This window comes from Marivita sp. (assembly GCF_020055635.1).
Classification (GTDB): domain Bacteria; phylum Pseudomonadota; class Alphaproteobacteria; order Rhodobacterales; family Rhodobacteraceae; genus Marivita.
The window spans coordinates 1-48,848 of the sequence record NZ_JAIPUT010000031.1 but is presented as its reverse complement, the minus strand read 5'-3'; the positions used below and the strand labels follow the sequence as shown (position 1 = coordinate 48,848).

Here is a 48,848-nt window from a genome sequence, read left to right as displayed (position 1 = left end):
GCCACGTCCGCGTTCTCGATCTCGTTGAAGGTGGCCGTCACAGCCCCCGATCCGACGTTTTCCAACAAAGCCGCAACCGAGGACGCGTGGCACAGCCGCGTGCAGTGATCGACATTGTTGTGGCCAAAGCCCTGCCGGATGAACTTCTGGAAGAGATACGCCTCTTCATTGGTGCACTTGGCCGATCCGAAGCCCGCAACCTCGCGGCCCCGGCCCTTGAGCCCCTTGGCGGCGACATCCATCGCCTCGTCCCAGGACGCCTCGCGGAACACCTCCTGCCAGTTGTTCGGATCGACGTTCAACCCCTTGGCAGGCGCATTCGCGCGCCGGATCAGCGGTTTGGTCAGGCGGTGATCGTGGTGGATGTAGTCGAACCCGAACCGCCCCTTGACGCAAAGCCGGCCTTCGTTGGCCGGCCCGTTGATGCCCTCGACATAGACAACGCGGTTGTCCTTGACCTTGAGCGACACCTGGCAGCCGACCCCGCAGAACGGGCAGACGCTTTCGACCTCGCTGTCGTAATCCTTGCTGTCGCCCTGCTGCGCGTCGTCCAGCACGGTTGCGGGCATCAGCGCCCCGGTGGGGCAGGCCTGCACACATTCACCGCAGGCCACACAGGTGGATTCGCCCATCGGATCGTCGAAATCGAACACCGGGTAGGCATCATGCCCGCGCCCCGCCATGCCGATCACGTCGTTCACCTGAACCTCGCGGCAGGCCCGCACGCACAGACCGCACTGGATGCAGGCATCGAGGTTCACCCGCATGGCCACGTGGCTGTCATCGAGCAGCGGAATGCGCTCGACCTCGAGCGTCGGCAGACGGCTTTCCGTCACGCCATTCGCGTCAGCCATGTCCCAGAGATGCGAGGACTTGTCATGCGATGCATCGCGTTCGGGCTGATCCGCCAGCAGCATTTCCACGACCATCCTGCGGGCGGATGTCGCGCGGGCGCTGTCGGTCGTGACCACCATGCCTTCGGAGGGCTCGCGGATGCAGGACGCCGCCAGAACCCGTTCGCCCTCGATCTCCACCATGCAGGCCCGGCAATTGCCATCCGCACGATAGCCGGGCGCAGGCTTGTGGCACAGATGCGGGATCACCAGACCCCGCCCATGCGCAACATCCCAGATGGTCTCGCCCCGCCGGGCCTCAACCTCTCTCCCGTCCAACCTGAAGGTGATCGTGTCAGTCATCGCGGTCTCCTGTGTCGCGGTCACTCTAACCGCATTCCGGGGGTTGCTTGGATCAACAATCCCGACAGTTTGGCGCGGATTTGCGGCTGTGCCGTTTCCGATGCGAACAATTCTCTCCGACAGGGGCGGTGCAAGCCATTTCGAAATGGCTTGTGCAAGCGCGTTCGAACGCGCTTTTTCACGCGGTTTCGAAACCGCGTCAGAAAGGGCTTTCGAAAGCCCTTCGGCTCACAGCGCCGCCGCGCGCTCAAAGGCAGGACGGGTCCGCAACCGCCGCAGATACTCCACCAGCACCTCTGGCGCATCCGGGAAGCCCGCGTTCCGCGCCCAGCCCAGGCAATGCGCCAGCAGGAAATCCGGCACCGTCAGGTCATCGCCCGCAAGGCAATCCGACGACAGGTCCGCCGCGATCCGGTCAAGGTTCCGCGCGAACTCGGTCTTGAGACTGTCCTTCACCGCAGGCACGCGCTGGTCTTCCGATAGGATGAAGCTGTGCCGCGCCGCGGTCCACAGGAGCGCATCCACCTCGTCCAGCACGCGGAATGTCCAAGCGTCCTGCCGCGCGCGGGTCACCGTTCCCGCAGGCCGCGTGAAGGCCCCATGCTTGTCCGCGAGATAGGTCAGGATCGCTGTCGAATCGGAAATCACATCCTCTCCGTCCACCAGCACCGGCACCTTGCCGGACGCGCTGAGCGCGCGCACCTCTTCGGAGCGCGGCGCGGCGGGCACATGCTCGTAGGGCACACCCAGTTCTTCCAGCATCCACAAGGGTCGAAATGCCCGCGTCGCCCGATTTCCCACCAGTCTGTACATCGTCGTCCCCCCAAAGCCGGACCTCTGCCCGGGCAAATCCTATCTGCGCCCCAGCATCGCCAGCCGGATGAACGCCCGTTCCACGATCGCCAGCGCTGGCCCGTGCTGCCCGGCAGACCGCAGCAACAGGTCGGTCTCCAGCAGCATCTGCAATCCCTGCTCCAGCCGGTACATGCCCCAGCCCGAGGCCTGCCGTGACATGCGATCCCGGCGCGGGCCAAAGACTGGCGGGCGCAGCCGCCCCATGCCCTGCCCGACACCGCCGGGATCCGACGCCGCACTGTGCAAGGCCCGGAAATGCCGTGTCGCCATGATCAGCAGTGTCACAGCCGCCGTGCCCTGCGCCTCCAGCCGTGCCATCACCGGACCGATCTCGCCGGTGCGCCCTTCCGCGACGATGTTGAGCACATCATCCAGATCGGCTTCCGTCGATCCCGGCGCGCAGAGCGTCACCTCCTCCGGTGTCAGCGGCCCGGCATCGCCCAGCTTGTACAGCGCAATCTTTTCGAGCGTCTGACGGAAATCGCCGGGATCGATCTCGCGCGACAGGGCCGTCAGCATCTCCATCGCCGCGCCATCAGGCCGGGCCAAGCCCGCCCGCGCCAGGTCCGCCTCGATCTCGGCGCGGCTGGGCGGATCGTTGTACAAGGCCGCCGCATAGGTGTTGGAATGCCCCTCGAACAGCTTGCGCAGGGCCGACTTGGCCGGCAATTGACCCGCCGTCACGACGATCTGCGCATCGCCGGGTTGCCAGTCCTCGACCGCTGCCGTGACCGGCTTGATTACCGAGTCATTGGCCTCTTCGACAAACGCGACCCGCGGCCCGGGGAAGAACCCCACCGATTTTATCGCATCGCCCAGAAGCGCTGGTTCCTTGCGCAGCTCCGCCGCCGAAATCCTTGTCAGCCGCATCTCGCCCTCGCCTTCGGGCCCGATCAGCGCCGCGATCAACTCCTGCCGCTTCAAAGCGACCCGCATCGCGTCTTCGCCATAGATCAGGATGCCGGTCCTGTCCCGGTCGGGTCGGGCAAAGTATCCCGACGCATCGCGCGGGGAAAGTTTCATGCGGGCAGACCGTCAGCCGTCAGGATCAGCCGGTCCACGATCTGATCGGCCAGAATCACCATCAGCCGCGCCGTGGCGTCGCGTTCGGCGGCCAGTGTCGCCACGGTCGATCCCGTGGCGGAAAACCCGGTGAAATCGGTCACAACTCCCTGCCGCACGACGCTTTGGGTTTGCGTGTCGCGCAGGGCGTAATCCGCGCGCCCGATCAGTTGAAACCGATTGGTCGTGCCCTCGACCGAGGTTGCAAGCCCCTGCTGCCGAATCGTCGGTGTCACCGTCAAAACGTAGCGTCCCGCATCATTTCGGCCAAACCGGTCTTCCAGGCGCTGCGACATGAGGAATCCGTCACGTCGTTCCGGTGCCGCAACCCGCAGGTTGTCCTGCAACACCGACGCGCTTCCTTGCGGGCCATAGGCCGGCGCAAAGCCGCACCCCGCCGCCGCGAAGAGCGCCGACAGCGCGAAAAGCGCCCTGCGTCTATGCAACCACATTCACGATCCGACCCGGCACAACGATCACCTTCTTGGGGGCGGCGCCATCCAGCGCACGTTTCACACCATCGGTCGCCAGCGCCAGCTTTTCAACCTCGGCCTTGTCCATGTCCTTGGGCACGGTGATCTCGTCCCGGCGCTTGCCGTTCACCTGAATGGGCAGGGTCACGGTATCCTCGACCATCATCGCGGGATCGGCCACCGGCCAGGGCGCATTGGCGACAAGGCCTTCGCCCCCCAGAAGCGCCCAGATTTCTTCGGACAAATGCGGCGTCATCGGAGACATCAGCTGTGCCAGCGTTTTCGCCGCCTGCCGCTTTGCGTCCGACCCGGCCTTGGATTTCGACAGCGCGTTGGTGAAGGCGTAAAGCCGCGCAATCGACGCGTTGAAGCCAAAGCTTTCGACCCCCAGCGTCACGTCATGGATCGCCTTGTGCATCTCGCGCAGCAGGGCTTCATCGTCCCCTGTCGGGGACTCTTCAGCCTCGGCCACCTCTGCCGCAATACGGTAGACCCGGCCCAGATGGCGCGCGGCCGCTTCGGCGCCCGAGGCGGTCCATTCCACGTCCCGTTCGGGGGGCGAGTCGGACAGCACGAACCAGCGCGCGGTATCCGCCCCGTATTGCTGGATGATGGCCACAGGATCGACTACGTTCTTTTTCGACTTCGACATTTTTGCAGAAGACTGAATACGAACGTGACGAGCATTATGCCACTCGTCCAGTTTCCAAAGTGCTTCAAGCTCTTCAACTGAAGCTACGTCAGTCACTGTCTCGTCAACCCTAGACTGAAGGACGGCTTTTCTCTCACCACCAGATGAGAACACAACTACATCTTCTGGAAAATGATAAACTAGGCTAGCGACAATTGAGTTTTCGCCATCTTGCACTGCATGGCCTGTGTAATACATTTCATGCGTCACCATCCCCTGAGTAAACAGCGCATTGAACGGCTCCTTGCACTTTTCCGGCAGGTGCCCGGTGATGTGCATCGCGCGGGCAAAGAAGCGCGAATAGAGCAGGTGCAGGATCGCGTGTTCGATGCCGCCGATATACTGGTCCACGTTCATCCAGTATTGCGCATCCGCCATGTGGGTTGGCGTGTCCGCACGCGGCGCGGTGAAGCGGGCAAAGTACCACGACGAATCGACAAACGTATCCATCGTGTCGGTCTCGCGTGTGGCGGGCTGGCCGCAGGACGGGCATGGGCAGCTGCGCCAGGACGGGTGCCGGTCAAGTGGATTGCCCGGAACGCTGAAGTCGATCGCCGTGCCATCCTCGTCGTAGGGCAGCGCGATCGGCAGGTTCTCTTTCTTCTCGGGCACCACGCCGCAGGCATCGCAATGCACCACCGGGATCGGGCAGCCCCAATAGCGTTGCCGCGACAGCCCCCAGTCGCGCAGGCGGAACTTGGTCACGCCATGGCCGACGCCGTTCTTTTCGCAAAAGTCGATGGCCGCGTCGATCGCTTCCGTGCCGGTCTGTTCGGTCTCGCCGGCAAAACCGCGCAGATAGACCACTGTTTCGGTCTTGGGCGGCACATAGGCCGGCCCGCCATCCTCGGGAAGAGTGTGGCCTTCGTCTTCGGCCGACGCAAAGGTCGACACCACAGGCAGGTCATATTTCCGCGCAAAATCAAGGTCGCGCTGGTCATGCGCCGGGCAGCCGAAGATCGCGCCGGTGCCGTATTCCATCAGGATGAAGTTCGCCACGTAGACCGGCAATTCCCACGCCGTATCAAAGGGGTGACGCACCCGCAGCCCGGTGTCGAAACCGCGCTTCTCGGCCTTCTCCAGCGCCTCTTCCGTGGTGCCCCCCTTGCGGCACTCGGCATTGAACGCGGCCAGGTCCGGATTGTCTTTCTCCAGATGTTTGGCCAGCGGATGATCCGGCGAGATGCCGACGAAAGACGCCCCCATCAAAGTATCGGGCCGGGTCGTGTAGACCTCGATCCGGTCATGCCCCTCGGGCGCGTCGATGGTCGAGAACGCGAATTGCAGACCGCGCGACTTGCCGATCCAGTTGGCCTGCATCAGCTTGACCTTGGCGGGCCAATCGTCCAGCCCGTCGAGCGCATCCAGCAGTTCCTCGGACATGTCCGAGATCTTGAAGAACCACTGCGTCAGCTCGCGCCGCTCCACCTCGGCTCCCGACCGCCAGCCCTTGCCGTCGATCACCTGCTCGTTGGCAAGCACGGTCATGTCGACCGGATCCCAGTTCACCACCGCGTTCTTGCGGTAGACCAGCCCTGCTTCGAGGAAGTCGAGAAACAGCGCCTGTTGCTGGCCGTAATATTCCGGATCGCAGGTCGCGAACATGCGCGACCAATCGAGACCGAAGCCCAGCGGCTTCATCTGGCTGACCATCGTGTCGATGTTGGAATAGGTCCAGTCCTTCGGATGCCCGCCCGACGCCATCGCGGCGTTTTCCGCCGGCATGCCGAAAGCGTCGAAACCCATCGGATGCAGCACGTTATGCCCGGTCGCCAGCTTGTAGCGCGCGATCACGTCGCCCATCGTGTAATTGCGCACATGGCCGATATGGATACGCCCCGACGGGTACGGGAACATTTCCAGCACGTAGTATTTCGGCTTGTCATCCGACCGCACGGCGCGGAACGTCTGATGCTCTTCCCAGGTGGCCTGCCATTTCGGCTCGATGACGGATGGGTCGTAACGCGACATGGGGCGTGTCCTTGTGGTGTCTTGCGTGTTGCAGCGCGTGATAGGCCGATGCCACAGGATCGTCCAGTCCTGCCCCCGCCAGCGCCATTGTGATGCCGGATTTTTGCGGTCATACCCGCTTTTGCAGCACATAACGACGGTCGAGTGATGAAGATACTCCTGATCCACCAGAATTTTCCCGGCCAGTTCAAGCATCTCGGACCGGCCTTGGCAAAGCGCGGCGATCAGGTTGTGGTGCTGACCCCGAAGGTCAAGGAATCAACCACGTGGAAGGGCATCACGATCCTGCCCTACGGCGTCGCCCGTGGCACCACGCCGGGCATCCATCCCTGGCTTGCGGATTTCGAGACCAAGCTGATCCGGGGTTCGGCATGCCACGAGGCTGCCGTGGCGCTGCGCAACCGGGGGTTCGATCCCGATGTGATCCTCGCGCATCACGGCTGGGGCGAGAGCCTGTTTCTCAAGGATGTGTGGCCCGACGCGCGGCTTGGCCTGTATTGCGAACTCTATCACCGCTCGGGCAAGCAGGAGACCGGCTTCGATCCGGAATTTCCCAGCACCACGCCGGATCGCGACACTCTGCGTCTGCGCATCAAGAACATCAACAACCGCCTGCACGAAGAGGTCATGGACGCCGGAATCAGCCCGACCCAGTTTCAGGCCGGGACCTACCCGGAAAAATACCAAAGCCGCATCACGATCAGCCATGACGGCATCGACACAAGGCTTGTCCGGCCCGATGCCGACGCCCGCCTCGATCTGACCGACGGCACCACCGTGACGGCCAGGGACGAGGTCATCACCTTCATCAACCGCAATCTCGAACCCTATCGCGGCTATCACGTGTTCATGCGCGCCCTGCCCGATCTGCTGCGCCGCCGCCCTCGCGCGCAGGTGGTTCTGCTGGGCGGCGACGAAACCAGCTATGGCGCCAAGCCGCCGCAGGGCAAGACATGGAAACAGATCTTCATCGACGAGGTGCGCCCGGCGATTCCCGATGGCGATTGGGCACGGGTCCATTTCCTCGGCCGCGTCCCCTACGCGACCTTCCTGTCGATGATCCAGGTCAGCAGCGTGCATGTCTACCTGACCTACCCGTTCGTGCTGTCATGGTCCCTGCTCGAAGCGATGAGCGCCGAATGTGCCATCGTCGCCTCGGACACCGCACCGGTGCGCGAGGCGATCATTCACGGCGAAACCGGCATGCTGGTGGATTTCTTCGACACAGCCGCGCTGGTCGAACGAACTTGCGAACTTCTGGAGTCGCGCGAACACCGGGATATCCTCGGGTCAAATGCCCGTCGTTTCGTCCGTCAACGGTATGATTTGCAAAGCGTCTGCCTGCCTCGTCAGCTCAAATGGGTCGATGACCTTGCTCGGGCGCACCCGATCAAACTGCCCCAGGACTGACCACCTGCTTTGGCCACAGCGGCGTGGTGATCTCGCTTCAGAAACGGCTGTCCTGCTGGCGCAGTTGCCGCGCGCGGGTCAGGATCGCATCCTCGACGGCGCGCACGGTTGCGGCACTGGCCGGACCGGACCGCGTCATCAGCGCGATGTTCAGCGACCGCGCATCCAGCGCCGGATCGTTGACCAGGATCGTCGCGCGATAGGCGCGCCCGCCACCCGGCGGGGTGCCGTACCCGGTGGTGATGACCCCGGTGAAGGGATCGACCGATTCAACCGGCAGAAAGTCCAGCGTCTCGAGCGCCGCGTTCCAGATATACTTGTTGACCGCACCGATCTGACCGGCGTCATTGCGATTGCGGAAGAAGTCGAAAAGCGATGTCCGCGAACGGTTCGGGCGCCGGTTTTCCTGGATCTCGTCGACGATCTCGCTTGCCGGCCGTGTCTCTACCGGGGCGCGCTCGCCACCTCCGAAAATGCCGCATCCGGAAACAAGCGCACCGATAAGAGCAACACCAACTCCGGTCCTGAAACGTGAAAGGTCCATGGGAAACTGCCCTCGATTGCCTGTTTGCCTTTCGCTTTGCATACTAGCCGATCCCAATTACGACAAGCCGAACTTGGCCGCGGACAGTAAGGCTGTGTTCTTTCGGGGGAAACCCGGCCCCATGGCTTGTGGCAAATGAGCATCACAGAAGGCGAACTTGGCACGGCCGGCGCGCCTTGTCTTGCAAACAAGCCCCCCCAAAGAGCATAGAGTTTCCAGCTAATCCGGACCATCCGGTTTGGTACGTGCCTTACGAACACATGAGGGAAAAACATGAAAACTCTTCTTCTTGCTTCCACCGCGCTGGTTGCAACTGCTGGCATCGCAGCAGCCGAAGTGTCGATCTCTGGTTACGCCGAAATCGGTGTTATCGGTGGCGACCGCTGGGGCGACGAAGCCCAGTTCCACACAGACGTTGACGTCTTCTTCGCAATGACCGGCGAATCCGACGGTGGCCTCGCATTCGGCGCAACCGTCGATCTCGACGAAGTCGCTGGCGGCCTGCCGAACACAGACGACAACGGCGCAACCTGGTTCCTGTCCTACGGCGCAATGCGTCTCGACATGGGCGACACGGACGGCGCATACGATGCCGCCCTGCAGGAAACTGCACTTGCCGGCGCTTCCATCGCGGATGACGAAACCGAGCATGCGGGTTACAACCGCGGCAACGCCGGCCTTGACGGTCTGCACGACGGTCAGATCGCACGCGTCTCCTACTCCGCAGCTGGCTTCACAGCCGGTCTGTCCGCTGAAATCGACGACTCGGGCGTTGACGATCCGGTCTGGGGCCTCGGCCTCCGTTATGTCACTGACTTCGGTGGCACGGCAATCGGTGTTGGCCTCGGCTACCAGACAGTTGACCGCGACGTACTCGCAGACGTCGACCTGATCGGTGTCAGCCTCGACGCGAAGTTCGCCGGTGGTTTCTCCGCTGCGATCAACTACGCAGAAGCAGACATCGAAGGCCAGTCGGACAACGCGACATGGTACTCGGTCGGCGTGGGTTACACCATGAACGCTCTGTCCGTCGGTGTTAACTACGGCGAATTCGATGACTGGGCTCTGAATGGCGCCGGTTCCGAAGATCGCTCGGGCTTCGGTCTCGCAGCAACCTACGACCTGGGTGGCGGTCTCGCAGCTCACCTCGGCTACGGTGAAGGCGAAGATACAGCCGGTCAGGAAGACAGCTACTCCTTCGGTCTGTCCATGAGCTTCTGATAGCTCTTGACCAGATTTGGTTAAGGAAAGAGCGGGCCTTGTGCCCGCTCTTTTCTTTTGTGCAACAGCCAAGTAGCACAGTCCCCAAGGGGACAAGGATGACCACAGGCACCACTGCAAAAATCAAGGCGGACTACGACCGCGCGCTGCGACTGGCCCAGCATGGCCAGCTGCGCGAAGCTGCTGCGCTGCTTGATGCATTGGCGCTCCAGGTTCCCAATGCTGCCGAATTCCCCTACAAGCGCGCCCAGATCGCCGCCCGGATGGGCGATGTCGACGCCTGGTGCCGCGCCATTGACCGCGCCCATGCGCTGCGCCCCAGCGAACCGGCCATCCTTGCCGAAGCGCTCAAGGCGCACCGCACGGCGGGCCATACCGACCGCGTGCTCGACCTGATGGACGCCGACATCGCCGCACAACCCGGCGCAATCGGTCCACAAGCCGACAAGGCGCTCTACCTGCAACAGATCGGGCAGTTCGACTCATCCGAGAAACTCTTTCGGAAGTTGTTGAAAAAGCACCCGAATGATGCCGAACTCTACCGCATGTTCGCCGCCACGATCCGGTTCAAACCCAAGGATCCGCTGATCGGGGCGATGCGACGCCTTGCAAGCAATCCCAAACTTTCTCCACAGGGCAGGATGCACGTCAACTACGCGCTGGCCAAAGCGCTGGAGGACACGAAACAGACCGACAAGGTCTTTGGCCATCTGCACCGCGCAAACGCCGCCCAAGCCGCGCTTTGGCCCGATGACCCAGATGCCCGCGACGCTGAATGGCAGGCCGTAATCGACGCGCAGAAAGACCTGTCGCCTGTACCGGACAGCCCCGACACCCAGCCCGGCCTGATCTTCGTGACCGGCCTGCCCCGCTCCGGCACCACGCTCGTGGAACAGATCATCGCCAGCCATTCCAGGGTTCACTCTGGAGGCGAGATTGCCACCGCCCTGCGCACCGCCTACGCCCGTTTCGGCGCTGGAGTCGACATGCGTCCCCTATGCGACCTTCCCAAAGACGATCTGATCGGCTTCGCGACGCAACTCGCCGCCCAGAACCGCGGCCATGCCGATCCCGGAAAGCCCTGGCTGACCGACAAGTCGATCATGGCCTTCCTGATTTACGGCCTCTTGCATGCGACGCTGCCCAATGCGCGTTTCATCGTCGTGCACCGCGACCCCCGCGACATTGCCCTGTCGATGTACAAGAATCATTTCAAGGGCGGCACACATCGCTACACCAACGATCTCGCGGCCATCGCCAAGACCATCAAGGCCTTCCGGGCCGCCATCGCCCATTGGCGCGCGACATTGCCAGACCGCTTCGCCGAAATACGCTACGAAGACCTCGTGTCCGATCCGGACACCAAAGCGCGGAGCCTGATTGCCTCGGCCGGGCTCGCCTGGGAAGACCAGTGCCTGAATTTCCACGAAAAGGGCGGCACCGTGAAAACGCTCAGCCTTCACCAGGTGCGCCAACCGATCTACCAAAGCTCGGCCGCCGCCTGGCCGCGCTACGAGACCGAGCTTCAACCCTTCATCGACGCATGGGGAGACACCGCATGGGATTGACCGACATCACCACCCGGATCGCCAAGGCCGCCAAAGAGGCCGAGCGCGACCCGGCAGACATCACCCTCATCGCGGTGTCCAAGGTGCAACCGAACGACCGGGTCGAGGCCGTCCTGAGGGAAGGCCATCGCAGTTTCGGCGAGAACCGCGTCCAGGAAGCCGCGGGAAAGTGGCCGGATTTCCGGGAAACCTTTGACGGCATCGACCTGCACCTGATCGGTCCGCTGCAAAGCAACAAGGCCCGTCAGGCGTTCGAGCTGTTCGACATGATCCACACGCTGGACCGCCCGAAGCTTGCCAAGACCTTCGCGCGGCTGGCGCAGGAGATGGGCCAGTGTCCGCCGCTCTTCGTTCAGGTGAATACAGGCGAAGAACCCCAGAAGGCCGGGATCGCCCCGGACGACACGGATGCCTTCGTCAAGGAATGCCACGCGCTCGACCTGCCGATACGGGGCCTGATGTGTATTCCGCCGGTGGATGAGACCCCCTCGTTGCACTTCGCCCTGCTGCGCAAGCTGGCCGACCGCAACGGCCTTGACCAATTGTCGATGGGCATGAGCGACGATTTCGAACAGGCCATCGCCTTCGGAGCGACCCACATCCGTGTCGGCTCCGCGCTGTTCGGGGAACGCGTCCCGCCCGCAGGCTGAGGCCCCGTTTCCGTCACCGGAAAACCGCGATGCTTTCACCGCATCCAATTCCAACCGTCGGAAACGAAAAAGCCCCGGCAAGAACCGGGGCCTTCCGAAAACTTCGGGCTGGAAACTCAGTGAAGCTTCTGCCCCACCTCCGCGATCGCATCGTCGATGCTCTTGGCGGCGTCCTTGGCGGTCATCTGCTTGGCCACCACGTCACGCGCCGCCTCGATGGCAACGGCAATCGCACGATCCCGGACGTCTTTCACCGCGCTGGCCTGGGCCGATGCGATCTGGTCCTCGGCGGCAGCCATGCGACGGGCGATGGATTTCTCCAGATCGGCCTTGGCCTGTTCACCGGCCAGAACGGCCTCTTCCTTGGCATGGGCGATGATGCGGTCCGCCTGTTCCTGAACTTCGCGCTGACGCCGTTCATAGGACGCGAGCAACGCCTGGGCTTCTTCCCGCAGCGCCTTGGCTTCGTCCAGTTCGCTGCGAATGCCCTCGGCGCGCTTGTCCAGCAGGCCCATGAGCAGCGTCGGCACCTTGTAGTAAAGCAGCACCGCGATGAACACGATGAAGCCCAGGGTCACCACGAAATCGGTGTTGGAAAGCGAAAAGAACGGGCCGGTCGCGGCGAAAGCCGGGCTGGCTGCCAGGGACGCTGCGGCTATGGTCATGATACGGTTCATGGCGCTTATCCCTTCATCCGTGCGTCGACGGCCGCAGCGACAGTGGAATCATCCGCCTGTCCGCCCAGCGCGGCGACGATGCTGCCCGCGGTATCCTTGGCCACGGCTTCCACGCTCTCGACAGCCGAGGCGCGGATTTCCGCGATGGCTTTCTCGGATTCCGCCGATTTGGCGGCAATCTCGGCATCCGCCTTGGCGATGGCCTTGTCCAGTTCAGCCTGCATCTCGGCCTTGTTCTGTGCAATGATGGCCTGTGCCTCCGAGCGGGCGTCGGCAAGCGCCTTGTTATAGGCGTCTTCGGCCTCGACCGCCTTCTGCTTGAGATCTTCCGCAGCGGCGATGTCGTTCGTGATCGTGCCTTGTCGTTCCGCCAGAACGGTCGCAATGCGCGGCAGCGCGATGCGCGACAGGACAAAGTAAATCGCGGCAAGCGCGATCAGAAGCCAGAAAATCTGGTTCGGCATCCAGTCGGCGCACAGCTGCGGCATTCCGATGGCGCTGCCATCCGGGCCGACGCAGGTTCCTGCGGCCTCAAGATCGATGGGTTCGGTTGCCATGTCGTCCTCCGTCGGAACTTTTCGTTACATCGGGCGGGCTGCATCACCGCAGCACCGCCCGCGCGTAAGGATGAAAGTCCGAAGCTTAGACGGCGAACATCAGCAGCAGCGACACGAGGAACGCGAAGATCCCCAGCGCTTCTGCAAACGCGATACCGATGAACAGCGTTGCTGTCTGCGAAGCAGCAGCGGACGGGTTGCGCAGGGCACCTGCAAGATAGTTGCCGGCCACGTTGCCCACCCCGATTGCGGCTGCGCCGGAACCGATTGCTGCCAGGCCTGCGCCGATATGTGCGAGATCGCCTTCCATGTGAATTCTCCTTACGATTGGAAGTTGAAGCGTAGGGTGCGTGATGTCACGCACCGTGTTTTAGTGTGACGGGTGCAGCGCGTCCTTGAGGTACACGCAGGTCAGGATCGTGAACACGTAGGCCTGGATGAAGGCCACGAGCACTTCCAGTGCATAGATTGCGGTGATGCCGAGGATCGACAGCGGCGCGACCGCCGTGATCGCGGCGAAGCCCGCGAACACCTTGAGAACCGCGTGGCCAGCCATGATGTTGCCGGCAAGACGAATGGAGTGGCTCACCGGACGCACGAAATACGAGATCAGCTCGATGATGGCGAGGATCGGGCGCAGCGCCAGCGGCGCGCTCGACACCCAGAAAAGACCGAGGAACCCCGCGCCGTTCTTGACGAAACCCAGGACCGTCACCGCGATGAAGACGCCGAAACCCAGGACGGCCGTCACCGCGATATGCGATGTGGGCGAAAAGGAACTCGGGATCAGCGCGAGGAAATTCGAGAAGACGATGAACATGAACAGCGTGAAGATATACGGGAAATACTTCACCGCATCCTTGCCGGTCACATCTTCGACCATCTTGTAGACAAAGCCGTAGGCCAGCTCGGCCACGGATTGCGTCCGCGACGGCACCCGCGCGCGCTTGGACGTGCCCAGCACCATCAGCGCGATCACGCAGGCCACTGCCAGCAAAAGCCACAACGCCACGTTGGTAAAGGTGAACATGTTCACCGCGCCGTCGCCGAAAAGCGGCTTCACGATGAACTGGTCCATCGGGTGGAACACCAGCCCGCCGTCGCTGTGACCGTCAGCTTCCGTCGCCATGTCGATCCCTCTCGTTCTCTCCGGCCTCTTTGGCCAGTTGCTTGACCTGGAATTCCTTGGCGGTGCGCATCATCACGTTCACGCCCGCAGCAAACCCCAGCAATGTAAACAGCACCATCAAGAAAGGCTGCGTGCCAAACAGCACATCAAGCCCGTATCCGATGCCAAATCCGATCCCGAGACCGGACACCATCTCGATCACCATGCGCCACCCCTGTTGCGCCTGGCTGTAATGTTCCTCCTGGTGTGGCTTGTCCTCGGCGCCGCCCTTGGCCGCCGCGATCCGCGCTTCCAGCTCTTTCAGCCGTTGCTTCGGATCGGCTTCGGACACGCACTCCACTCCTGTTGGAACGTTGCGCCTGTGCTACGGCGCAGCACGATCCGAGTCAAGGCAGCTTGAGAGACGCACGATCTCCATCCAAGCAACTGGAAAACAACTGTTTTTCATGTTTCTCGGACCGCCCGACCAATAGGTCACAGGCCGCATCGGCGCACGAAATGCGCATATCCCATATTCAACTTTCTGGTTGAGTTTCCGACAGGGTCCAGTCTACTGCACCGCATGGCCTCACCCCTCGACACTGTCTTTGCCGCACTGGCAGACCCGACCCGCCGTCAGATCCTGACGATGCTGCTCGAGGATGACATGGCCGTGACCGACGTGGCCGAGCCGTTCGAGATGTCGCTGGCCGCGATTTCCAAACATCTGGTGATCCTCGCCAACGCGGGTCTCATCAGCCAGGAAAAACGCGGCCGGGTCAAATGGTGCAAGCTGGAACCGGACGCTCTCAAAGACGCCAGCGTCTGGATGCAGGCCTTCGGCCAGTTCGAAGCGATCAATCTCGATGCGTTCGAGCGCTTCCTGCAGACCGAAAACCTGACCTCGGACACCTGAGCGCAAACGCATCCATGCGTTTGCGACATTCCGTTGACGGAATGTCCGCCGCTCATGCCGCCAATCCGCGCCCCTTCAACAGAGCCTCGACCCCCGGCATCCGCCCCCGGAACCTGGTGTAAAGCACATCCGCCTCTTCGGACCCGCCCGTCGACAGGATGAACTCTTCCAGCTTCTGCGCCATCGCCGGATCGAACGCGCCGCCCGCTTCCTCGAACGCCTCGAACGCGTCGGCATCCATCACTTCCGACCACATGTAGCTGTAATACCCCGACGAGTACCCGTCGCCGGTGAACACATGCGCGAAATGCGGCGTCGCATGACGCATGACGATCGCCTTCGGCATCCCCAACGCGTCCAGAACCTTCGCCTGTTCCGCCATCGGATCGGCTGGCGGATCGCCCTCGTGGAAGGTCAGATCGACCAGCGCCGAAGCCACGTATTCCACCGTCTGGAACCCCATGTCATAGGTCGCCGCCGCCAGTACCTTGTCCAGCATCTCGCGCGGCATCGGCTCTCCGGTTTCGGCATGGGTCGCGAATTCCTGCAACACCTCCGGCACCTCGAGCCAATGCTCGTATAACTGGCTGGGCAATTCCACGAAGTCCCGCGCCACCGAGGTGCCCGAGATCATGTCATAGGTCACATCCGACAATATCTGGTGCAATGCGTGGCCGAACTCGTGAAACAGCGTGCGCGCGTCGTCATAGGACAACAGCGCCGGGTCGCCCTTGGCGAAGTTGCAGACATTCACCACAACCGGCGCCTGAACATCGGGAAACCTGCGCTGCGTCCGAAAGGCCGAACACCACGCGCCCGACCGTTTCGAGGCGCGGGCGAAATAATCGCCAATGAACACCGCGACGTGCTGGCCGTTGCGCGTCACCTCCCACGCCCGTGCGTCCTTGTGGTAAAGCGGCACATCCAGCGCCCGAAAGTCCAAACCGAACAGCCGGTTGGCACAGGCAAAGGCCGCCTCGATCATCCGGTCAAGCTGAAGATAGGGCTTCAATTCCGCCTCGTTCAGCGCAAATTCCTCGCGCCGCCGCGCCTCGGAATAATAGCGCCAGTCCCAGGCCTGCAACGGCCCGTTCACACCGTCCGCCCGCATCCGCTCTTCCAGCAGCGCCGCATCCTCCAGCGCCCGCGCCTTGGCCGGTTCCCACACCGCCATCAGCAATCCGCGCACCGCATCCGGGGTCTTCGCCATCTCGGTCTCGAGCTTGTAGGACGCGAAATCGTCATATCCCAGAAGCCTTGCACGCTCCTGTCGCAACGCCAGGATCTCCGCCGCCACATCCCGGTTGTCGGTCTCTCCGCCGTTTTCTCCGCGCGCCACCCAGGCGCGCCACGCCTCCTCGCGCAATGACCGGTTCGGACAGAATTGCAGGAACGGCACGATCACCGACCGCGACAGCGTCAGCACCGGCCCATCCGCGCCCCGCTCCTTGCCGGCCGCACGCACCGCGTCGATGACAAACCCGGGAAGCCCGTCAAGCGCGTCCTCCGGCAGCGCCCGCTGCCAGTCGCGTTCATCCGCCAGCAGGTTCTGCGCGAACTGCGTGCCCAGGGTGGCCAGCCGTCCCTTGATCTCCTTCATCCGCGCCGCGTCATCGCCCTCGAGCGCCGCTCCGGCGCGCAGGAAATTGCGGTGCACCAGCATCAGCACGCGGTCCTGCTCTGGCGTCAGCCCAAACGCCTCGCGCGCCAGCCACACCTGCTCAATCCGCGAAAACAGCGCCTTGTTGCCAAAGATCGCCGCCGAATGCGCCGCCAGTTTCGGCGAAAACTCCCGCATGATCTCTTCTCGCTGCGGCGTCGAATCGGCACCGGCAAGATTGTAGAACACCCCCAGAACCCGATCGAGCGTCTGGCCCGTGCGCATCAGCCCTTCGATGGTGTTCTCGAAACTCGGCGGCGCCGGGTTCGCCGCCAGCGCCTCGACCTCGGCCATGTCCTCGGCCATCGCCGCCTCGATCGCAGGCGCGAAATGCGCGTCCTCGATGCGCTCGAACGGCGGCAGCGCGAACGGTGCCTCCCATGTCGTCAATAGGGGGTTGGTCATGTCACGCTCTCCTGCTGTGCCCTGCCAAGCCTAGCATGCCCGCCCGGCGGAGCAACCTGTGCCTGACCGCCCTGGCGCATACCCAGGCCCCGAAGAAAACCGCCCCACGCGCCCGGGGTTCCCCGCGCTAGGCCTCACCCGCCATTGCCTGCCCGCAAACGGGACAATCCGCGCGGCGCGTGACCGCGATCTTGCGCGTCTCGCCCCAAAGCGCATCGTAAATCAGCATGTCGCCCGTCAACGCCTGCCCGGCCCCGGAGATCAGCTTGACCGCCTCCACCGCCATCATCGACCCGATCACCCCGGGCAACGGCCCGATCACCCCCGCCTCTGCACAGGACGGTGCCAGCCCGGCGGCCGGGGCTTCGGGAAAGATGCACTGGTAACAGGGCCCTCCCGAGGCCGGATCAAAGACCGCGATCTGGCCTTCCCACTGCGACAGCGCTCCTGAAATCAAAGGCTTGCCCGCCGCCACCGCCACCCGATTGGCAAGATACCGGGTCTCGAAATTGTCCGTCCCGTCAAGAACGAGGTCATAGCCGTCCACCAGATCCGCGGCCACCGCCTCGGTCAGCCGCCGGTGATAGGGCAGAACCTCGACATGCGGATTCTGCGCCAGCATCGCCGCCTGTGCGGAAAACACCTTGGGCATGCCGATATCCTGATCGCGATGGATCACCTGCCGTTGCAGGTTGGCGTTCTCGACCACGTCATCGTCAATGACCCCGATGGTGCCCACGCCCGCCGCCGCGAGATATTGCAACGCCGGCGCGCCCAGACCACCCGCGCCGATCACCAGCACCTTTGCATTGCGCAGCGCCTTCTGCCCCGGTCCGCCGATCTCGCGCAACACGATATGGCGGGCATAGCGCTCCAGCTCGCTCGGCGAGAAACTCTCGGATCGGGGCGCGCGCGGCGCTTCGGCCTCTTCCTTGATCAGCGCCCGGTCCTTCAACCCCTTGACGACACGCCCGTACAAGACCGCGACGGCCGCGAAGACGCCGATCAGGATCCACAGCGCCGCACTTTCCCCCGTCGCCATCCGCAACGGATGCCCGGAAGGAAGCGCGATCTGGATGAACAAGACCCCGATATACAACAGCCCGATCATGTAAAGCCGGGCGGTCCGGGGAATTTTCATCACCACCCCAAGGCCCCAAAGCGCCGCGGCCATGGCGAAAACGACGATCATTCCGACACCCCGGTCGATCCGAATCCGCCCGCGCCGCGCGCCGTGTCGCACAGGGCGTCGACCTCGACGAACCCCGCGCGCGACACCGGTGCCACGACCATCTGGGCGATCCGGTCGCCATGGGCAATCTCGAACGGCGCGTCCCCGGCATTCATCACGATCACCCCCAGCACGCCGCGATAATCGCTGTCGATGGTTCCCGGCGCGTTGGGCAAGGTGATGCCGTGCTTGAGCGCGAGGCCAGAGCGCGGCCGGATTTGTACCTCGTACCCGTCCGGGATCGCCAGGCGCAGCCCCGTGGGCACCAGGGCTCGCGCGCCGGCCTCGAGGACAAGCGATCCCCGATCCGGGAAATTCGCCCGCAGATCCGCCCCCGCCGCCCCGGCGCTGGCATAGAACGGCAGCCCCAGAGACCGGTCGGCACCGTCAACCCACGTCAACTCAATCGTGACCACGTTCCGCCCTTCTTCTCTTTCCAAATATGCAAACTGGCCCGCCCGCGTCGTCAGACCAGCGTTTCGGCAATCCGCGCTGCCAATTGCCGCGCCACCGCGTGTTTGCCCATGCGCGGCCAGGCCTCGGCCCCGGAACCCGAGATCAGCGTCACGGCGTTCTCCGATCCGCCCATGATGCCGGTCTCCGGCGACACGTCATTCGCGACGATCCAGTCGCAGCCCTTGCGCGCCCGCTTGGCGGTGGCGTTGTCGATCACGTCATTTGTCTCGGCGGCAAAGCCGACAACCAGCGTCGGTCGCCCCTCCGTCATCTGCGCGACCTCGGCCAGGATGTCGGGGTTCTCCTCGAATTCCAGCACCGGAAGCGCGCCTGCCACCTTCTTGATCTTGCTGTCCGACGCGGCGATGACCTTCCAGTCCGCCACCGCCGCCGCGAAGACAGCCGCCTCGGCGGGCAAGGCCGCAAGCACCGCCGCCCGCATCTCGCGCGCCGTGTTCACACGCACCACCTCGACGCCCTCGGGCGGCGAAACCTCTGCCGGGCCGGTGACGAACACCACCTCGGCGCCCAGCACCCGAAGCGCCGCCGCAATCGCCGTGCCCTGCGCACCGGACGAGCGGTTCGCGATATAGCGCACCGGGTCGATCGGCTCGTGTGTCGGCCCCGAGGTCACGACGATCCGCTTGCCGGTCAATGGCCCGTCGGCCAGCGCGCCCACAACCGCGTCGACAATCTCCAACGGCTCGGCCATCCGTCCGGGCCCGTATTCGCCGCAGGCCATGTCGCCGGCATTCGGACCCACCACCGACACACCATCGCCGCGCAGCACCGCCAGATTGCGCTGCGTCGCGGGATGCTCCCACATCCGCACGTTCATCGCCGGCGCGATCATCACAGGCGTGTCCGTGGCCAGCAGAAGCGTCGTCGCGAGATCCCCCGCCAGCCCCTGCGCCATCTTCGCCATCAGATCCGCCGTCGCCGGGGCCACAAGTACCAGGTCGGCCACCCGCGACAGCTGGATATGCCCCATCTCGGCCTCGTCGGTCAGGTCGAAAAGGTCGGTATAGACCTTCTCTCCCGCCAGCGCCGACACCGACAGGGGGGTCACGAACTCCGCTGCCGCCCGCGTCATGACCGGGGTCACCGCGGCACCGCGTTCGCGCAAGCGGCGGATCAGGTCGAGGCTTTTATACGCCGCGATTCCACCACCGATGATCAGAAGGATACGTTTGCCGCTCAACATAAGGCACAGTCCTGACAGGGTCCTGCGCCTTTGTTACGGGGCCGCTCGGCAAAACTCAATCAGCGGAACGCGTCGCAGGGATCGCCCCGATCAACGGCGGGCGCGGTTTCGACCAGGTCGAACTCCCCTGAGGGCGGGTCGCCATCCTCGCCCTGCCCCAGGGACGCTATGCGCAGACCCGGTTCAGCCGCCATCAGATAGGTCGGCGCGCCCCAGTCCATCCGCGCATGCCCGTTGCCGGTGATCACCACCACCGGCCCGCCATGCGCCTCGACCGCCTGCACCGCCGAATAGGCCAGTTCCGCATCGCGCAGCCGCTGAATTTCCACCATCACCGGCAGCATATCCTCGGGCAGCGCGTCGCAATGCGCTGACAATTGCAACGCCTCTCGCGCGGCCTGCTGCGCCTCGGGCAACGGATCGGTAAGACCGTATGCCTCGGCATCGCCGCGAAACGCCGACGCCATGCCATCGGCCATCGCCTGTCGCGCCGTGTCCCGGGGCACCGCCGCGCCGTAATACGCCGCCTCGGGGGCTGCGGCAAAAATCGGGTAATACATCGAGAAATCCGGCCAGCCGCTCTCGTTCCAGCCCAACGCCGCCTCCAGCGCCGACGCATCCGCGATCAGTTCCGGCGTCACCCGGTCGGCCTGCGCCGGCGTCAGCATCTCGAAGACCAGCGCCGCCGGGTCAAGCTCGGCCACGTACTCCGCCTGCCGCGCGTGGTGCGCCGGGTTGTCATGCAACTCCCCCAGGAACACCACGTCGGCACCATCGAAAACGCCCCCAGCGGCCAGGGCCGTGGGGGCGATCAAACACCAGATCAAGCCATGTCTCATGCGAGGAAGTTGTGCACCTCGGGGCTCTGGGCTTCAAGCGATTTGCGGATCTTGGCAAAGGCCGCGGCTTCAAGCTGACGCACCCGCTCCTTGGACAGCCCCAACTCGTTGCCGAGGCTCTCCAGCGTCCGCGCATCTTCCCGAAGCTTGCGTTCGCGCACGATGAAGCGTTCGCGTTCGTTGAGCTGGTTCATCGCCATCATCAACCACTGGCGCAGCTGCGCAAGGTCGAGATCTTCCTCGACCCGTTCATCCGCCTGCGCGGTTTCATCCTCGAGCGCATCAATCCATTCGCGCCCTTCATCCTCGGTCGATTGCGTCGCGTTGAGCGAGTAATCCGACCCGGACAGACGGCCCTCCATCATCTCGACATCATGCAGCGGAACACCGATCTCCTCCGAGATCAGACGCCGCATCTCGTGGCCTTCAAGCGTCCGCCCCTCGGCGGATGCCTCGCGCTCAAGCCGGGCCTGAACGCGGCGCATGTTGAAGAACAGCGACTTCTGCGACGACGTGGACCCGGTCCGCACGATCGACCAGTTGCGCATCACGTAATCCTGGATCGACGCCTTGATCCACCAGACCGCATAGGTCGAAAACCGCACACCGCGATCCGGATCGAACTTGTCCGCGGCCTTCATCAGCCCCAGACCCGCCTCCTGGATCAGGTCGTTCATCGGTGCGCCGTAGCGCTTGAATTTCGACGCCATCGAGATGGCAAGTCGCATGTAGGCCGTGATCAACCGATGCAGCGCAACTTCGTCGCGCTCGTCGCGCCATGCGTAGGCCAGCTTGAGTTCGGTTTCCGCGTCCAGCAGCTCCGCTTTCATCGCGCGCCGGGACAGGGTTTGGTCGTTGAACGAGTCCAGTGCCATATCGCCCTCTGATCTTATCACTTGTACTCTTTACGCAAGCCGCATGCGCACGGATCAAAGATTCATCAAGAAAGTTCCAATACCGCGTCAACGTCCGGCCATATTCATTCGTTCCGGTGATGGCCCCACGCACAATTCGCAATTGGGCAACCAAGGGCCTCCCGGCTAGGGTTGCCCGAAAGCGCGACAATCCGGGACCAACCTGCATGACATATAAGCTCTTCATCGGCGATTACGCCTATTCAAGCTGGTCGCTTCGCGGCTGGCTCCTGTTCCGGCGACTCGGCCTGACACCCGAGATTCACCTTGTCGATTTCAACTCCACCGGCGTGGCCGAACAGCTGCGCGCGCTGGCCCCGGCCCGCACCGTTCCGGTCATGCAGACACCCGAAGGCAGCGTGATCTGGGATTCGCTGGCAATGGCCGAAGACCTGCATGAACGGCACCCCGATGGTGGCCTCTGGCCCGCCGACCCTGCGGCGCGCGGGCTCGGCCGGGCGCTTGCCGCCGAAATGCATTCCGGGTTTGCAGCGCTGCGCGGCGAATGCCCGATGAACCTGCGCACGGCCTACAAGGACGTGCCGCTCTCGGACGAGACCCGGGCCGACATCGCCCGGATCGAGACGATCTGGGCCTATGCCCGCGACCGGTACGGCGCGGATGGCCCGTGGCTTCTGGGCACGTATTCCATTGCCGACATCGCCTTCGCCCCGGTCGCGGCGCGATTTGCCGGCTATGACGTGGCGCTGTCACAAGGGTCTCGGGATTATGTCCAGACACATCTGGCCGACCCGTGGTTCCGCGACTGGCGCAGCCTCGCCCTGACCACCGGAGACACCTTGCCGTGGTACGCCAAGCCGTTTGACACCCGCCCGTGGCCTGACCCAAGCTGAAAGCGACCGAAACCGCGTCGAAGAGATTTCGCGGACCCGCGTTAACCATTTCGCAACCATGATCGCCGCACCCTCTGCCGACACGAGGAACTGGCCCCATGGTTGCGCACGCCTACACCGTCGCCTTCGAAGGCGTCGACGCCCGCATGGTCGAGGTGCAATGCGCCATCACCCCCGGCATGCCCGCCTTTGCCGTGGTGGGTCTTCCCGACAAGGCGGTTTCGGAATCCCGCGACCGGGTGCGCGGTGCGCTCTCGACGCTGCATATCGCGCTGCCGTCGAAACGCATCACGGTGAACCTGTCACCCGCGGACCTGCCCAAGGAAGGCTCTCATTTCGACCTGCCGATCGCGCTGGCGCTGCTGGCCGAACTCGAGATCCTGCCCAAGGACGCGGTCGCCGATACCGTGGCGCTGGGGGAACTCTCCCTCGATGGCGCGCTGGTGCCGGTGATCGGCGCGCTGCCGGCCGCGATGGCTGCCGCTGAAGAGGACCGCGCGCTGATCTGCCCCGCCGCTTCCGGAGCAGAGGCGGCCTGGGTCGGCGGCTGCCAGGTGATCGGCGCCAAGGGGTTGATGGACGTGATCCAGCACATGACCGGACGCACCCCGCTGGCGCCCTGCGACCCGGGCGAAGTCACCCACAGCCCCGACAGCCGCGACATGCGCGACGTCAAGGGCCAGGAACGCGCCAAGCGCGCGCTCGAAATCGCCGCCGCCGGCCGCCATCACGTGTTGCTGGTGGGCACGCCGGGCTCCGGCAAATCCATGCTGGCCTCCCGCCTGCCCGGCATCCTGCCGCCGCTGACCCCCGCCGAAGCGCTGGAAACCTCCATGGTGCATTCGCTGTCGGGCCTGATCGAGGCTGGCGGCATCTCGCGCGAACGCCCGTTCCGCGAACCGCATCACACCGCGTCGATGCCCGCCATCGTTGGCGGCGGTCGCACCGCCAAACCCGGCGAAATCAGCCTTGCGCATAACGGCGTGCTTTTCATGGACGAATTCCCGGAATTTCCCCGCGCCGTGCTGGAAACCCTGCGCCAGCCGATCGAAACCGGCGAGGTCATGGTCGCCCGCGCCAATGCCCATATCAAGTATCCCTGCCGCTTCATGCTGGTCGCCGCCGCCAACCCCTGCAAATGCGGCTATCTCAGCGATCCCGCCCGCGCCTGCTCGCGCGCGCCGAACTGCGGCGAGGACTACATGGGCCGCATCTCCGGACCGCTGATGGACCGCTTCGACCTGCGCGTCGACGTGCCTCCGGTGGCGTTTCGCGATCTCGACCTGCCCAGTTCGGGGGCCAGCAGCGCCGACATCGCGTCACGCGTGGTTGCAGCCCGCGCGATCCAGAGCGCGCGCTTTCAGGGTCATCCCGACATGCACCAGAATGCCGATCTGCAAGGCGATCTGCTGGATCAGGCCACGGCCCTCGACGATCCGGCCCGCATTCTGCTGACCAATGCCGCCGACCGTTTCGGCCTCTCGGCCCGCGGCTATCACCGCGTGCTGCGCGTCGCCCGCAGCATCGCCGATCTCGAAGCCACCGAGGCCATCACCCGCGACCACGTCGCAGAAGCGCTCAGCTACCGCCTGCCCCAAAGCGCCAGATGACATCAGGTGAAAAAGGCCGCAAGGCCCGCCCTAGAGCTTCGCCTCGATCGCCTCCCAGATGGCCCCGGCCACGTTGATCTGATCGAACCGCTCCAATTCCTGGATCCCGGTGGGCGAGGTCACGTTGATCTCGGTCAGGTAATCGCCGATCACGTCAATCCCGACGAAAACCTGCCCCTTTTCCCGCAAGAGCGGCCCGATCCGCGCGCAGATCTCCAGGTCGCGCTCGGTCAGCCCGACCTTCTCGGGCCGTCCGCCCACATGCATGTTCGACCGCGTTTCGCCTTCCGCCGGCACCCGGTTGATCGCGCCCACCGCGTCGCCATCGACAAGGATCACGCGCTTGTCTCCCGCCCACACGTCCGGCAGGAATTTCTGCACGATGAGCGGTTCACGTGAAAAACCGGTGAACAGTTCGTGCAGCGACGTCAGGTTGCGGTCATTGGCATCCAGCCGGAACACCCCCGCCCCGCCATTGCCGTACAAGGGCTTGAGAATGATGTCGCCATGCCGCGCCTTGAACGCCTTGATCGTCTCGAGATCCCGCGCGATCATCGTCGGCGGCGTCAGGTCCGGGTAATCCAGCACCAACAGCTTCTCGGGGTAATTCCGCACCCAGAACGGATCGTTCACCACCAGCGCCTTGCCCCTCAACCGGTCCAGCAGATGCGTCGAGGTGATGTAATGCATGTCGAACGGCGGGTCCTGGCGCAGCCAAACAACGTCGAACTCCGCAAGATCCACCTGCTCCACCGGACCCAGCGTCACATGCTCGCCCTGCACCCGCTGCACAGTGAACCGCTGCCCATGCGCCAGGATGCGCCCTTCGTCATAGGCCAGCTTGTCCGGACCGTAGAAAAACAGCTCATGCCCGCGCGCCTGTGCCTCCTCGGCCAGTCGGAACGAACTGTCGGCCTTGATATCGACCGACTGGATCGGGTCCATCTGAAACGCGATTTTCATGTGCTGCCCCTTGCAAACTATGCCCATCTAATGGCGCAAGCCATGCAAGGGTGCAAGATCAGGACATCACAGCGCCATGCTGGCATTCGGGATGATGTCGATCACCCCCTGTGCGTCGACCAGCGCCACATCCAGACGGGCATCGGTCAACGCGCCATTGGGACAGGACCCGAGGTAATCCTCGGCGCTGCGCAGGATACGTCCCAGCTGTTTTGCCGTCACGCGCTGCACCGCCTGTTCATGGGTCCGGCTTTTCTTGACCTCGACAAAGACGATCCTGTCACCCTCGGCAAGGATCAGGTCGATCTCGCCAGAGCGCCCGCGCCATCGGGTTTCGCGCAAGACCGCGCCCTGCCGCGCATAGTGCCGGGCAACCGCCTGTTCGGCGCTGAGACCGGCATGGTAATTGGTGCGCCGGACATCGCCGGACCATGTCGGATCGTTCGGAAAATCAAATGGCATCCATCGCGCCTTTCATCTGGCGTCACGCACGCCACTCCAGAATTACCCTATCCCATCAAAGTCTAACGTTCCCCTAACGCCATCGCCCTTTGATAGGCCTCGCGCCGGGACACACCGAATATCCTCGACACTTCGCTGGCCGCGTCCTTGACCGACAGCCGCGTGAGCGCATCGCGCAACGCATCGTCCAGCGTCGCCTGGTCGGTCTGCACGCCAAGGCCCCGGTCGATCAGCACGACGATCTCGCCTTTCGGCGTCTCCTCGACATATTTCGAGGATAAATCCGCCAAACGCCCCGCACAACGCTCTTCGAACTTCTTGGTTAACTCCCGGCACACCACCGCATCGCGATCCGCGCCCAGCACCTCGGCCGCATCGCGCAGCATCGCGCCCAGCCGTTTCGGCGACTCGTAGAAGATCAACGTGGCGGGCACCCCGACAAACTCCGCCAGCGCCGTTTTCCGCTTGCCCGAGCTGCTGGGCAGGAACCCGGCGAACAGGAACCGGTCCGATGGCAGACCCGACAGCGTCAGCGCCGCAACAGCGGCGGTCGGGCCAGGGGCGGTGGTACAGGCATACCCGGCCTCCAGCGCCGCCCGCATCAGGTCGAATCCCGGGTCGGAAATCAGCGGCGTGCCTGCCTCCGACGCATAGACCACCGACTGCCCCGCCTCCAGCGCCGCCATCAACCGGGGCCGCGCCCGATCGCCGTTGTGGTCGTGATAGGCCACCAGGGGCCGGTCCCCCAACGGCACGCCGTGAATGTCCATCAGCCGCCGCAGCGACCGCGTGTCCTCGGCCGCCAGCACATCCGCCCCGGCCAGCAGATCGAGCGCCCGCAACGTGATGTCACGCGCGTTGCCCAGCGGCGTCGCCACCAGGTAAAGCCCCGGCGCGATCTCGCGTGTCTGCCAATTCATCTCTGGACCCGCCTTTCACGTTGACTATGATCGCCCTCAATCGGAAATCCGCGCGAAACGGTTCGGCGCGGGATCAGGGAGTACGTTTCATGTTGGCTGTTTTGTCCATTCCCCGCAACCTGTTGCGCAAAGCCGTGGCGGTCGCCGCCTTCGTCGGTCTGAGCGCCTGTGACCCCGGCATGATGCCCAGCGTCGGCAGTGGGACCGGACCCAGCGTGAACCCCGATGCGCCCGTGCCCGTGGCCCTGCTGGTTCCGCGCAGCGACAGCAGCGCCAGCGGCGTTGCCTCCAGCCTCGAGAACGCCGCACGCCTCGCGCTGGCCTCGCTCGACGGGGTGCAGATCGACCTGCGGGTCTATGACACCGGTGGCGACGCCCGGCGCGCGGCGGTGCAGGCCGAAACCGCCGTGGCCGACGGCGCCAAGATCATCCTTGGCCCGCTGTTCGGTGAAGCCGCAAACGCGGCGGGCGTCGCGGTGGCCGACAATGGCGTGAACGTCCTCAGCTTCTCGAACAATGCCTCGATCGCGGGCGGCAACGTCTTCGTGCTTGGCCCGACCTTCCGCAACACCGCCGACAGGCTGCTCGGCTATGCCTCCCGGCAGGGTCAGAGCTCGGTGGTGATCGTCCACCCGCAGAATGTCGAGGGCGAATTCGGCAAGGCCGCGATCCAGGCCGCGGCCAGCCAGAACGGCGTGCGGGTTGCGGGCATCGAATCCTTCCAGTTCTCGCAGGAAGGCGTGGCCTCGGCCGTGCCGCGCATCCAGGGACGGCTCGCCTCGACCGGCGCGGACAGCCTCTTTCTGACCTCGAACGCCGCCGGCGCGCTGCCCATCCTCCTGCAGCTTCTGCCGGAAGCCGGCATCGACCCCGCGACGACGCAGTACATCGGCCTCGCCCGATGGGATGTTCCGGCCCAGATCCTGTCGATGCCCGGAGCCCAGGGAGGCTATTTCACACTGCCCGACCGGGCCGCCCAACAGGCGTTCGAAAGCCGCTACCGGGCACAGTTCGGCTCTGAGCCGCACCCGCTGGCAGGCCTGGCCTTTGACGGGATCGCGGCGGTTGGCGCGCTGGTCAGACAGGGCCGCTCGGACGCCCTGACCGCTCGGGCCCTGACCCAGGGGTCGGGCTTCCAGGGGGCCAACGGCGTCTTCCGGCTTCTGCCGGACGGAACCAATCAGCGCGGACTCGCAGTCGCGACCGTGCGCAACAACCAGGTGACCATCCTTGACCCAGCCCCATCCGGCTTCGGCGGCGCAGGCTTCTGAGAACTTGATACGCATCAAGGCGTCAGGGGCCCCCGCGGTGCCTGACGATTTCTCCGACATTCTCGACGTGGCGGCGCTGCGCGACCACCTGTGGCAAAGCCTTGCCTCGGCACAGGACGAACGCGCCGTTCGCGCCGCAACTGTCGCCGTGCTCAAGGACGCCCAGACCGCCGGGCGCGCCGCGGTCGCCGCACGGCTCGACGCGCAGCCGCGCCAGGCGTTGCCGGTGACGCGCGGCTACACCTGGCTCACCGACCAGATCGTGACCCTGACCTTCGAGATCGTCACCGGGCGCATCCACCGGAACCCCAACCCGACCGAGGGCGAACGCATGGCGGTGTTGGCCGTCGGCGGCTACGGCCGGGGCGAAATGGCGCCCTTTTCCGATGTCGACCTGCTGTTCCTGACCCCTTACAAGATCACCGCCTGGGCCGAGAGCGTGATCGAATCCATGCTCTACATCCTGTGGGATCTCAAACTCAAGGTCGGCCATTCCTCGCGCACCGTGAAGGATTGCCTGCGCCTCGGGGCCGACGATTTCACCATCCGCACCGCGATGCTCGAACAGCGCTTCCTGGTGGGCCACGAACCGCTGCAACTCGATCTCGACAACAAGCTCTGGAACACGCTCTTCAAGGGCACCGAGGGCGAATTCATCGAGGCCAAGCTCGCCGAACGCGACGCCCGCCACGTCAAGCAGGGCCAGCGCTACATGGTCGAACCCAACGTGAAAGAGGGCAAGGGCGGGCTGCGCGACCTGCAATCGCTGTTCTGGATCGCAAAATATGTGCATCACACCGACGATATCGGCGAACTGGTCCGCAAAGGCATCTTCCGGCCCGAGGAATTCGACACCTTCGTCAAGGCCGAGAACTTTCTCTGGGCGGTGCGCTGTCACCTGCACCTGGCCTCGGGCCGCGCCACCGAACAGCTCACCTTCGACATGCAGGTCGATGTCGCCGAGCGCATGGGCTTTGTCGACAAGGGCGGTCGGCGCGGGGTCGAGATCTTCATGCAGGCGTTCTTCCGCCACGCCACCTCGGTCGGCGATCTGACGCGGATCTTCCTGACGTCGCTCGAAGCGTCGCAGCAAAAGGAACCGCCGCTCCTGATGCGGCTCCTCAAGCGCGCGCCGAAGATGAAGGAGGGCTACGAAGTGGTGAACAACCGCCTCGCCATCGTCGACAACGCCGCATTCCTCGCTGACAAGATGAACCTGCTGCGGATCTTCGAGGAAGCCCTGCGCACCGGTCTCCTGATCCACGCCGACGCCATGCGCCTGATCAGCGCCAACCTGCACCTGATCGACAAGGACATGCGCCACGACAAGGAGGCGCAGCGCATCTTCCTCGACCTGCTGCTGAAACACGGCAACCCCGAACGCGCCCTGCGGCGGATGAACGAACTGGGGGTGCTGTCGGCCTTCATTCCCGAATTCGAACCGATCGTGGCGATGATGCAGTTCAACATGTACCACCACTACACGGTGGACGAACACACGATCCAGTGCATCTGGCACCTCAGCGAGATCGAGAACGGCCATCTCGAAGAAGACCTGCCGGTCGCAAGTTCGATCCTCAAGGCCGGCGTCAACCGCAAGGTGCTGTACCTGGCGCTCATGCTGCACGATATCGGCAAGGGCCGCGACGAAGATCACTCGGTTCTCGGCGCCAAGATCGCCCGCAAGGTCGCGCCCCGCCTGGGCCTGAACAAGCAGGAATGTGCCACCGTCGAATGGCTGGTGCGCTACCACCTGCTGATGTCCGACATGGCCCAGAAACGCGACATCGCCGACCCCCGCACGGTGCGCGATTTCGCCAAGGCGGTGCAGACCCGCGAACGGCTCGACCTGCTCTGCGTGCTCACCGTCTGCGACATCCGCGGCGTCGGCCCCGGCACCTGGAACAACTGGAAAGCGGCGCTGATCCGCGCGCTCTACCGCCAGACCCGCCGCGCGCTCGAGGACGGGATGGAGGCGCTCAACCGCGAAAACCGCGGCGCAGAGGCCAAGAAGGCCCTGCGCGCGGCGCTGGCCGACTGGGACACGCGAGACCTGCGCGTCGAAACCGCGCGCCACTACCCGCCCTACTGGCAGGGGCTGCATGTCACCGCCCACAAGGTCTTCGCCGAACTGCTGCGTGGCATCACCGATGACGAGATCCGCATCGACATCCATCCCGACGAAGACCGCGACGCGACCCGGGTCTGCTTTGCCCTCGCCGACCATCCCGGCATCTTCTCGCGGCTCGCGGGCGCGCTGGCGCTGGTCGGCGCAAACGTGGTCGATGCCCGCACCTTCACGTCAAAGGACGGCTTTGCCACCGCCGCCTTCTGGATCCAGGACAGCGACGGAACCCCCTACGAGGACGTGCGCATCCCGCGGCTCCGGGACATGATCAGCAAGACCCTGCGCGGTGAAGTGGTGGCACGCGACGCGATGAAACCGCGCGACAAGATCAAGAAACGCGAACGCGCCTTCCGGGTGCCCACCTCGATCACCTTCGACAACGAGGGTTCCGAAATCTACACCATCATCGAGGTCGACACCCGCGACCGCCCCGGCCTGCTCTACGACCTGACCCGGACCCTGGCCAATGCGAATGTCTATATCGCGTCCGCCGTCATCGCCACCTATGGCGAACAGGTGGTGGACACATTCTACGTGAAGGATATGTTCGGTCTCAAATTTCATTCCGACAGCAAACAGAAATCACTTGAAGCCAAATTGCGCACCGCCATCACCGAAGGCGCCGCGCGCGCAAAAGAATGATCCTCGCCAGACTTTCCTGCGGCCCGCATCCTGACGCCCCGGACCTGACGCCCGCACTCGGAATGAAGGCCTGATCGCGCGGTGATCATCGCGTTGTGTCCGACGCTTCCGCCACGGCCTGCCGCAGCACGGTCTCGTCCCGCTCCTTCATCTCGCGATGCAGTTCACGATACTTCCGGTCGGCACGCGTTGCCTCGAACAGGGCGCGCGCCTCGGTGATCGGCACGATCCCGGCCACGGGCACCCCGCGCCGCAGCACGGCGAAGCGCGCCTCGTGGTAATTCACCTGCTCCAGCACCTGTCGAAGGTGGCTGCGCAGCCAGTCGGTGCCGATATCCTCGAGCGGTGAGAGATTGTATCTGAACACTTTGCGGTCCTCGGGCCATCGCGTCCGGCCACCCTGGCGCAGAAAGATTGAAAAATCGTAACCGCGCCGCGCGGCATCCGGTGACAACGAGGAAAACCGCGTTCCGTACGGTTCACTCGTACGGCCCAACCGTACGAACCGCACGGAACCGCACTTTTTCTACCTTCGAAGCAGCCAAACCGGCGAAATCGGCCGGATTCGGCTCCGGAACCGTACGGATTGTACGGCTCATCCGTACAACAGGCACTTTTCGCCGGGTGATTTCTGCTCTACCCCCTTCGTCACGCGCAAGGAGCCGACATGAAACCGATCCGCCTCATTTCCGGTGTCCTCACCGTCGGCTTCTGGACACTGATGAGCCGAATTCTGGGCGTCCTGCGCGAAGTCCTGATCCTTGCCTTCATCGGCCCCGGCCCCGTCATGGACGCCTTCGTCGCCGCCTTTCGCCTGCCCAACATGTTCCGCCGGTTCTTTGCCGAAGGTGCGTTCAACGCCTCCTTTGTTCCCATGTTTTCCAAGCGTTTGCAGGCCGAGGATAACGCCACCGGCTTCGCCAATCAGGCCCTCAGCGGCCTGGCCTTCGTGCTGCTGATCCTCAGCGCGGTGGCCATGGTCTTCATGCCCGCTCTTGTCTGGCTGACGGCCGGGGGGTTCGTCGGCGACGTGCGGTTCGACCTGACGGTGGACTATGGCAGGATCGTCTTTCCCTACATCCTCCTGATCTCGCTGACCGCGCTGTTCTCGGGTGTGCTGAACGCCACGGGCCGCTTTGCCGCCGCCGCCGCGGCACCTGTTTTTCTCAATATTTTTGTATGCATTTCAATGATATGGGCGGCCCGTACCGGCGGCGAGGTCATCCTCTGGCTGGTCTGGACAATCCCTCTGGCCGGGTTTGCACAGCTTGCCCTGGTCTGGGTCGCCGCCGACCGCGCCGGAATACACCTGAGACCGTCCCGGCCTCGCTGGACGCCCGAAATGAAACGGCTTGTGGTCGTCGCCATCCCCGCAGCGCTCGCGGGCGGTGTGATGCAGATAAATCTGCTTGTCGGTCAACAGGTTGCCTCGCATTTCGAAAAGGCGGTGGGCTGGCTCTACGCCGCCGACCGGCTCTACCAGCTGCCGCTTGGCGTGGTCGGTATCGCCGTCGGCATCGTGCTCTTGCCGGACCTGTCCAGACGCCTGACCGCGCAGGATGACAGCGGAGCGAAACACGCGTTCTCGCGCGCCGGGGAATTGTCCCTGGCGCTGACCGTTCCCGCCGCCGTGGCACTGGTGGTGATCCCCCTGCCGCTGGTCAGTGTCCTCTTCGAACGCGGCGCCACCGGGGCCGACGATTCCGCGGCCATCGCGGTGGCGGTTGCGATCTATGGTCTGGGGCTCCCGGCCTTTGTCTTGCAGAAGGTTCTGCAGCCCCTGTTCTTTGCCCGCGAAGACACGAAATCGCCCTTCCGATACGCTGTCTGGGCGATGATCGTGAACGCCGCCGTGGCGGTCGGATTGGCCCCCGTGATCGGCTGGATCGCGCCTGCCATCGCAACCACCCTGGCAGGGTGGGTCATGGTCTGGATGCTGGCGCAGGGCGGCCGCAAGCTGGGCGACGTGGCCCGGTTCGATGACCAGTTCCGGCGCCGCATCTGGCGGGTCTGCCTGGCGTCCGCGGTGATGGGCGGTGTGCTCTGGCTAAGCACGGTGGTCCTTGGTCCGTTTCTCGCCATGTCGGGCGTCCGGTTCATTGCCCTGGCCGCGCTGATCGCCATCGGAATGGTCAGCTACGCGATCACCGGTCAGCTGATCGGCGCGTTCTCGTTGCGCGAATTCCGAAGCGCCTTTCGCCGCGGCCAGGCCTAGTTCCGCTGGCGCAGCCGGTCGACCAGTTTCGACCAGCCTCCGGGGACCAGGACGATCGACAGGGCAAAGCCGATGGCGAAGCCCGAGATATCCGCGACCCATTGCGCGTTGGGGCCGAACAGAAGCCCGAAGATCAGCTGGATGAAGAGCAGGATCCCGATCAGCGTGAAGGCGCGAATCTGGTTTTCGCCCAGTTGCCCCAGCCGCAGCCAGAGCATGTAGGTGAACCCGCCGATCAGGCCGTAAACCGCTGGAAACGCACCGATAAGCGGCGCGGTGCCACCGACGGTCACGGCGTAGACCAGGGCGCCACCGGCGGCAGAAACGATGAAGATCACGATCACCGCGAAACTGCCCATCGCCTCGCCGACCATCTTGCCGAGCGCCAGCAACATCACACCCGCAAAGAGCGCATGGGTAAAGCTCGCATGCACGAACGCGTAGGACACGAAGCGGATCACATGCTCGACCGGCCAGCGACCGGACTCCATCATCCAGGCAAGAATTTCGGAGGAAAAGGCGAAGCGCTCCAGCGTCTCGAGCCGCCATCCCACGGCCCCTGGACCGCCCAGAAGACCGCGCGTCCCAAGGGTGAACATGACCTCGATCCCCACGATCACGAGGAACAGCGCGATCACCACGGGCGGCAACGGGTTCAGGGGGGATTCATTATGCGGGTGGGTCACGGCGGGCCCCTTGCTTGACGGCAGTTGGGGGCATGGGTAAGGCACCGCAAGCACTTTTGCCAGATGGAGATTTGCCATGACTGCGGCACTGTCCGAGGGGGTCCAAACCTCTCCCGCGTTCACGCCCCGGGTTTTTTCGGGGATCCAGCCCTCCGGAGGGCTGACACTGGGCAACTACCTTGGCGCCATGAAGCGTTTTGTCGAGATGCAGGGCCAGGGGTTCGAGACGCTCTACTGCATGGTCGACATGCACGCGATCACCGTCTGGCAGGACCCCGAGGCGCTGCGCCGCCAGACCCGTGAACTGGCCGCCGGCTTCATCGCGGCCGGGATCGACCCGGAACAGTCCATCCTGTTCAATCAGAGCCAGGTGCCCGAACACGCGCAACTGGCCTGGATCTTCAACTGCGTCGCCCGGATGGGCTGGATGCAGCGGATGACCCAGTGGAAGGACAAGGCCGGCAAGAACCAGCAAAATGCGTCCTTGGGCCTTTTTGCCTACCCGGCCCTGATGGCGGCGGACATCCTTGTCTACCACGCCACGCATGTGCCGGTGGGCGAGGATCAGAAGCAGCATCTCGAACTGACCCGCGACATCGCGATCAAGTTCAACCATGACTTCGAGACCGAGTTCTTTCCGCTCACCGAGCCGGTGATCGAAGGCGCGGCCACGCGGGTCATGTCCCTGCGCGACGGATCGAAGAAGATGTCCAAATCCGATCCCTCGGATGCCAGCCGCATCAACATGACCGACGATGCCGATGCGATTGCGCAGAAAATCCGTAAAGCCAAGACCGACCCCGACGCCCTGCCCTCCGAGGCCAAGGGATTGGAAGGCAGGCCCGAGGCGCGCAACCTGGTCAATATCTACGCCGCGCTGGCCGAACAGACGGTTGACGCGGTGCTGCGCGATGTGGGCGGCAAGGCGTTCTCGGAATTCAAGCCGATGCTGTCGGACCTCGCGGTGGCCAGACTGTCCCCGATCTCGGGGGAAATGGCGCGGCTGATGCAGCAGCCCGACGAGATCGACGCGATTCTGCGCAAGGGGTCGGAGCGGGCACGCACCATTGCCGCACCGATCCTCAAGCAGACCTACGAGATCGTCGGCATGGTGTCGTAAGCTTTGCACACAGGCACAGAACCTGCGCGCTTCAGGGGCTTTTCCGCATGAGAGCTCAGGCATAGCTTGGTCAGAGAGGTCGAAAGGAAAGACCATGACCAAGGCACATCCCGGCATGACCATCGGACATGTCCACCTCAAGGTTTCCGATCTCGACCGCTCCATCGCGTTCTACCGCGATGTGATGGGGCTAGACGTGACACAGCACTACGGCGACCAGGCCGCGTTCCTGTCGGCGGGCGGGTATCACCACCACATCGGGCTGAACACCTGGTTCAGCAAGGGTGGCCCACCTGCCGCGCAGCGCAGCGCGGGGCTGTTTCACGTGGCGTTTCTCTACCCGGACCGCGCCGCCTTGGCGCAGGCGTTCAAGTCCGTGCTGGACGCCGGTGTCGAGATCGAAGGTGCAGCGGATCATGGTGTAAGCGAGGCGATCTATTTCAGCGACCCGGATGGCAACGGGATCGAGATCTACCGCGACCGTCCCGAGGCCGAATGGCCACGCGACGCCAACGGCCAGATGGACATGGGCAACCACCCGCTAGACCTCGAGGCGCTGTTGCAGGAACTGGACTGACAGCGCGACCTCGACGCATGCCAAGCCTTTTCGAAAAGGCTTGAGGCCGCGATTTCGAAATCGCGGAGAAAGCATCTTCGAAGATGCTTGCCCCAAGGTGCTTCGAAGCACCTTCCCGCGCGCGCGCTCTGGACCTTCACCGGCCCCGCACATAACCTGCGCGCCAAAACAAGGAGGTCGCCATGGCAACCGGCAAGAACATTCACACCTATTTCAACGGCACCTGGCACAATGGCGATGTCGCCGTGATCAACGCCGCCGACCATGGCGCATGGTTGGGCAGCGGCGTGTTCGACGGCGCGCGCTATGTAAACGGTGTGGCGCCGGACCTGCTGGCCCATTGCCAGCGGGTGAACCGGTCGGCCGAGGCGCTCATGGTCACACCCACGGTGAGTGCCGAAGACATGGTCCAGATCGTCTGGGATGGGCTGCGCGCCTACGCCGAGGACAGCGCGGTCTATATCCGGCCGATGTACTGGGCCATAGACGGCGACCAGACCGCGATCGTTCCGCAGGCCAACAAGACCGGGTTCGCGATCTGCCTTGAAGAGATCCCGATGGCCCCGGAAACCGCAAGCGTGTCGCTGGGCAAGACGCAGTTCCGGCGCCCGGTTCTGGAAAGCGCGGTGGTGAATGCCAAGGCGGGCTGCCTCTATCCCAACAACGCGCGGATGCTGGCCGAGGTTCGGGCGCGCGGGTTTCAGAATGCGCTGGTCACGGATGCCATGGGCAACGTGGCCGAGAGTGCCACGGCCAACGTCTTCATGGTCAAGGATGGCGAGGTTTTCACACCGATCGCAAATGGCACCTTCCTCGCCGGGATCACCCGGGCACGGCACATGACCAACCTGCGCGCGGATGGCACCGACGTGCATGAAACCGTTCTGACCTTCGCGGATTTCGAGGCGGCGGACGAGGTGTTCCTGTCGGGCAACATGAACAAGGTGACCCCTGTGGTCGGGTTCGAGGAGACGTCCTACCAGGTCGGCCCGGTGACCCGCCGCGTGCGCGAGATGTACTGGGATTGGGCTCATTCCGGATGAGGCGGACTATTGGCGGCAGATGAGGCCCGATCGGGACGGGTTCCGCCGCCATGCGCCTTGCACCGCCAGGACGCGGGTACCGCTCCGAACACCTGTTGCACGGGTCTGTTTCCTGCGTCATGATCGCCGCCGGGAGAACACATATGCGTAAATTTCTGGTGGTGCTGGACGACAGCCGCGAATGCCTGAATGCCATGCGGTTCGCGGCGATGCGGGCGGCAAAGACCGGCGGCGGTGTCGAAATCCTGTCAATCATCCCGGCGGATGAGTTCAATCATTGGATCGGTGTCGGTGAAGTCATGCGTGAAGAGGCGCGGGAACGCATCCACGCGCATTTCGAGGTCTTCGCCAAATGGATGCGCGACAAGCAGCATGTCGATCCCGAACTGGTGATCCGCCAGGGCGAGGCCGTGGCCGAAATCGTGGCACAGGTCCAGGATGACCCGGAAATCGGCGTGTTGGTTCTGGGCGCCAGCACCGGCAAGAAGGGCCCCGGCCCGCTGGTGTCGCAATTGACCAAAAACGCCGGCAGTCTGCCGATCCCGATCACCATCGTACCCGGCGAATTGTCGAAAGAACGGCTCGAAGCGATCACCTAGTCCGGGCGGGTCGTGCCTCGGACCGAAGGGCTCCGCCGCAGATGCCGAAAGTTTAGAACTGTTCTAAACCTTGACGCTGAACCGGCGGCACCGCATATAAGTCTCAGCCATCAGGAGGTGACGCGATGTTTATCCAGACCGAATCCACGCCCAATCCGGCAACGCTCAAATTTCTGCCGGGGCAAACCGTGCTCGACATGGGCACTGCCGATTTTCCCTCGGCCGACGGCGCGTCCGCGTCCCCCCTTGCGTCCCGCCTGTTCGGCGTCAACGGCGTCAAGGGTGTGTTCTTCGGGCATGATTTCGTCACCGTCACCAAGGACGAGGACAGCGACTGGGATCACCTGAAACCGTCGATTCTGGGCGCGATCATGGAGCATTTCCAGTCCGGCGATCCGGTGATGGCAGGTGACGCGCAAGCGCCTTCGGGACATGCCGAACATACCGGCGAAGATGGCGAAATCGTGGGCCAGATCAAGGAGCTTCTGGACAGCCGCGTGCGTCCGGCTGTGGCCCAGGATGGCGGCGACATCACCTTCCACGGCTTCGATCGCGGTGTTGTCTATCTGCACATGCAGGGCGCCTGCGCCGGGTGCCCGTCCTCGACCCTGACGCTCAAGATGGGGATCGAGAACCTGCTGCGCCACTATATCCCCGAAGTGACAGAGGTCCGCCCGGTTGCCGTCTGACACGACACTTCTGGCGTTCGATACATCGGCTGCGCATTGCGCAGCCGCTTTGTTTTCGAACGGTCGGGTCGTTGGAACCCATGTCGATGCGATGTCGCGCGGACAGGCGGAACATCTCATGCCGATGCTCGAATCGTTTCTGGCAGAGCACGGCAAGTCATGGGCCGACCTCACCCGCCTTGGTGTCGGGGTCGGTCCCGGCAATTTCACCGGCATCCGGATTTCCGTCTCCGCAGCACGCGGATTGGCCCTCGGGCTGGGCATCCCGGCAATCGGCGTGTCCACGCTGGACGCGATTCGGCATCTGCATCCACGCGCCACGGCTGCGGTTCCCGCGCCGCGCGACATGATCTATGCGCAGCCCCCCGGCGGCGCACCGATGCTTGTCGCGGCTTCCGAATTCCCCGATGCGGTGCTTGCGCCCGGCCCCGAAGCGCTGGTCGCAGCGATGGCGGAAATGGCGGCTTCGGCCGATGCGCGCGATGCGGACAGGCCGAAGCCGCTCTACATCAAGCCGGCTGACGCGGCGCCTTCGCGCGAGGGCGCTCCGGTGATCCTGCCGTGACACCCGAGACCTTCGCGAAGATCATGGACCGCGCCTATGTGCACATGCGGCCCTGGTCAGCCACCGAGATCGCGGAAACGCTGGCGCGGCCGCACATCCATTTTCTGACCCAAGGTCAGGGCGGCCTCATCGCCCAAATGGTTGCGGACGAGTGCGAGATCCTGATCATCGCCACCGACCCCGATGCGCAACGGCAGGGCTTGGCATCCTCGCTCCTGGCAGAGCTCATCCGCCTGGCTGCGACGCGGGACATCAGCCGCGTGTTCCTGGAGGTCGCCGCCAGCAACCGCGCCGCGCGCACGTTCTATGCCGCGAAGGGATTCGCGCCCATCGGAACGCGTCCGGGCTATTACACCTTGCGGGACGGTACGAAGGACGATGGAGTGCTGCTTTCTCTCTCCGTTGCGCAAGGTCACACCGGCGATGCGCCAGCGTCACAAGGCTGCACGACAAAAAGCGGTTGACCCTTTGCTGCACCTGCGGCCTTAATTGCACCTGATCACATGATCTCATCGGCGGCACATCGACGCCGTCGCAGTCAAACACCTGGGAGCCCCATATGACCCTCATGACCAAACTCTCCAGTGCCGTCGCCGCACTGGCCCTGACCGCGGGCGCTGCCGTCGCCGAGCCGGCCCTGATCTTCGATCTTGGCGGCAAGTTCGACAAGTCCTTCAACGAAGCCGCCTTCAACGGTGCGCAGCGTTGGGCCACGGAAACCGGCGAGTCCTTCCGCGAGATCGAGCTTCAGTCCGAGGCCCAGCGCGAACAGGCCCTGCGCCGCTTTGCCGAGAACGGCAACAACCCCATCGTCATGACAGGATTCGCCTTCGGCAACGTGCTGAGCGAAGTGGCCCCGGATTATCCGGACACCAAGTTCGCCATCATCGACATGGTTGTCGACCAGCCGAACGTTCGGTCCGTTGTCTTCAACGAACATGAAGGCAGCTACCTTGTCGGAATGATGGCCGCGATGGCCTCCGAAAGCGACACTGTCGGCTTTATCGGTGGCATGGACATCCCGCTGATCCGCAAATTCGCCTGTGGCTATGCGCAGGGCGTCAAGGCGGTGAACCCGGATGCGACCGTGGTTTCCAACATGACCGGCACGACGCCAGCGGCCTGGAACGATCCGGTGAAGGGATCGGAACTGACCAAGGCGCAGATCAGCCAAGGCGCTGACGTGGTATATGCGGCAGCGGGCGGCACGGGTGTGGGTGTCCTGCAAACCGCAGCCGACGAGGGCATCCTGTCAATCGGCGTGGACAGCAACCAGAACTACATGCACCCCGGCCAGGTCCTGACCTCGATGATGAAGCGCGTCGACAATGCGGTCTATGACGCGATGATGGCGGGCACCGAGCTTGAAACCGGGATCAACGTCATGGGCATCGCCAATGGCGGCGTCAGCTATGCCATGGACGTGCACAATGCGGAACTGGTCAGCGCCGAGATGAAAGCCGCCGTCGATGAGGCAGCGGACAAGATCGCCAGCGGCGAACTCGAAGTGCACGACTACATGTCGAACGACAGCTGCCCGGCCCTGAGCTTCTGATCCGAACGGCACATTTACAAGCGTGCGGAGCGGCTGGAAACGGTCGCTCCGCATCGTATCGGGCAATTGGCCCGAGGACCGATGCAGGGAGACTACCTTGACAACCGCTGAAGCCCCCGAGACCGAGTCAATGCGCCCCCAGGCCGCTCCGGCGATCGAATTGAAGGGCATCTCCAAGGCCTTCGGACCGGTTCAGGCGAACAAGAACATCTCGATCCGCGTCAAGCCCGGCACGATCCACGGCATCATCGGGGAAAACGGGGCCGGCAAATCGACGCTGATGTCCATTCTCTACGGGTTTTACAAAGCCGATAGCGGCCAGATTTTCGTCAATGGTACCGAAACCCAGATCCCCGACAGCCAGGCCGCAATCAAGGCCGGGATCGGGATGGTGTTCCAGCATTTCAAGCTGGTGCAGAATTTCACCGTGCTGGAAAATGTGATCCTCGGCGTCGAAGACGGCCCGCTGCTCCGGCCCTCGCTGAACAAGGCGCGGGGCCAGTTGAAGCATCTGGCGGAAGAATACGAACTGAATGTCGATCCGGACGCGTTGATCGAGAACCTGTCGGTCGGCCACCAGCAACGCGTCGAGATTCTCAAGGCGCTGTACCGGCAGGCCGACATCCTTATCCTGGACGAGCCGACCGGCGTGCTGACCCCCGCCGAGGCCGATCACCTGTTCCGCATCCTCGACAATCTGCGCAAAGAGGGCAAGACGATCATCCTGATCACCCACAAGCTGCGCGAGATCATGAATGCGACCGACACGGTTTCGGTGATGCGCCGCGGCGAGATGACCGCGACCGTCGAAACGTCCGAGACCAGCCCGGAACGGCTTGCCGAGATGATGGTGGGGCGCAAGGTGCTGTTGCAGGTCGACAAGAAACCCGCCACCCCCGCGCAGCCTGTGCTGGAGGTCGAAAATCTCCGCCTTGTCGATGACAAGGGTGTCGAGCGTTTGAAGGGCATTTCTCTTGAGGTGCGCGCAGGTGAGATCCTCGGGATTGCCGGCGTTGCCGGAAATGGCCAGTCCGAACTGCTCGAGGTGCTGGGCGGCATTGCCGACGCGACGGGAACGGTCCGCGTCAATGGTCAGCCGATCGAGCTGAAGGGTGCCGGGTCGGACGGGCAATCGCGACGCGCCCGCGGCATTGGCCACGTACCCGAGGACCGTCACCGCGAAGGTCTGATCATGCCCTTCACGGCTTGGGAAAACACGATTTTCGGCTATCACCGCGATTCGAAGATCCAGACTGGTCCGCTGATGAACAATGCGGCGATCCAGACCGAAGCCGCCGCGAAGATGGAACGCTTCGACGTGCGCCCGCCCAATCCGAAACTGGCGGCGCGGAATTTTTCGGGCGGCAACCAGCAAAAGATCGTTCTGGCGCGAGAAATTGAACGCAATCCCGATATCCTGCTGGTCGGCCAGCCGACACGTGGCGTCGATATCGGGGCGATCGAGTTCATCCACCAGCAAATCATCCGGCTGCGCGACGAGGGCAAGGCAATCCTGCTGGTCTCGGTCGAACTGGACGAGATTTTTTCGCTTTCCGACCGCATCGCGGTGATGTTCGACGGGCAGATCATGGGCGAGCGGCTGCCATCAGAGACCAATGAACAGGAGCTTGGCCTGCTCATGGCCGGGATCACCGACACCGCACATGCGCACATGCCGACATCGCCGATGGCACTGACGGAGACCGAATTGCAGCAAGCGGCGGAAGCCGAGGCGCAGGCGGACGACACGTCAAAGGCGGAGGACCCGGCCCCCCCGGAGACCACTCTGGAGGCACCGACAGAAACCGCCGAGACCGCCGAGACCGCCGAGACCGCCGAACCGGGCCCCGATCCGAGCGAAGGAACAAGGCCGCACGTGCCGGACCCGGTGGAACCGAAGCCACAGGACGAACAGGTCGCAACCGGCGAGACAAAGCCAGAGGATGACAGGGCCAAGGTGAACGGTTCGTACAGCATCGCCAGCCTGAGCGCCACGATCTCTCAATCGAGCCCGCTGGTTCCGAAGAACCCCAAACCCGCAAAAGACGACCCGCAGGAAAGTGACAAAGATGGATAAGATGCCCGCCTGGGCCGACGCGGTCCTTGTCCCCCTGATCTCCCTGATCCTTGCCGCATTGCTGTCGGCGCTGGTGATCATCGGCATCGGCGAAGACCCGATTGCTGCGTTCCAGCTCATGGTCGATGGCGCATTGATGCGGTCCTCGGGATGGGGGTACACGCTCTATTACGCGACCAACTTCATCTTCACTGGTCTCGCCGTGGCCATCGCCTTTCACGCCCGCCTGTTCAACATCGGTGGCGAAGGACAGGCGATGATCGGCGGGTTGGGCGTGGCTCTGGCCTGTCTCTATATCCCTTGGCCCAACTGGTACGTGGCGCTGGTCGGCGCGACGGTGTCGGCGGCTTTGTTCGGCGCGCTCTGGGCGCTGATCCCGGCCTATCTTCAGGCCAAGCGCGGCAGCCATATCGTGATCACCACGATCATGTTCAACTTCATCGCCGCCGCCGTACTGAACTACGTGCTGGTGAACCTGCTGCGCCCGCAAGGTGCGATGGACCCGGCAACGGCGCGGTTTCCCGAGGCCACGCATCTGCCGACGTTTCAGGACATGTTCTCGACCGCGGCGGAACCGATGTTCCGTGGCGCGCCGGCCAACGTGACCTTCTTTCTGGCGGTTCTGGCCTGTTTCCTCGTGTGGCTGCTGATCTGGCGCACGCGGCTGGGCTATGAAATCCGCGCCTTCGGCTTTTCTGAATCCGGGGCGAAATATGCCGGCATCAGCCCGGTCAAGATCACCGTGGTCGCCATGCTCATTTCCGGCGGGCTGGCCGGGATGATGGCGCTCAACACCACGATGGGCGAGGCCGAGCGCCTTGTCATGAACGCGACCGAGGGCGCGGGCTTCATCGGTATCGCGGTGGCCCTGATGGGCAGATCGCACCCGCTGGGCGTGCTGCTGGCGGCGCTTCTTTTCGGCTTTCTCTATCAGGGCGGGGCCGAGCTTGCGCTCTGGACCAATATCCCGCGCGAACTCATCGTCGTGATCCAGGCGCTTGTCATCCTGTTCACCGGAGCGCTCGACAACATGGTGCGGATGCCGCTGGAACGGACCTTTCTCGCCTTCCGCAAACCGGCGCGGCCCGACGGACGGTCAGCCCAGTCCGGGCCGGCAGAATAGACCGATGCAGCTTCTTTCCGTCAGCCCCCTTCTTTCCCAAGCAAGATTCAGGACCTGAACCATGGACTTCTTGACGCTAATTCAGGTCTTGGACAGCACGGTACGCCTTGCCACGCCGCTCTTGCTGGCCTGCCTGGCCGGTCTCTTTTCCGAACGCGCGGGCATCTTCGACATCGGGCTGGAGGGCAAGATGCTGGCCGCCGCGTTTTTCTCGGCCGCCGTGGCGTCGATCACCGGCGATGTCTGGATGGGGCTGGGCGCGGGTATCCTGGCGTCGATTGCGCTGTCCGTGGTGCACGGGCTGGCTTCGATCACCTTTCGCGGCAACCAGTTGATTTCCGGCGTTGCGATCAATTTTCTCGCAGCGGGCCTGACCGTTTTGATCGCTCAGGACTGGTTCAGCCAGGGCGGGCGCACCCCCTCGCTGATCGGGGCGGGCCGGTTCGAACCGGTGATCCTGCCGGGCGCCGAAACGCTTGCGGGCGTGCCACTTCTGGGACCGATCTATTCCGAACTGATCTCGGGCCATTCGATTCTTGTCTACTTCGGCTTTCTCATGGTGCCGCTCACGTGGTGGCTGCTCTACCGCACACGGTTCGGGCTGCGCCTGCGCGCGGTGGGCGAAGCGCCCGAGGCGGTGGACACCGCAGGCATTTCCGTCGTGGGACTGCGCTACATGGCGGTAGGCATCTGCGGCATCCTCTGCGGCGTCGCAGGTGCCTACCTGGCCACCGCGCTTCAGGCAGGGTTCGTCAAGGACATGACCGCCGGACGTGGGTTCATCGCGCTGGCCGCGCTGATCTTCGCCAAGTGGCGGCCCTGGTACGCGCTTTATGCCTGCCTGCTCTTCGGTCTGCTGCAAGCGGTGGCGCTGCGCTATCAGAACATCGACCTTGGCGTTTTCGTGGTGCCGGTGCAGGTGATGGACGCGCTGCCCTACATCCTGACCGTGGTGATCCTTGCAGGCTTTGTCGGCAAGGCGATCCCGCCACGCGCGGGTGGCGAACCCTACGTCAAGGAACGCTGACCGTCGGGCCCCGTTTCCGTCAGCGGAAACACGATGAGGCGTCGACGCCTCATCCACCGCGTCAGGCCCGCGGGCAGCGCAGTGTCCGGGCCGGCACGCGCCTTGCGGCACCGCCCCCCTTGAAACCCCGGACAGGTTGCGCCTAAGCACGACCATGCAAATCTACCTGCCCATCGCGGAAGTCTCGGTGAATGCCTTCCTGCTGCTTGGATTGGGCGGGCTGGTGGGCTTGCTCTCGGGCATGTTCGGGGTCGGCGGCGGGTTTCTCATCACGCCGCTTCTGTTCTTCATCGGCATCCCCCCCGCCGTGGCCGTGGCCACCTCGGCCAACCAGATCGTCGCCGCGTCCTTCTCCGCGCTGCTGCCGCATGTCCGGCGACGCAATGTCGATTTCCGCATGGGCAGCGTCCTTCTCGCCGGAGGGCTGCTGGGCTCTGCGCTCGGTGTCTACGTCTTCACCCTTCTCAAGACGCTGGGCCAGGTCGATCTGATGGTGAACCTGTGTTACGTGGTCTTTCTCGGCATCGTCGGCAGCCTGATGTTCGTCGAAAGCCTTCAGGCATTGCGACAGGCGCGCAAGGGCGCCGCCCCGAAACGGCGCAAGCACACCTGGGTGCACGGGATGCCCTTCAAGATGCGGTTCCGGGTCTCCGGCCTCTATATTTCGGTGATCCCGCCGCTGCTGGTCGGCCTGTCGGTCGGCGTGCTGTCGGCGATCATGGGCGTCGGTGGCGGTTTCATCATGGTGCCGGCGATGATCTACCTTCTGAGCATGCCCACCAAGGTGGTCGTCGGCACGTCATTGTACCAGATCATCTTCGTCACCGCCTTCACCACGCTGTTGCACGCCGCCACGAACTACACCGTCGACATCATCCTCGCCGTTCTCCTGTTGATCGGAGGCGTGATCGGCGCACAATATGGCGCGATGGTCGGGGCGCGCCTCAAGGCCGAGCAATTGCGCATCCTTCTGGCCGGGCTGGTGCTTCTGGTCTGCGCCAAGCTGGCGTTCGACCTCGCGATCCGGCCGGCCGAGCTCTATTCGCTTTCCGAAATCGGGTCGTGATGCAGGCGCGGACGCAGATGACGGCCCCGTGGCCCTGGACGGACGCAAATCCGTCCCGCATTCCGACCCGGCCCCATCGCCACTGTGCCCGGTATCCGACACCCTGCTCGACGGTCGCAGCGCGCCATCCATCCACGCTTGAAACGGCTGCCGCCTTGAGGCTACAGAACGACATGCAGATATACCTCCCGATCGCCGAAATATCGGTCAACGCATTCCTGCTTCTCGGGCTGGGGGGTATCGTCGGTGTGCTGTCGGGCATGTTCGGCGTCGGCGGCGGATTTCTGATGACGCCGCTGCTGTTCTTCATCGGCATTCCGCCAGCCGTCGCCGTCGCGACCGAGGCCAACCAGATCGTCGCCTCGTCCTTCTCGGGCGTGCTGGCGCATCTGCGGCGCAAGACCGTCGACCTGAAGATGGGAACGGTTCTGCTTGTCGGTGGCCTGATCGGGGCCGCGCTGGGTGTCTGGCTGTTCAACTACCTCAAGAGCCTTGGGCAGGTCGATCTGCTGGTCAAGCTCTGTTACGTGATCTTCCTGGGTGTCATCGGCGGGTTGATGTTCGTCGAAAGCCTGAACGCGATCCGGAAGACGAAGTCTGGCAAGCCCCCGGCGCGCAAGAAGCACAACTGGATCCACGGCCTGCCCTTCAAGATGCGGTTCCGCACCTCGGGGCTTTATATCTCGGTGATCCCGCCGGTGATCGTGGGCGTGCTGGTCGGCGTGCTTGCCGCCATCATGGGGGTCGGCGGCGGCTTCATCATGGTGCCCGCGATGATCTACCTGCTTGGCATGCCGACCAAGGTGGTCGTCGGAACCTCGCTGTTCCAGATCATCTTCGTGACCGCTTTCACGACGCTTCTGCACGCGACGACCAACTACACTGTCGACATGGTGCTCGCGGTGCTGCTGCTGGTGGGCGGCGTGGTGGGCGCGCAGTTCGGCGCCATTCTCGGAGCCAAGCTCAAGGCCGAACAGCTGCGCATCCTGCTGGCGATCATGGTGCTTGTCGTTTGCGGCAAGCTCGCGACCGACCTCCTCATCCAGCCGACCGAGCTGTTCACCATCGGCGCGGCGGAGGGGCACTGATGCGCAGTCTGCTGATCCTCCTCGCCCTGCTGGCCGCCCCGCTGCGTGCCGAAGAGGTCGTGCTTGGCCTGAGCCAGGACCAGGTTTCGATCTCGACCAATTTCGACGGATCGGAAATCATCATCTACGGCGCCATAAAGCGCGAAACCCCGATCCCCATGGCCGAACCGTTGCAGGTCATCGTCACGGTCTCGGGACCGCGGGTTCCGGTGACGGTGCGCCGCAAGGAACGCCGCCTGGGCATCTGGGTGAATGTCGATTCCGTCAATGTCGACGCGGCTCCGAGCTTTTACGCGGTTGCGACCTCGGCCCCCTGGAACGAGGTGATTTCCGACACCGAAGACCTGCGCCACAGCATTTCGATTCCGCGCGCGATCCGCTCTGTCGGAGCGCCGATGAACGTGGCCGAACCACAGGCCTTCACCGATGCCGTGATCCGAATCCGCACCGAAAACGGGCTTTACGCGCTCAAGGAAGGGGCTGTGGACCTGCGCGAATCCACCCTGTTCGACACCGCGATCGACATGCCCGCGAACCTGACCGAAGGCGATTACCGCACCCGCATCTTCCTCACCCGCGGCGGCGATGTCGTGTCGATGTATGAAACCAGCATCGACGTGCGCAAGGTCGGGCTCGAGCGGTGGCTGTTCAACCTGTCGAGACAGCAACCCCTCGTCTATGGACTGCTCTCGCTGGCCATCGCCATCGCGGCGGGTTGGGGGGCTTCGGCCGCGTTCCGGCTGATGCGGTCCGGCTGATGTCCCGCACGCCTCCCGGCATCCGCGCCGACTATCGCGCATTTCGCATTCTGCCCACGCGCTGGCAGGACAATGACGAATACGGGCATCTGAACAACGCCACCTATTACGCGCTTTTCGACACCGCCGTCAGCCTGTGGCAGATGGATCAGGGCATCGAGATCCGGGGCCCCGAGGCGGTCAGGTTCCTCGTTGTGGAAAGCGGCTGTCGATATCACGCCGAACTCGGGTTTCCCGACATTCTGACGGCCGGTCTACGGGTTGCGCATATCGGCACATCGTCATTTCGTTTCGAGATCGCGCTCTTTGCCAATGACAGCAACACCGCCGGGGCCGAAGGCTTTTTTGCACAGGTCCACGTGGGCCCGGAGGGTCGCCCCAGCCCGCTCTCCGAAACCGTGCATCGCACCCTGTCCGGTTTGAAGACCTGACAGCGACAGATCTTTGCGGGATCGCACAACTGGCCTATCGTTTCGGGGTTGCGGAATCTACGCGATCCGCGTTTATCACATGGGCAATGACGAAGAGACCGGCACGACCAGCGACTTCAACATCGACCTGTCGATTCAATAAACGCCTCAGCCCTTTTCGTGGAAGAAGGCGTAGATGCGTTCGGCCAACGCCTCGCTCACACCGTCAACCGCCTTGAGATCGGCAAGGTTGGCGCGGCTCACCGCCTTGGCCGACCCGAAATGCGCCAGCAGCGCCCGTTTGCGCGCCGCGCCGACACCCGACACCTCGTCCAGCGGGTTGGCCATCTGGGACTTGGCCCGCTTGGCCCGGTGAGTGCCGATGGCAAAGCGATGCGCCTCGTCGCGCAGGCGCTGCACGAAATAGAGCACCGGATCGTTGTGGCGCAAGGCAAACGGGCGCTGGCCCGACCGGTGGAACTCTTCCTTGCCCGCGTCGCGATCCACTCCCTTGGCTACACCGACCATGGCGATATCCTCCACCCCGTACTCGGTCATGATCTCGCGCACCGCCGACACCTGCCCCGCGCCGCCATCGATCAGCAGAAGGTCCGGCCACAGCCCCTTGTCGCGGTCCGGATCATCCTTGAGCAACCGCTTGAATCGCCGGGTCAGCACCTCTTTCATCATCCCGAAATCATCGCCGGGGACAAGGTCGTCCCCCCTGATGTTGAACTTGCGGTACTGGTTCTTCATGAACCCGTCCGGCCCGGCGACGATCATGGCGCCCACGGCGTTGGTGCCCTGGATGTGGCTGTTGTCATAGACCTCGATCCGCTCGGGCGGCGCGTCCAGTGCAAACGCCTCGGCCAGCCCTTTGAGCAGCTTGGTCTGCGTCGCCGTCTCCGCCATCCGCCGCGCAAGGCTCTCGCGCGCGTTGCGCAGGGCCCCGTCCACCAGTTCCGATTTCTCGCCCCGACGCGGCACCGCGATCTCGACCTTGCGGCCCAGCTTGTCCGAAAGCGCTTCGGTCATCAGGTCTTCGTTCTCGATCGGGTGGGACAGCAGGATCAGGCGCGCCGGTTCCTTGGAGTCATAGAACTGGCCAAGGAACGCTTCGAGCACCTCGGCCTCTTCCACATCCGGCCCGACACGCGGATAGAAATCGCGGTTGCCCCAGTTCTGGTTCGCCCGGATGAAGAACACCTGCACGCAGGCCTGCCCCTTCTCCAGATGCAGCGCGATCACGTCCGCTTCAGTCACGCCGCGCGGATTGATCCCCTGCGCCGTCTGTACCTGTGTGAGCGCGCGAATACGGTCGCGCAGGGCGGCGGCGCGCTCGAACTCCATCTCTTCCGAGGCCTGCGCCATCTGCTTGGCCAGCGTTTCCTGCACGTTGGTCGATTTGCCCGACAGGAACCGTTCGGCGTCGCGCACGCTGTCGGCATAGTCGGCTTCGCTGATCTTGCCGACACAGGGCGCCGAGCAGCGTTTGATCTGGTAGAGCAGACAGGGCCGCGTGCGGCTTTCGAACATCGCGTCCGAGCAGTTGCGCAGCAGGAACACCTTTTGCAACTGGTTGAGCGTCCGGTTCACCGCGCCCGCGCTGGCGAAGGGTCCGTAATAAGCGCCCTTGTCCTTCTTGGCCCCGCGATGCTTGTGGATCATCGGATAGGCGTGTTTCGTGACATGGATGTTCGGGAAGGATTTGTCATCGCGAAGCAACACGTTGTAGCGCGGCTTGAGCTGCTTAATGAGGTTCTGCTCAAGCAGCAGCGCCTCGGTCTCGGTG

The 48,848-nt window shown here is 63.9% G+C and carries 47 protein-coding genes and 1 pseudogene; 25 read left to right on the top strand and 23 right to left on the bottom strand.

Annotated elements, in window-relative coordinates:
• The 5 genes from LCF60_RS14855 to leuS form a co-directional block, all read right to left on the bottom strand.
• Positions 1–1,196: 2Fe-2S iron-sulfur cluster-binding protein (locus tag LCF60_RS14855; protein ID WP_292292815.1), on the bottom strand; the 1,196-nt coding region annotated here is incomplete at its 3' end.
• 228 nt (positions 1,197–1,424) lie between these two features.
• On the bottom strand, positions 1,425–2,009 hold the full coding sequence (locus LCF60_RS14850) for a glutathione S-transferase family protein (RefSeq protein ID WP_292292814.1): 585 nt from the start codon (positions 2,007–2,009) through the stop codon (positions 1,425–1,427).
• Between the two features lie 39 nt (positions 2,010–2,048).
• The gene (gene holA, locus LCF60_RS14845; RefSeq protein ID WP_292292813.1) at positions 2,049–3,074 is read right to left on the bottom strand and encodes a DNA polymerase III subunit delta; all 1,026 of its coding nucleotides are present in this window, start codon (positions 3,072–3,074) and stop codon (positions 2,049–2,051) included.
• Complete coding sequence (gene lptE / locus LCF60_RS14840; protein WP_292292812.1) at positions 3,071–3,565, bottom strand: LPS assembly lipoprotein LptE; 495 nt, start codon at positions 3,563–3,565, stop codon at positions 3,071–3,073. Before lptE ends, holA begins: the two co-directional genes overlap by 4 nt.
• Positions 3,552–6,248 carry a leucine--tRNA ligase gene (leuS, locus tag LCF60_RS14835; protein ID WP_292292810.1) on the bottom strand — a complete coding sequence of 899 codons (2,697 nt, stop codon included), beginning with the start codon at positions 6,246–6,248 and terminating at the stop codon, positions 3,552–3,554. Before leuS ends, lptE begins: the two co-directional genes overlap by 14 nt.
• A 147-nt stretch (positions 6,249–6,395) precedes the next feature.
• On the opposite strand from leuS, the gene LCF60_RS14830 reads away from it, so the two are divergent.
• Entirely contained in the window at positions 6,396–7,658 is a 1,263-nt protein-coding gene (locus LCF60_RS14830; RefSeq protein WP_292292809.1) for a glycosyltransferase family 4 protein, read from the top strand.
• A 37-nt stretch (positions 7,659–7,695) separates the two neighbouring features.
• Here LCF60_RS14830 and LCF60_RS14825 read toward each other — a convergent pair whose 3' ends face one another.
• Positions 7,696–8,202 carry a DUF3576 domain-containing protein gene (locus tag LCF60_RS14825; protein WP_292292808.1) on the bottom strand — a complete coding sequence of 169 codons (507 nt, stop codon included), beginning with the start codon at positions 8,200–8,202 and terminating at the stop codon, positions 7,696–7,698.
• Between the two features lie 273 nt (positions 8,203–8,475).
• Between LCF60_RS14825 and LCF60_RS14820 the strand changes: the two genes are divergently transcribed.
• From LCF60_RS14820 to LCF60_RS14810, 3 genes are all read left to right on the top strand, one after another.
• On the top strand, positions 8,476–9,423 hold the full coding sequence (locus LCF60_RS14820; protein WP_292292806.1) for a porin: 948 nt from the start codon (positions 8,476–8,478) through the stop codon (positions 9,421–9,423).
• A gap of 98 nt (positions 9,424–9,521) precedes the next feature.
• Positions 9,522–10,991 carry a sulfotransferase gene (locus tag LCF60_RS14815; RefSeq protein ID WP_292292805.1) on the top strand — a complete coding sequence of 490 codons (1,470 nt, stop codon included), beginning with the start codon at positions 9,522–9,524 and terminating at the stop codon, positions 10,989–10,991.
• Positions 10,982–11,641, top strand: coding sequence for a YggS family pyridoxal phosphate-dependent enzyme (locus tag LCF60_RS14810; RefSeq protein ID WP_292292803.1), 660 nt, complete (start codon positions 10,982–10,984; stop codon positions 11,639–11,641). The genes LCF60_RS14815 and LCF60_RS14810 overlap by 10 nt, the downstream gene beginning before the upstream one ends.
• 116 nt (positions 11,642–11,757) lie before the next feature.
• Here the strand turns inward: LCF60_RS14810 and LCF60_RS14805 are convergent, their stop codons facing one another.
• The 5 genes from LCF60_RS14805 to LCF60_RS14785 form a co-directional block, all read right to left on the bottom strand.
• Positions 11,758–12,318, bottom strand: a complete 561-nt coding sequence (locus tag LCF60_RS14805) for a F0F1 ATP synthase subunit B (RefSeq protein WP_292292802.1) — start codon at positions 12,316–12,318, stop codon at positions 11,758–11,760.
• A 5-nt stretch (positions 12,319–12,323) separates the two neighbouring features.
• Entirely contained in the window at positions 12,324–12,875 is a 552-nt protein-coding gene (locus LCF60_RS14800; protein ID WP_292292801.1) for a F0F1 ATP synthase subunit B', read from the bottom strand.
• Positions 12,876–12,960: 85 nt separating this feature from the next.
• On the bottom strand, positions 12,961–13,185 hold the full coding sequence (locus LCF60_RS14795) for a F0F1 ATP synthase subunit C (protein ID WP_072775827.1): 225 nt from the start codon (positions 13,183–13,185) through the stop codon (positions 12,961–12,963).
• A 60-nt stretch (positions 13,186–13,245) separates the two neighbouring features.
• The gene (locus LCF60_RS14790; RefSeq protein ID WP_292292800.1) at positions 13,246–14,004 is read right to left on the bottom strand and encodes a F0F1 ATP synthase subunit A; all 759 of its coding nucleotides are present in this window, start codon (positions 14,002–14,004) and stop codon (positions 13,246–13,248) included.
• A complete protein-coding gene (locus LCF60_RS14785; RefSeq protein WP_292292798.1) occupies positions 13,988–14,335 on the bottom strand; it encodes an AtpZ/AtpI family protein in 348 nt (115 codons plus the stop codon). Before LCF60_RS14785 ends, LCF60_RS14790 begins: the two co-directional genes overlap by 17 nt.
• Positions 14,336–14,566: 231 nt before the next feature.
• On the opposite strand from LCF60_RS14785, the gene LCF60_RS14780 reads away from it, so the two are divergent.
• Positions 14,567–14,899: a metalloregulator ArsR/SmtB family transcription factor gene (locus LCF60_RS14780; RefSeq protein ID WP_292292797.1), complete on the top strand. Its 333-nt coding sequence runs from the start codon at positions 14,567–14,569 to the stop codon at positions 14,897–14,899.
• Between the two features lie 52 nt (positions 14,900–14,951).
• Here LCF60_RS14780 and LCF60_RS14775 read toward each other — a convergent pair whose 3' ends face one another.
• The 6 genes from LCF60_RS14775 to LCF60_RS14750 all read right to left on the bottom strand — a co-directional run bounded on the left by LCF60_RS14775 (position 14,952) and on the right by LCF60_RS14750 (position 21,569).
• Positions 14,952–16,964 (bottom strand): M3 family metallopeptidase, encoded by a 2,013-nt coding sequence (locus LCF60_RS14775; protein WP_292292796.1) that lies wholly within the window; start codon positions 16,962–16,964, stop codon positions 14,952–14,954.
• Positions 16,965–17,091: 127 nt separating this feature from the next.
• Positions 17,092–18,156 carry a molybdopterin-synthase adenylyltransferase MoeB gene (moeB, locus tag LCF60_RS14770; RefSeq protein WP_292292795.1) on the bottom strand — a complete coding sequence of 355 codons (1,065 nt, stop codon included), beginning with the start codon at positions 18,154–18,156 and terminating at the stop codon, positions 17,092–17,094.
• The gene (gene dut / locus LCF60_RS14765; RefSeq protein ID WP_292292793.1) at positions 18,153–18,611 is read right to left on the bottom strand and encodes a dUTP diphosphatase; all 459 of its coding nucleotides are present in this window, start codon (positions 18,609–18,611) and stop codon (positions 18,153–18,155) included. Before dut ends, moeB begins: the two co-directional genes overlap by 4 nt.
• A 50-nt stretch (positions 18,612–18,661) precedes the next feature.
• Positions 18,662–19,855, bottom strand: a complete 1,194-nt coding sequence (gene coaBC, locus LCF60_RS14760; RefSeq protein WP_292292791.1) for a bifunctional phosphopantothenoylcysteine decarboxylase/phosphopantothenate--cysteine ligase CoaBC — start codon at positions 19,853–19,855, stop codon at positions 18,662–18,664.
• A 59-nt stretch (positions 19,856–19,914) separates the two neighbouring features.
• Positions 19,915–20,694: a ChaN family lipoprotein gene (locus tag LCF60_RS14755; RefSeq protein WP_292292790.1), complete on the bottom strand. Its 780-nt coding sequence runs from the start codon at positions 20,692–20,694 to the stop codon at positions 19,915–19,917.
• Entirely contained in the window at positions 20,691–21,569 is an 879-nt protein-coding gene (locus tag LCF60_RS14750; protein WP_292292789.1) for an RNA polymerase factor sigma-32, read from the bottom strand. The genes LCF60_RS14755 and LCF60_RS14750 overlap by 4 nt, the downstream gene beginning before the upstream one ends.
• A 206-nt stretch (positions 21,570–21,775) precedes the next feature.
• On the opposite strand from LCF60_RS14750, the gene LCF60_RS14745 reads away from it, so the two are divergent.
• Both LCF60_RS14745 and LCF60_RS14740 read left to right on the top strand, forming a co-directional pair.
• Complete coding sequence (locus LCF60_RS14745) at positions 21,776–22,462, top strand: glutathione S-transferase (protein WP_292292788.1); 687 nt, start codon at positions 21,776–21,778, stop codon at positions 22,460–22,462.
• A 98-nt stretch (positions 22,463–22,560) separates the two neighbouring features.
• Positions 22,561–24,072, top strand: coding sequence for a YifB family Mg chelatase-like AAA ATPase (locus LCF60_RS14740; protein ID WP_292292787.1), 1,512 nt, complete (start codon positions 22,561–22,563; stop codon positions 24,070–24,072).
• Between the two features lie 30 nt (positions 24,073–24,102).
• Here LCF60_RS14740 and gshB read toward each other — a convergent pair whose 3' ends face one another.
• From gshB to rsmI, 3 genes are all read right to left on the bottom strand, one after another.
• Entirely contained in the window at positions 24,103–25,035 is a 933-nt protein-coding gene (gshB, locus tag LCF60_RS14735; RefSeq protein WP_292292785.1) for a glutathione synthase, read from the bottom strand.
• Positions 25,036–25,101: 66 nt separating this feature from the next.
• Positions 25,102–25,497 (bottom strand): YraN family protein, encoded by a 396-nt coding sequence (locus LCF60_RS14730; protein WP_292292784.1) that lies wholly within the window; start codon positions 25,495–25,497, stop codon positions 25,102–25,104.
• A 62-nt stretch (positions 25,498–25,559) separates the two neighbouring features.
• A complete protein-coding gene (gene rsmI / locus LCF60_RS14725) occupies positions 25,560–26,417 on the bottom strand; it encodes a 16S rRNA (cytidine(1402)-2'-O)-methyltransferase (RefSeq protein WP_292292783.1) in 858 nt (285 codons plus the stop codon).
• An 89-nt stretch (positions 26,418–26,506) separates the two neighbouring features.
• Between rsmI and LCF60_RS14720 the strand changes: the two genes are divergently transcribed.
• Entirely contained in the window at positions 26,507–27,688 is a 1,182-nt protein-coding gene (locus LCF60_RS14720) for a penicillin-binding protein activator (protein ID WP_292292781.1), read from the top strand.
• On the top strand, positions 27,648–30,458 hold the full coding sequence (locus LCF60_RS14715; protein ID WP_292292780.1) for a [protein-PII] uridylyltransferase: 2,811 nt from the start codon (positions 27,648–27,650) through the stop codon (positions 30,456–30,458). The genes LCF60_RS14720 and LCF60_RS14715 overlap by 41 nt, the downstream gene beginning before the upstream one ends.
• An 85-nt stretch (positions 30,459–30,543) precedes the next feature.
• Here LCF60_RS14715 and LCF60_RS14710 read toward each other — a convergent pair whose 3' ends face one another.
• On the bottom strand, positions 30,544–30,825 hold the full coding sequence (locus LCF60_RS14710; RefSeq protein ID WP_292292779.1) for a hypothetical protein: 282 nt from the start codon (positions 30,823–30,825) through the stop codon (positions 30,544–30,546).
• A 300-nt stretch (positions 30,826–31,125) separates the two neighbouring features.
• Between LCF60_RS14710 and murJ the strand changes: the two genes are divergently transcribed.
• A complete protein-coding gene (gene murJ / locus LCF60_RS14705; protein WP_292292777.1) occupies positions 31,126–32,673 on the top strand; it encodes a murein biosynthesis integral membrane protein MurJ in 1,548 nt (515 codons plus the stop codon).
• Here murJ and LCF60_RS14700 read toward each other — a convergent pair.
• Positions 32,670–33,359, bottom strand: a complete 690-nt coding sequence (locus LCF60_RS14700) for a rhomboid family intramembrane serine protease (RefSeq protein ID WP_292292776.1) — start codon at positions 33,357–33,359, stop codon at positions 32,670–32,672. The two genes, murJ and LCF60_RS14700, sit on opposite strands and share 4 nt — an antisense overlap.
• Before the next feature lie 76 nt (positions 33,360–33,435).
• On the opposite strand from LCF60_RS14700, the gene trpS reads away from it, so the two are divergent.
• From trpS to LCF60_RS14625, 15 genes and pseudogenes are all read left to right on the top strand, one after another.
• On the top strand, positions 33,436–34,479 hold the full coding sequence (trpS, locus tag LCF60_RS14695; protein ID WP_292292773.1) for a tryptophan--tRNA ligase: 1,044 nt from the start codon (positions 33,436–33,438) through the stop codon (positions 34,477–34,479).
• Between the two features lie 94 nt (positions 34,480–34,573).
• The gene (locus LCF60_RS14690; RefSeq protein ID WP_292292772.1) at positions 34,574–35,056 is read left to right on the top strand and encodes a VOC family protein; all 483 of its coding nucleotides are present in this window, start codon (positions 34,574–34,576) and stop codon (positions 35,054–35,056) included.
• A gap of 182 nt (positions 35,057–35,238) precedes the next feature.
• Complete coding sequence (locus LCF60_RS14685; RefSeq protein ID WP_292292770.1) at positions 35,239–36,099, top strand: branched-chain amino acid aminotransferase; 861 nt, start codon at positions 35,239–35,241, stop codon at positions 36,097–36,099.
• Between the two features lie 143 nt (positions 36,100–36,242).
• Positions 36,243–36,698: a universal stress protein gene (locus tag LCF60_RS14680; protein WP_292292769.1), complete on the top strand. Its 456-nt coding sequence runs from the start codon at positions 36,243–36,245 to the stop codon at positions 36,696–36,698.
• Positions 36,699–36,823: 125 nt separating this feature from the next.
• Positions 36,824–37,387: a NifU family protein gene (locus LCF60_RS14675; RefSeq protein ID WP_292292768.1), complete on the top strand. Its 564-nt coding sequence runs from the start codon at positions 36,824–36,826 to the stop codon at positions 37,385–37,387.
• Positions 37,377–37,952, top strand: a complete 576-nt coding sequence (tsaB, locus tag LCF60_RS14670; RefSeq protein ID WP_292292766.1) for a tRNA (adenosine(37)-N6)-threonylcarbamoyltransferase complex dimerization subunit type 1 TsaB — start codon at positions 37,377–37,379, stop codon at positions 37,950–37,952. Before LCF60_RS14675 ends, tsaB begins: the two co-directional genes overlap by 11 nt.
• A complete protein-coding gene (locus tag LCF60_RS14665; protein WP_292292765.1) occupies positions 37,949–38,416 on the top strand; it encodes a GNAT family N-acetyltransferase in 468 nt (155 codons plus the stop codon). The genes tsaB and LCF60_RS14665 overlap by 4 nt, the downstream gene beginning before the upstream one ends.
• A 95-nt stretch (positions 38,417–38,511) precedes the next feature.
• Entirely contained in the window at positions 38,512–39,507 is a 996-nt protein-coding gene (locus LCF60_RS14660) for a BMP family ABC transporter substrate-binding protein (protein ID WP_292292764.1), read from the top strand.
• A gap of 130 nt (positions 39,508–39,637) precedes the next feature.
• Positions 39,638–41,164, top strand: a pseudogene (locus LCF60_RS14655) (ABC transporter ATP-binding protein); the annotation flags it as partial.
• A 412-nt stretch (positions 41,165–41,576) separates the two neighbouring features.
• Positions 41,577–42,707 carry an ABC transporter permease gene (locus LCF60_RS14650; RefSeq protein ID WP_292292761.1) on the top strand — a complete coding sequence of 377 codons (1,131 nt, stop codon included), beginning with the start codon at positions 41,577–41,579 and terminating at the stop codon, positions 42,705–42,707.
• 61 nt (positions 42,708–42,768) lie between these two features.
• Positions 42,769–43,734 (top strand): ABC transporter permease, encoded by a 966-nt coding sequence (locus LCF60_RS14645; protein ID WP_292292759.1) that lies wholly within the window; start codon positions 42,769–42,771, stop codon positions 43,732–43,734.
• Positions 43,735–43,888: 154 nt separating this feature from the next.
• Positions 43,889–44,800: a sulfite exporter TauE/SafE family protein gene (locus tag LCF60_RS14640; RefSeq protein WP_292292758.1), complete on the top strand. Its 912-nt coding sequence runs from the start codon at positions 43,889–43,891 to the stop codon at positions 44,798–44,800.
• A gap of 173 nt (positions 44,801–44,973) precedes the next feature.
• Positions 44,974–45,888 carry a sulfite exporter TauE/SafE family protein gene (locus tag LCF60_RS14635; protein ID WP_292292756.1) on the top strand — a complete coding sequence of 305 codons (915 nt, stop codon included), beginning with the start codon at positions 44,974–44,976 and terminating at the stop codon, positions 45,886–45,888.
• A complete protein-coding gene (locus LCF60_RS14630) occupies positions 45,888–46,646 on the top strand; it encodes a TIGR02186 family protein (protein WP_292292755.1) in 759 nt (252 codons plus the stop codon). Before LCF60_RS14635 ends, LCF60_RS14630 begins: the two co-directional genes overlap by 1 nt.
• Positions 46,646–47,077 carry an acyl-CoA thioesterase gene (locus tag LCF60_RS14625; protein ID WP_292292754.1) on the top strand — a complete coding sequence of 144 codons (432 nt, stop codon included), beginning with the start codon at positions 46,646–46,648 and terminating at the stop codon, positions 47,075–47,077. The genes LCF60_RS14630 and LCF60_RS14625 overlap by 1 nt, the downstream gene beginning before the upstream one ends.
• A gap of 147 nt (positions 47,078–47,224) precedes the next feature.
• On the opposite strand, the gene uvrC is transcribed toward LCF60_RS14625, so the two are convergent.
• The coding region (gene uvrC / locus LCF60_RS14620; protein ID WP_292292753.1) for an excinuclease ABC subunit UvrC at positions 47,225–48,848 on the bottom strand (1,624 nt) is incomplete at its 5' end.

Coding starts and splice junctions, on each gene's coding strand:
- LCF60_RS14850 (WP_292292814.1), bottom strand. CDS start 2,009: ATGTACAGACTGGTGGGAAATCGGGCGACGCGGGCATTTCGACCCTTG.
- holA (WP_292292813.1), bottom strand. CDS start 3,074: ATGAAACTTTCCCCGCGCGATGCGTCGGGATACTTTGCCCGACCCGAC.
- lptE (WP_292292812.1), bottom strand. CDS start 3,565: ATGTGGTTGCATAGACGCAGGGCGCTTTTCGCGCTGTCGGCGCTCTTC.
- leuS (WP_292292810.1), bottom strand. CDS start 6,248: ATGTCGCGTTACGACCCATCCGTCATCGAGCCGAAATGGCAGGCCACC.
- LCF60_RS14830 (WP_292292809.1), top strand. CDS start 6,396: ATGAAGATACTCCTGATCCACCAGAATTTTCCCGGCCAGTTCAAGCAT.
- LCF60_RS14825 (WP_292292808.1), bottom strand. CDS start 8,202: ATGGACCTTTCACGTTTCAGGACCGGAGTTGGTGTTGCTCTTATCGGT.
- LCF60_RS14820 (WP_292292806.1), top strand. CDS start 8,476: ATGAAAACTCTTCTTCTTGCTTCCACCGCGCTGGTTGCAACTGCTGGC.
- LCF60_RS14815 (WP_292292805.1), top strand. CDS start 9,522: ATGACCACAGGCACCACTGCAAAAATCAAGGCGGACTACGACCGCGCG.
- LCF60_RS14810 (WP_292292803.1), top strand. CDS start 10,982: ATGGGATTGACCGACATCACCACCCGGATCGCCAAGGCCGCCAAAGAG.
- LCF60_RS14805 (WP_292292802.1), bottom strand. CDS start 12,318: ATGAACCGTATCATGACCATAGCCGCAGCGTCCCTGGCAGCCAGCCCG.
- LCF60_RS14800 (WP_292292801.1), bottom strand. CDS start 12,875: ATGGCAACCGAACCCATCGATCTTGAGGCCGCAGGAACCTGCGTCGGC.
- LCF60_RS14795 (WP_072775827.1), bottom strand. CDS start 13,185: ATGGAAGGCGATCTCGCACATATCGGCGCAGGCCTGGCAGCAATCGGT.
- LCF60_RS14790 (WP_292292800.1), bottom strand. CDS start 14,004: ATGGCGACGGAAGCTGACGGTCACAGCGACGGCGGGCTGGTGTTCCAC.
- LCF60_RS14780 (WP_292292797.1), top strand. CDS start 14,567: ATGGCCTCACCCCTCGACACTGTCTTTGCCGCACTGGCAGACCCGACC.
- LCF60_RS14775 (WP_292292796.1), bottom strand. CDS start 16,964: ATGACCAACCCCCTATTGACGACATGGGAGGCACCGTTCGCGCTGCCG.
- moeB (WP_292292795.1), bottom strand. CDS start 18,156: ATGATCGTCGTTTTCGCCATGGCCGCGGCGCTTTGGGGCCTTGGGGTG.
- coaBC (WP_292292791.1), bottom strand. CDS start 19,855: ATGTTGAGCGGCAAACGTATCCTTCTGATCATCGGTGGTGGAATCGCG.
- LCF60_RS14755 (WP_292292790.1), bottom strand. CDS start 20,694: ATGAGACATGGCTTGATCTGGTGTTTGATCGCCCCCACGGCCCTGGCC.
- LCF60_RS14750 (WP_292292789.1), bottom strand. CDS start 21,569: ATGGCACTGGACTCGTTCAACGACCAAACCCTGTCCCGGCGCGCGATG.
- LCF60_RS14745 (WP_292292788.1), top strand. CDS start 21,776: ATGACATATAAGCTCTTCATCGGCGATTACGCCTATTCAAGCTGGTCG.
- LCF60_RS14740 (WP_292292787.1), top strand. CDS start 22,561: ATGGTTGCGCACGCCTACACCGTCGCCTTCGAAGGCGTCGACGCCCGC.
- gshB (WP_292292785.1), bottom strand. CDS start 25,035: ATGAAAATCGCGTTTCAGATGGACCCGATCCAGTCGGTCGATATCAAG.
- LCF60_RS14730 (WP_292292784.1), bottom strand. CDS start 25,497: ATGCCATTTGATTTTCCGAACGATCCGACATGGTCCGGCGATGTCCGG.
- rsmI (WP_292292783.1), bottom strand. CDS start 26,417: ATGAATTGGCAGACACGCGAGATCGCGCCGGGGCTTTACCTGGTGGCG.
- LCF60_RS14720 (WP_292292781.1), top strand. CDS start 26,507: ATGTTGGCTGTTTTGTCCATTCCCCGCAACCTGTTGCGCAAAGCCGTG.
- murJ (WP_292292777.1), top strand. CDS start 31,126: ATGAAACCGATCCGCCTCATTTCCGGTGTCCTCACCGTCGGCTTCTGG.
- trpS (WP_292292773.1), top strand. CDS start 33,436: ATGACTGCGGCACTGTCCGAGGGGGTCCAAACCTCTCCCGCGTTCACG.
- LCF60_RS14690 (WP_292292772.1), top strand. CDS start 34,574: ATGACCAAGGCACATCCCGGCATGACCATCGGACATGTCCACCTCAAG.
- LCF60_RS14685 (WP_292292770.1), top strand. CDS start 35,239: ATGGCAACCGGCAAGAACATTCACACCTATTTCAACGGCACCTGGCAC.
- LCF60_RS14680 (WP_292292769.1), top strand. CDS start 36,243: ATGCGTAAATTTCTGGTGGTGCTGGACGACAGCCGCGAATGCCTGAAT.
- LCF60_RS14675 (WP_292292768.1), top strand. CDS start 36,824: ATGTTTATCCAGACCGAATCCACGCCCAATCCGGCAACGCTCAAATTT.
- LCF60_RS14660 (WP_292292764.1), top strand. CDS start 38,512: ATGACCCTCATGACCAAACTCTCCAGTGCCGTCGCCGCACTGGCCCTG.
- LCF60_RS14650 (WP_292292761.1), top strand. CDS start 41,577: ATGGATAAGATGCCCGCCTGGGCCGACGCGGTCCTTGTCCCCCTGATC.
- LCF60_RS14645 (WP_292292759.1), top strand. CDS start 42,769: ATGGACTTCTTGACGCTAATTCAGGTCTTGGACAGCACGGTACGCCTT.
- LCF60_RS14640 (WP_292292758.1), top strand. CDS start 43,889: ATGCAAATCTACCTGCCCATCGCGGAAGTCTCGGTGAATGCCTTCCTG.
- LCF60_RS14635 (WP_292292756.1), top strand. CDS start 44,974: ATGCAGATATACCTCCCGATCGCCGAAATATCGGTCAACGCATTCCTG.
- LCF60_RS14630 (WP_292292755.1), top strand. CDS start 45,888: ATGCGCAGTCTGCTGATCCTCCTCGCCCTGCTGGCCGCCCCGCTGCGT.
- LCF60_RS14625 (WP_292292754.1), top strand. CDS start 46,646: ATGTCCCGCACGCCTCCCGGCATCCGCGCCGACTATCGCGCATTTCGC.